Source organism: Azospirillum himalayense (assembly GCF_042657465.1).
GTDB lineage: Bacteria > Pseudomonadota > Alphaproteobacteria > Azospirillales > Azospirillaceae > Azospirillum > Azospirillum himalayense.
The window spans coordinates 103,400-158,308 of record NZ_JBHSLC010000011.1 but is presented as its reverse complement, the minus strand read 5'-3'; the positions used below and the strand labels follow the sequence as shown (position 1 = coordinate 158,308).

The 54,909-nt window shown below is 68.5% G+C and carries 50 protein-coding genes, 2 tRNA genes, 1 other RNA gene and 1 pseudogene (1 of these 54 running past the window's edge); 29 read left to right on the top strand and 25 right to left on the bottom strand.

The window, feature by feature from the left end; genetic code table 11:
* From ACFPMG_RS09610 to ACFPMG_RS09565, 10 genes are all read right to left on the bottom strand, one after another.
* A protein-coding gene (locus tag ACFPMG_RS09610) for a UDP-N-acetylmuramoyl-L-alanyl-D-glutamate--2,6-diaminopimelate ligase (RefSeq protein WP_376995000.1) crosses the window boundary here: on the bottom strand, positions 1-548 show its beginning. 904 nt of this gene lie to the left of the window's left edge; 548 of the gene's 1,452 nt are visible here — the first part of the coding sequence; the start codon lies at positions 546-548; the stop codon falls past the left edge of the window.
* Positions 529-2,334, bottom strand: coding sequence for a peptidoglycan D,D-transpeptidase FtsI family protein (locus tag ACFPMG_RS09605; protein WP_376994921.1), 1,806 nt, complete (start codon positions 2,332-2,334; stop codon positions 529-531). The genes ACFPMG_RS09610 and ACFPMG_RS09605 overlap by 20 nt, the downstream gene beginning before the upstream one ends.
* Positions 2,331-3,083: a cell division protein FtsL gene (gene ftsL, locus ACFPMG_RS09600; protein ID WP_376994920.1), complete on the bottom strand. Its 753-nt coding sequence runs from the start codon at positions 3,081-3,083 to the stop codon at positions 2,331-2,333. Before ftsL ends, ACFPMG_RS09605 begins: the two co-directional genes overlap by 4 nt.
* Entirely contained in the window at positions 3,080-4,078 is a 999-nt protein-coding gene (gene rsmH / locus ACFPMG_RS09595) for a 16S rRNA (cytosine(1402)-N(4))-methyltransferase RsmH (RefSeq protein ID WP_376994919.1), read from the bottom strand. The genes ftsL and rsmH overlap by 4 nt, the downstream gene beginning before the upstream one ends.
* On the bottom strand, positions 4,075-4,575 hold the full coding sequence (locus ACFPMG_RS09590; RefSeq protein WP_109469245.1) for a division/cell wall cluster transcriptional repressor MraZ: 501 nt from the start codon (positions 4,573-4,575) through the stop codon (positions 4,075-4,077). The genes rsmH and ACFPMG_RS09590 overlap by 4 nt, the downstream gene beginning before the upstream one ends.
* A 554-nt stretch (positions 4,576-5,129) precedes the next feature.
* An RNA gene (gene rnpB, locus ACFPMG_RS09585) (RNase P RNA component class A) lies at positions 5,130-5,547 on the bottom strand.
* 62 nt (positions 5,548-5,609) lie between these two features.
* Entirely contained in the window at positions 5,610-6,332 is a 723-nt protein-coding gene (locus ACFPMG_RS09580) for an N-acetylmuramoyl-L-alanine amidase (RefSeq protein WP_376994917.1), read from the bottom strand.
* A gap of 22 nt (positions 6,333-6,354) precedes the next feature.
* Positions 6,355-7,233, bottom strand: coding sequence for a DMT family transporter (locus ACFPMG_RS09575; protein WP_376994916.1), 879 nt, complete (start codon positions 7,231-7,233; stop codon positions 6,355-6,357).
* Complete coding sequence (locus ACFPMG_RS09570) at positions 7,230-9,056, bottom strand: ATP-binding cassette domain-containing protein (protein WP_376994915.1); 1,827 nt, start codon at positions 9,054-9,056, stop codon at positions 7,230-7,232. Before ACFPMG_RS09570 ends, ACFPMG_RS09575 begins: the two co-directional genes overlap by 4 nt.
* Positions 9,057-9,266: 210 nt before the next feature.
* On the bottom strand, positions 9,267-10,004 hold the full coding sequence (locus ACFPMG_RS09565; protein ID WP_237903070.1) for a TerB family tellurite resistance protein: 738 nt from the start codon (positions 10,002-10,004) through the stop codon (positions 9,267-9,269).
* Between the two features lie 321 nt (positions 10,005-10,325).
* Here ACFPMG_RS09565 and ACFPMG_RS09560 point away from each other — a divergent pair, with 321 nt between their 5' ends.
* The 5 genes from ACFPMG_RS09560 (at position 10,326) to ACFPMG_RS09540 (ending at position 17,977) form a co-directional block, all read left to right on the top strand.
* Positions 10,326-10,880, top strand: coding sequence for a GNAT family N-acetyltransferase (locus tag ACFPMG_RS09560; protein WP_376994914.1), 555 nt, complete (start codon positions 10,326-10,328; stop codon positions 10,878-10,880).
* A 110-nt stretch (positions 10,881-10,990) separates the two neighbouring features.
* Positions 10,991-14,599 (top strand): hydantoinase B/oxoprolinase family protein, encoded by a 3,609-nt coding sequence (locus tag ACFPMG_RS09555; protein WP_376994913.1) that lies wholly within the window; start codon positions 10,991-10,993, stop codon positions 14,597-14,599.
* A 178-nt stretch (positions 14,600-14,777) separates the two neighbouring features.
* Positions 14,778-15,818, top strand: coding sequence for a hypothetical protein (locus ACFPMG_RS09550; RefSeq protein ID WP_376994912.1), 1,041 nt, complete (start codon positions 14,778-14,780; stop codon positions 15,816-15,818).
* On the top strand, positions 15,815-16,330 hold the full coding sequence (locus ACFPMG_RS09545) for a hypothetical protein (RefSeq protein WP_376994911.1): 516 nt from the start codon (positions 15,815-15,817) through the stop codon (positions 16,328-16,330). The genes ACFPMG_RS09550 and ACFPMG_RS09545 overlap by 4 nt, the downstream gene beginning before the upstream one ends.
* A gap of 243 nt (positions 16,331-16,573) precedes the next feature.
* Positions 16,574-17,977, top strand: a complete 1,404-nt coding sequence (locus ACFPMG_RS09540; protein WP_376994910.1) for an FAD-linked oxidase C-terminal domain-containing protein — start codon at positions 16,574-16,576, stop codon at positions 17,975-17,977.
* Positions 17,978-18,224: 247 nt separating this feature from the next.
* Here the strand turns inward: ACFPMG_RS09540 and ACFPMG_RS09535 are convergent, their stop codons facing one another.
* Complete coding sequence (locus ACFPMG_RS09535; protein ID WP_376994909.1) at positions 18,225-19,106, bottom strand: NAD(P)-dependent oxidoreductase; 882 nt, start codon at positions 19,104-19,106, stop codon at positions 18,225-18,227.
* A 383-nt stretch (positions 19,107-19,489) separates the two neighbouring features.
* On the opposite strand from ACFPMG_RS09535, the gene ACFPMG_RS09530 reads away from it, so the two are divergent.
* Positions 19,490-19,720 carry an SMc00767 family acetate metabolism repressor gene (locus ACFPMG_RS09530; protein ID WP_094301980.1) on the top strand — a complete coding sequence of 77 codons (231 nt, stop codon included), beginning with the start codon at positions 19,490-19,492 and terminating at the stop codon, positions 19,718-19,720.
* 163 nt (positions 19,721-19,883) lie between these two features.
* Positions 19,884-20,072, top strand: a complete 189-nt coding sequence (locus ACFPMG_RS09525; RefSeq protein ID WP_376994908.1) for a hypothetical protein — start codon at positions 19,884-19,886, stop codon at positions 20,070-20,072.
* A 16-nt stretch (positions 20,073-20,088) separates the two neighbouring features.
* Here the strand turns inward: ACFPMG_RS09525 and ACFPMG_RS09520 are convergent, their stop codons facing one another.
* Complete coding sequence (locus tag ACFPMG_RS09520; protein WP_376994907.1) at positions 20,089-22,179, bottom strand: hybrid sensor histidine kinase/response regulator; 2,091 nt, start codon at positions 22,177-22,179, stop codon at positions 20,089-20,091.
* 302 nt (positions 22,180-22,481) lie between these two features.
* Here ACFPMG_RS09520 and ACFPMG_RS09515 point away from each other — a divergent pair, with 302 nt between their 5' ends.
* Positions 22,482-22,871 carry a carboxymuconolactone decarboxylase family protein gene (locus ACFPMG_RS09515; protein WP_376994906.1) on the top strand — a complete coding sequence of 130 codons (390 nt, stop codon included), beginning with the start codon at positions 22,482-22,484 and terminating at the stop codon, positions 22,869-22,871.
* A 3-nt stretch (positions 22,872-22,874) separates the two neighbouring features.
* Here the strand turns inward: ACFPMG_RS09515 and ACFPMG_RS09510 are convergent, their stop codons facing one another.
* The 4 genes from ACFPMG_RS09510 to ACFPMG_RS09495 all read right to left on the bottom strand — a co-directional run bounded on the left by ACFPMG_RS09510 (position 22,875) and on the right by ACFPMG_RS09495 (position 24,896).
* Positions 22,875-23,288 (bottom strand): hypothetical protein, encoded by a 414-nt coding sequence (locus tag ACFPMG_RS09510; protein ID WP_376994905.1) that lies wholly within the window; start codon positions 23,286-23,288, stop codon positions 22,875-22,877.
* Between the two features lie 122 nt (positions 23,289-23,410).
* Positions 23,411-23,487 (bottom strand) — tRNA-Pro (locus ACFPMG_RS09505).
* A 206-nt stretch (positions 23,488-23,693) separates the two neighbouring features.
* Positions 23,694-23,770, bottom strand: a tRNA-Pro gene (locus ACFPMG_RS09500).
* 109 nt (positions 23,771-23,879) lie between these two features.
* Positions 23,880-24,896: a polyprenyl synthetase family protein gene (locus ACFPMG_RS09495; RefSeq protein ID WP_014241195.1), complete on the bottom strand. Its 1,017-nt coding sequence runs from the start codon at positions 24,894-24,896 to the stop codon at positions 23,880-23,882.
* 110 nt (positions 24,897-25,006) lie between these two features.
* Between ACFPMG_RS09495 and ACFPMG_RS09490 the strand changes: the two genes are divergently transcribed.
* From ACFPMG_RS09490 to ACFPMG_RS09480, 3 genes are read left to right on the top strand one after another with little or no spacing between them, the layout of a single operon-like run.
* Positions 25,007-25,222 (top strand): putative signal transducing protein, encoded by a 216-nt coding sequence (locus ACFPMG_RS09490; RefSeq protein ID WP_014241194.1) that lies wholly within the window; start codon positions 25,007-25,009, stop codon positions 25,220-25,222.
* Between the two features lie 2 nt (positions 25,223-25,224).
* Positions 25,225-25,968, top strand: coding sequence for a tRNA1(Val) (adenine(37)-N6)-methyltransferase (locus ACFPMG_RS09485; protein ID WP_376994999.1), 744 nt, complete (start codon positions 25,225-25,227; stop codon positions 25,966-25,968).
* A 51-nt stretch (positions 25,969-26,019) separates the two neighbouring features.
* Positions 26,020-26,892, top strand: coding sequence for a S49 family peptidase (locus ACFPMG_RS09480; protein ID WP_432706624.1), 873 nt, complete (start codon positions 26,020-26,022; stop codon positions 26,890-26,892).
* A gap of 167 nt (positions 26,893-27,059) precedes the next feature.
* Here the strand turns inward: ACFPMG_RS09480 and ACFPMG_RS09475 are convergent, their stop codons facing one another.
* A complete protein-coding gene (locus ACFPMG_RS09475) occupies positions 27,060-27,287 on the bottom strand; it encodes a type II toxin-antitoxin system HicB family antitoxin (RefSeq protein ID WP_014241191.1) in 228 nt (75 codons plus the stop codon).
* 193 nt (positions 27,288-27,480) lie between these two features.
* Here ACFPMG_RS09475 and ACFPMG_RS09470 point away from each other — a divergent pair, with 193 nt between their 5' ends.
* The 3 genes from ACFPMG_RS09470 to glyS all read left to right on the top strand — a co-directional run bounded on the left by ACFPMG_RS09470 (position 27,481) and on the right by glyS (position 30,819).
* On the top strand, positions 27,481-27,750 hold the full coding sequence (locus ACFPMG_RS09470) for a hypothetical protein (protein ID WP_376994904.1): 270 nt from the start codon (positions 27,481-27,483) through the stop codon (positions 27,748-27,750).
* Between the two features lie 89 nt (positions 27,751-27,839).
* Positions 27,840-28,727: a glycine--tRNA ligase subunit alpha gene (locus tag ACFPMG_RS09465; protein ID WP_014241189.1), complete on the top strand. Its 888-nt coding sequence runs from the start codon at positions 27,840-27,842 to the stop codon at positions 28,725-28,727.
* A 4-nt stretch (positions 28,728-28,731) separates the two neighbouring features.
* The gene (gene glyS, locus ACFPMG_RS09460) at positions 28,732-30,819 is read left to right on the top strand and encodes a glycine--tRNA ligase subunit beta (RefSeq protein ID WP_376994903.1); all 2,088 of its coding nucleotides are present in this window, start codon (positions 28,732-28,734) and stop codon (positions 30,817-30,819) included.
* Positions 30,820-31,022: 203 nt separating this feature from the next.
* On the opposite strand, the gene leuA is transcribed toward glyS, so the two are convergent.
* The 4 genes from leuA to ACFPMG_RS09440 all read right to left on the bottom strand — a co-directional run bounded on the left by leuA (position 31,023) and on the right by ACFPMG_RS09440 (position 34,951).
* Positions 31,023-32,720, bottom strand: coding sequence for a 2-isopropylmalate synthase (leuA, locus tag ACFPMG_RS09455; protein ID WP_376994902.1), 1,698 nt, complete (start codon positions 32,718-32,720; stop codon positions 31,023-31,025).
* 390 nt (positions 32,721-33,110) lie between these two features.
* Positions 33,111-33,833, bottom strand: coding sequence for an LrgB family protein (locus ACFPMG_RS09450; protein ID WP_038526571.1), 723 nt, complete (start codon positions 33,831-33,833; stop codon positions 33,111-33,113).
* Positions 33,830-34,204 (bottom strand): CidA/LrgA family protein, encoded by a 375-nt coding sequence (locus ACFPMG_RS09445; protein WP_376994901.1) that lies wholly within the window; start codon positions 34,202-34,204, stop codon positions 33,830-33,832. Before ACFPMG_RS09445 ends, ACFPMG_RS09450 begins: the two co-directional genes overlap by 4 nt.
* 75 nt (positions 34,205-34,279) lie before the next feature.
* Positions 34,280-34,951 (bottom strand): alpha/beta hydrolase, encoded by a 672-nt coding sequence (locus ACFPMG_RS09440; protein ID WP_376994900.1) that lies wholly within the window; start codon positions 34,949-34,951, stop codon positions 34,280-34,282.
* Positions 34,952-35,160: 209 nt separating this feature from the next.
* On the opposite strand from ACFPMG_RS09440, the gene ACFPMG_RS09435 reads away from it, so the two are divergent.
* The 5 genes from ACFPMG_RS09435 to ACFPMG_RS09415 all read left to right on the top strand — a co-directional run bounded on the left by ACFPMG_RS09435 (position 35,161) and on the right by ACFPMG_RS09415 (position 38,084).
* Entirely contained in the window at positions 35,161-35,367 is a 207-nt protein-coding gene (locus ACFPMG_RS09435) for a hypothetical protein (RefSeq protein WP_038526580.1), read from the top strand.
* Between the two features lie 80 nt (positions 35,368-35,447).
* Complete coding sequence (locus tag ACFPMG_RS09430) at positions 35,448-35,882, top strand: DUF3775 domain-containing protein (RefSeq protein WP_038526583.1); 435 nt, start codon at positions 35,448-35,450, stop codon at positions 35,880-35,882.
* On the top strand, positions 35,879-36,616 hold the full coding sequence (locus ACFPMG_RS09425) for an SRPBCC family protein (protein WP_376994899.1): 738 nt from the start codon (positions 35,879-35,881) through the stop codon (positions 36,614-36,616). Before ACFPMG_RS09430 ends, ACFPMG_RS09425 begins: the two co-directional genes overlap by 4 nt.
* Positions 36,613-37,788, top strand: a complete 1,176-nt coding sequence (locus tag ACFPMG_RS09420) for a zinc-dependent alcohol dehydrogenase (RefSeq protein WP_376994898.1) — start codon at positions 36,613-36,615, stop codon at positions 37,786-37,788. The genes ACFPMG_RS09425 and ACFPMG_RS09420 overlap by 4 nt, the downstream gene beginning before the upstream one ends.
* Before the next feature lie 41 nt (positions 37,789-37,829).
* The gene (locus ACFPMG_RS09415; protein ID WP_376994897.1) at positions 37,830-38,084 is read left to right on the top strand and encodes a hypothetical protein; all 255 of its coding nucleotides are present in this window, start codon (positions 37,830-37,832) and stop codon (positions 38,082-38,084) included.
* Positions 38,085-38,089: 5 nt separating this feature from the next.
* On the opposite strand, the gene ACFPMG_RS09410 is transcribed toward ACFPMG_RS09415, so the two are convergent.
* Entirely contained in the window at positions 38,090-38,836 is a 747-nt protein-coding gene (locus ACFPMG_RS09410) for a ThuA domain-containing protein (protein WP_376994896.1), read from the bottom strand.
* A 207-nt stretch (positions 38,837-39,043) separates the two neighbouring features.
* Between ACFPMG_RS09410 and treZ the strand changes: the two genes are divergently transcribed.
* The 5 genes from treZ (at position 39,044) to ACFPMG_RS09385 (ending at position 45,720) form a co-directional block, all read left to right on the top strand.
* Entirely contained in the window at positions 39,044-40,924 is a 1,881-nt protein-coding gene (gene treZ, locus ACFPMG_RS09405) for a malto-oligosyltrehalose trehalohydrolase (RefSeq protein WP_376994895.1), read from the top strand.
* On the top strand, positions 40,917-42,977 hold the full coding sequence (locus ACFPMG_RS09400) for an amylo-alpha-1,6-glucosidase (protein WP_376994894.1): 2,061 nt from the start codon (positions 40,917-40,919) through the stop codon (positions 42,975-42,977). Before treZ ends, ACFPMG_RS09400 begins: the two co-directional genes overlap by 8 nt.
* 260 nt (positions 42,978-43,237) lie before the next feature.
* Positions 43,238-44,404: a PAS domain-containing sensor histidine kinase gene (locus ACFPMG_RS09395; protein WP_376994893.1), complete on the top strand. Its 1,167-nt coding sequence runs from the start codon at positions 43,238-43,240 to the stop codon at positions 44,402-44,404.
* A gap of 638 nt (positions 44,405-45,042) precedes the next feature.
* Positions 45,043-45,252: a hypothetical protein gene (locus ACFPMG_RS09390; protein ID WP_376994892.1), complete on the top strand. Its 210-nt coding sequence runs from the start codon at positions 45,043-45,045 to the stop codon at positions 45,250-45,252.
* 72 nt (positions 45,253-45,324) lie between these two features.
* Positions 45,325-45,720 carry a hypothetical protein gene (locus ACFPMG_RS09385; RefSeq protein WP_376994998.1) on the top strand — a complete coding sequence of 132 codons (396 nt, stop codon included), beginning with the start codon at positions 45,325-45,327 and terminating at the stop codon, positions 45,718-45,720.
* Between the two features lie 31 nt (positions 45,721-45,751).
* Here the strand turns inward: ACFPMG_RS09385 and ACFPMG_RS09380 are convergent, their stop codons facing one another.
* Positions 45,752-46,981, bottom strand: a complete 1,230-nt coding sequence (locus ACFPMG_RS09380; protein ID WP_376994891.1) for a polysaccharide deacetylase family protein — start codon at positions 46,979-46,981, stop codon at positions 45,752-45,754.
* Positions 46,982-47,301: 320 nt separating this feature from the next.
* Here ACFPMG_RS09380 and ACFPMG_RS09375 point away from each other — a divergent pair, with 320 nt between their 5' ends.
* Positions 47,302-47,595 (top strand): DUF2934 domain-containing protein, encoded by a 294-nt coding sequence (locus ACFPMG_RS09375; protein ID WP_038526604.1) that lies wholly within the window; start codon positions 47,302-47,304, stop codon positions 47,593-47,595.
* 47 nt (positions 47,596-47,642) lie between these two features.
* Positions 47,643-48,227 carry an HPF/RaiA family ribosome-associated protein gene (locus ACFPMG_RS09370; protein ID WP_237903094.1) on the top strand — a complete coding sequence of 195 codons (585 nt, stop codon included), beginning with the start codon at positions 47,643-47,645 and terminating at the stop codon, positions 48,225-48,227.
* Positions 48,228-48,299: 72 nt separating this feature from the next.
* On the opposite strand, the gene ACFPMG_RS09365 is transcribed toward ACFPMG_RS09370, so the two are convergent.
* On the bottom strand, positions 48,300-49,532 hold the full coding sequence (locus tag ACFPMG_RS09365; protein ID WP_376994889.1) for a L,D-transpeptidase family protein: 1,233 nt from the start codon (positions 49,530-49,532) through the stop codon (positions 48,300-48,302).
* Between the two features lie 343 nt (positions 49,533-49,875).
* Between ACFPMG_RS09365 and mepK the strand changes: the two genes are divergently transcribed.
* On the top strand, positions 49,876-50,472 hold the full coding sequence (gene mepK, locus ACFPMG_RS09360; protein WP_376994888.1) for a peptidoglycan L,D-endopeptidase MepK: 597 nt from the start codon (positions 49,876-49,878) through the stop codon (positions 50,470-50,472).
* 171 nt (positions 50,473-50,643) lie between these two features.
* The gene (locus ACFPMG_RS09355; protein WP_376994886.1) at positions 50,644-51,819 is read left to right on the top strand and encodes a baeRF3 domain-containing protein; all 1,176 of its coding nucleotides are present in this window, start codon (positions 50,644-50,646) and stop codon (positions 51,817-51,819) included.
* A gap of 588 nt (positions 51,820-52,407) precedes the next feature.
* Here ACFPMG_RS09355 and ACFPMG_RS09350 read toward each other — a convergent pair.
* Positions 52,408-52,660 (bottom strand): annotated as a pseudogene (locus ACFPMG_RS09350) (helix-turn-helix domain-containing protein); the annotation flags it as partial.
* Between the two features lie 487 nt (positions 52,661-53,147).
* Here ACFPMG_RS09350 and ACFPMG_RS09345 point away from each other — a divergent pair.
* Positions 53,148-54,909, top strand: a 1,762-nt coding sequence (locus ACFPMG_RS09345; RefSeq protein WP_376994885.1) for a HAMP domain-containing protein, incomplete at its 3' end; no start/stop codon positions are given.

Below are 54,909 nucleotides of genomic sequence, written 5' to 3'. Positions count from 1 at the left end.
CGGAACTGCTCCAGCCCGTGGCTGGACGCCTCCATCGCCAGATGCTCGATCCCCTTGTCCTTGACGGTGGCGAGGTCGCGGTGGAGCGACACCGGGTCCGGGGTGGTCATCCCGCCGTAATCGTCGAGCCCCGGCCCGATCAGCCCGAGCGTGCCCAGGCTGGCCGCCTTCAGGCCCATCAGGTCCCACATCTGGCGGGCGAACTGCACGGTGGAGGTCTTGCCGTTGGTCCCCGTCACGGCGACCACGGTGTCCGGCTGCCGCCCGTGGAAGGCGGCGGCGAGGCGCGCGAAGAGGCGGCGCGGCTGCTCGTCGGCGACCAGAGTGGCGGCGCTGCCGGCGGGCAGGGCGGTCCCGACGGGCGCCACCACCGCGACGGCACCCTTGGCGAGCGCGTCGGCGATGAAGGCGCGCCCGTCCGCCTTCGCGCCCGGCAGGGCGGCAAAGACGAAACCGGGCCTGACCGCGCGGCTGTCCGCGGTCAGCCCGGTCACTTCGACGGCGGGGGCCTCGGTGGCGGACGCCGTGTCAGTGCGGCTTGTTGCCAGCAGGTGGGACAGAAGCAACGGTGCTGCCTTTCGGTTGCGCGGGCGGAGGCGGCGGTGCGGGCGGGGTGGTCTGACCGGCGGTGTTGATGTAGGTGGCGTTGATGACGTCGGGGGACGTCTCGTCCACCGGCTGGACGCCGAGCAGCGGGCCGATCTGCTTCACGATCCGGCCGACCGCGGGAGCGGCGACCCAGCCGCCGGTGGCGAAGCCGTAGGTCTTCTTGGTGCCCTTCGGCTCGTCCACCAGGACATAAACGATGTAGCGCGGGTCGTGCATCGGGAAGGCGCCGAGGAACGACGACATGCGGGAGTTCCGGACGTAGCTCCGGCCCTTCTGCTTCTCCGCCGTGCCGGTCTTCCCGCCGACGACGTAGCCCTTGGCGTTGGCCGACTTCGCTGTGCCGTCGGTGACCACGAAGCGGAACAGGCGGCGCATCATCGCCGAGGTCTTCGGGCTGATGACCTGCTCGCCCGGCACCTCGGCCGCGGGGTCGCGCTTCAGCAGGGTCGGCGGGTGCAGCACGCCGCCGTTGATGATCGAGGCGGCGGCGTTGACCGTGTGCATCGGGCTGACCGACATGCCGTGGCCGAAGGAGATGGTCATGGTGTTGACCTCCCGCCACGGATTCGGCACCAGCGGCCAGCCGTTCTCCGGCAGCTCCAGCGTGGTCGGGCGGGTCATGCCCAGCTTGGTCATGAAGGACTTCTGGTGCTGCACGCCCAGCGACATGGCCATGCGCACCGAACCCAGGTTCGACGATTCCTGGAACACTTCGGCCACCGTCAGGTTGTGGCGGAAGGGGTGGTATTCGCGGATCGTGAAGCGGCCGACCTGGATGTTGTTGATCGTGTCGAAGGTGTCGGAGACGCGGATCTTGCCCGAATCCAGCGACATCGCCGTGTTGAAGATCTTGAAGGTGGAGCCCATCTCGTACACGCCGAGCGTCGCGCGGTTGAACAGCGTGTCCGGGTCAAGTCCCGTGGGGTTGTGCGGGTCGAAATCGGGCAGAGAAACCATCGACATGACTTCGCCGTTGCGGACATCGTAAATGATGCCGGTGGCGCCGATGGCGCTGAATTCTTCGATCGTCGTCTGCAATTCCTTCTTCATGATGTGCTGAAGGCGCAGGTCGATCGAAAGCTGCAACGGCTTCGGGTCGGTGGTCAGCCGCTTGTTGAATTGCTGCTCCAACCCGGCGAGGCCGTTGTTGTCCACGCCGGTGAAGCCGACCAGATGCGAGGTCAGGTTGGAGGCCGGATAGAAGCGGCGCTCCTCCCGTTCGAAGTAGACGCCGGGCAGACCCAGCCGGAACACCGCCGCCTGCTGCTTGGGCGTCAGGTTGCGCTTGATCCAGACGAACCGCTTGTCGCCGCTGATCTTGGTCAGCAGGTCTTTGTAGTCCAGCTCCGGCAGGGCGGTGGTCAGCTTGCGCGCCACCTCGTCCGGGCGGCTGATCAGCTTCGGGTCGGCGTAGAGCGACTGCGTGGCGAGCGAGGTCGCCAGCAGGTTGCCGTTGCGGTCCACGATGTCGGCGCGGTTGACCGGCGGGGCGTCGACCTCCGCGGCCATGCGCGGGCGCGGTTCCGCCGCTTGGTTGAACAGCGTCGCGTCCACCAGCTTCACGCCGATGGCGGTAAAGACCACGGCGACCATGGCCGCGGTCACCATCAACCGGTTCCGGCTCTGCTCCAGCGCGACCGACAGCGACGTCCGCGGCTTGGAAGCCGGGGGCGGGACGCTGTAGGCGCCGTGCGCGGGATCGATGCCGGGCGGCGGAACGCTCATCGGTTGGCTCCGAGGCGGGCGACGAGAAGACCGATGCTGTCATGCTGGGCCGGAGCGGCCGGCGGCGGGGCGGCCTGGAAGCCGGCCTGCTGCGGCTGCGGACGGGCCGCGGGCGGCGGCGCCAGCGTCCGGGAGGTGACCGGCGGCTTGGTGGCGACTTCCGTCGGCTTGGTCGTCACCACGGGCGCCGGGGCCGCCTTGGCTGCCGAAGGAAGCGGCGGGACCTTGGCCGAGGCGGGCACGATGGCCGAGGGCTTGATCGGGGCCGGCTTGATCGGCGAGGCCGAGGCCGGAATGATCACGCCACCCTGGGGGCCACCCTGAACGCCACCCTGAACGCTGCCTTGTACGATGGCGCCGCCGCCCACGACGCTGTCCCCGGTGGAGGCCGTCGCCACGTTCGGCGCCTTGCCCGGCGTCTGGTTGCGAACCATCGGCGGCAGCGGGGCCTCTTCGGGCGCGACGGTCGGGGAGGGGCGCATCGGGACGATGGTCATCGCCACGAACTGGCGCGCCTCGGTCGGCTGCAGCGCCAGATGCTCGCGCGACAGATTCTCAAGACGGGTCGGGTCGTTGAGGAAGCTCCACTCGGCCTTGAGGACCTGGATGGCCTCCTGCTCCACCATGATCTTGCGGTTGAGCGAGCCCAGCTTTTCCTCCAGCTCCTGAACCTCGTAGCTGGTCTCGAACAGGACGAAGCCGGCGGCGGCGATCAGGCCACCCCAGAAAAGTGCGGATTTGTATTTCATGCCGCCTCCTTGCCGGGCGCCGGATAGGCCGGCGCCGCCGTGCGTTCAGCCGCGCGCAGCCGGGCAGAGCGCGCGCGTGGGTTGCTGTGGGCTTCCTGGTCCGTCGGCACGATGGGCTTGCGCGACAGGAGCCGGAAGGATGGGGAACGCGCGTCCGCCGCAAGGCTCGGCGCGTGTCGGGACGGGGAGGGCGGGGGCGAGGAGCGTTCCTTCAGGAACGTCTTCACTTCCCGGTCCTCCAGCGAATGGAAGGAGACGACGGCGAGGCGGCCGCCGGGCTTCAGCAGCGATTCGGCGGCGGCGAGGCCGCGGCGCAGTTCGTCCAGCTCGTCGTTCACATGGATGCGCAGCGCCTGGAAGGTGCGGGTCGCCGGGTCGATGGCGTCGCCCTTCCCCTTCGGCACCACCGACCGCACCACGTCGGCCAGCTGCTTGGTGCGCGCGAACGGGGTGTCCAGACGCGCGGCGATGATGGCGCGGGCCACGCGGCGGGCCATGCGCTCCTCGCCGTAATGGAAGATGATGTCGGCCAGCTCGTCCTGGGTGGCGGTGTTCACCACGTCGGCGGCGGTTGGCCCATCGCGTCCCATCCGCATGTCGAGCGGGCCGTCGAATCGGAAGGAGAAGCCGCGCTCCGGCTCGTCGATCTGCGGGGAGGAGACGCCGATGTCCAGCGCCACGCCGTCCACCGATTCGACGCCGTGCTCGGCGAGCAGCCGGTCCATGTCGCCGAATCGGCCTTCGATGATCTCCAGCCGCCCCGGGTAGGCGAGGGCGAGCTGGCGGCCGCGCGCGATGGCTTCGGGATCGCGGTCGATTCCCCAGACCCGGCAGCCGGCGTGGTCGAGAATCGCGCGGGAATAGCCGCCGGCGCCGAAGGTGCCGTCCACATAGACGCCGCCGTCGCGCGGGGAAAGCGCGTCCACGACCTCGTTCAGCAGGACGGAGATGTGCGGGGAGGCCGGAGCGGAAGAGATGGAGGCGGGGGTGATCATGCGCCCTCCCCTCCCCGGCCGGCGGCGGCGGCGCGGGACGCCTTGGCGACGATCTGGCTCAGCGAAATGTCCTTGCGCACGACCTGGTCGCGCAGCGTCTGTTCATGGGCCTTCAGGGCGCCGGGCTCCCAGATCTGGAAGGTTTTGCGGCGGCCGATGAAGGCGGCTTCCTCGTCGATTCCGGCGAATTCGGCGAGTTCCTTGGGCAGGACGATCCGGCCTTCGGTGTCCAGCGAGACGGGGATCAGCTTGCCGAAGATGAAGGTCTCGATCATGTCGCGCTCGTCCGAATCCAGATCGGGGGATTCCAGGCTCTCGGAGAGCACGTCGAGATAATCCTGATCGGCGCCTTCCAGCGCCTGATGATTCAGCGACGGCCAGAGATAGACGGTGCCGGGAGCCGACGTCTTGGCAAGCGACTGCCGGAACTGCGCCGGGATGGAGCAGCGGCCTTTCCTGTCAACTTTGTTGACGTATGTGGACAGGAAAATGGCCATCGGCCTGACGAACGCCCCCCTTATCCCGTTGCCGGTCCTCGCCGCCGCGAAGCCCTATCCGCTCTTGCCGCTGAACGCGCCCGGTTTGGCTACCTTGGTTGGGTAGTTCCCCCTCCGAACTGGGTTTTCATGGGATAGCATGGGACAGTTTGGGCGTCAACGCCCCCTCCAGTATTCATATGGTGCTGTCAAGACTTTTGGGGCGATGTGTTGCCAGCGTGCAAATAGGTGAACCGAATCGGCGAGAATCGGCAATATACCAGCGCGCTAATGAGCGATTACGCGGCGTTGCCCCACAGAGTTCGCCAGATGTTCCGTGAGTCCCGCGAATGGTTCCCACCATGTGGCTTTCCATAAAGGCGAATCGCACCCTACGAATGGTATAGCCTGCTGGGGTAACCTGCCGAGGCACGGCATGGGACAGCATGGGAATTTGCCCCACAGTTATCCACCGCCTGTGGATGAAGCTGGGGACATCTGTGGACAAGGGGGCGCCATCCCAGCCCCGCGCCGCGGAAAAGGGGTGGTCCGGTGATCCGGAGGTGGTGGGGATAAACGCCAGATGGCCTGTAAGCCGGGTTTTGTCCTCAGGTTACCCTGATGGATGGCCATTCATCTGGGACGCCGGTTGCCCGGCGCCTCACGCAACCAACCCGGGCGGCGGCGCGGAAACGCGCTTGGCCCCAGACCATCCCAACCGATCAAGGATCAGGGGAGATGGCGGGCCGTGCCGCCCCTATTCGGTCTTGCTCCCGGTGGGGTTTACCGTGCCGCCCCTGTTGCCAGGCGCGCGGTGCGCTCTTACCGCACCCTTTCACCCTTACCGCCGGCACGAGGCCGGTGGCGGTTTGCTCTCTGTGGCACTTTCCCTAGGGTCGCCCCCGCCGGCCGTTAGCCGGCACCGTGTTTCCGTGGAGCCCGGACTTTCCTCCCCCGATCCATAAGGTCGAAGGCGGCCATCCGGCCATCTGGCGCGGCACTGTGTACAGAGTCGGCGTTCGATTCGCAACGGTGTTCGGGGGCGATTCGGATTCTCAGCGCCCGGTCATCCGCAGCAGCGCGCGCAGGCGGCGCAGCGTTTCCGGATCGGGCTCCCCGGTCAGGCGTTCGGGGTGGAAATGGCGCTGGAAGGACAGCAGGACCCGCGATTCGGCGGTGTCGTACCCATAGCGTCCCAGAAGCGCCGCCACGTCTTCCGCAGATTCTGCCGAGTCGGCCGCCAGATTGCCCGCCAAGTCGTCCGCCGGAGTGGGCTGGGGCCACAGCCCGATTCCGCGCGCGGCCAGCCCCGGCCAGTCGAACAGTTCGCCGGGATCCTCCTTGCGGGCCGGGGCGATGTCGCTGTGGCCGAGCACGTCAGCCGGCGCGATTCCATGCCGGCCCATGATGTCCAGGCAGAGATCGGCCACCGCGGCCATCTGGGCGGCGGGAAAGGGGCGGTAGCCGAACTCGTGCCCCGGATTGACGATCTCGATTCCGATGGAGCGGCTGTTGACGTCGGCCCGGCCCCGCCAGGAGGACAGGCCGGCGTGCCAGGCGCGCCGGTCCTCCGGCACATGGGCATGGACGGTACCGTCCTCGTCCACCGTGTAATGGGCGCTGACCTGGGCGGCGGGATCGCACAGCCGGGTCAGCGCCGACTCGGCGGTGGGCATCCCCGTGTAATGGAGGATCAGCAGCTCCACCCCCACCCCCTCGGGGCGCGGCCCATGGTTGGGGGAGGGGCGGTCGATGCATCCGGTGCCCGTGCGCGTCATGGTGTCCTCAGGTCGGGCTTCCTCAGGTCGGATTCGTCACCTTCTCCGCCAGCGTCGTTGGGCGCCGCTTCACGATGACGGCCATGCCGCCCACGGTCAACAGCCCGCCCAGGACGAGACGGAGCGTGAAGGGATCGTCCATCAGCAGAACGCCCGCCAGCACGCCGAAGACCGGCACGGTCAGCAAGAAGGGCATGGTCTGGTTGACCGAGTATTTGCGCAGCAGCGGGTACCACATCCCATAGGCGCCGATCGTCACGCCCACCGCCATGTAGGCGATGGCGCCCCAGCCCCACAGGGTGGCGTCGGTGAGCGCGGCCATCTGCCCCTCCTCGAACAGGAAGGAGAGCAGCAGGAGCTGCGGGGCGGCGAACAGCGCCATCCAGCCGTTCAGCGCGAAGCCGTCCACCCCGACGATCAGCTTCATCTGGACGCTGGCGACGGCGAAGGCGAAGCTGGCGCCCAGGATCATGAACAGCGGCACCAGCGACCCGGACAGCCGCGGCTCGCCCGCGATCACCGCGACGCCGGCGAAGGCCGCGGCCATGCCGATGGCGCGGCGCCAGCCCAGCTTGTCCTTGAAGATCAGCGCGGCCAACAGGGAGGAGAAGGGCACCTGCGCCTGCGCGGCCAGCGAGGCGGTGGCCGCGTCGATGCCGTTCAAGCCGGTGAACATCAGCGGGAAATGCACGGTCCCCAGCGTCACCGACAGGATCGCGATGGGCCGCACCGCGCTCCAGGGAATCCGCTTGAAGGGCAGGATCAGCGCCGCCACCGCGATGAAGCGCAGCGCCATGATGAACAGCGGCGGGAACTCGGCCAGCCCCCATTTCGCGACGACGAAGTTCAGGCCCCAGGTCGCCATGACCAGGAGCGCCAGCAGCGAGTCGCGCAGACTCATCCGCGGCCGCCTTCCAGCTCCTCGCGCAGGGCCTCCAGCTCCAGCCAGCGCTCCTCGGCGGCGGCCAGCTCGTTTTGTTTCGCCTGCAACTGATCGGACGTCTTCTGGAACTTGGCGGCGTCGCGGGCGAACAGGTCGGGATCGGCCAGCGCCGCTTCGAGCTTCGCCACCTCGGCGGCCAGCTTGTCCATGCGGGCGGGCAGGTCGTCCAGCTCGCGCTGGTCCTTGTAGCTGAGCTTGCCCTTCGGCTTGGCGGCCGCCGGGGCGGCGGCGGGCTTCGCCTTGGCCGGGGCGGCGGCCTTCTCCTTGGGCGGCGGGCGCTGCACCAGATAGTCGGAGTAGCCGCCGGGATACTCGGCGATCACGCCGTCCCCCTCCACCGCGATGGTGCTGGTGACCAGCCGGTCGAGGAAGTCGCGGTCGTGGCTGACCAGCAGCAGCGTGCCCTGATAGTCGCCGAGCACGTCCTCCAGCAGATCGAGCGTGTCCATGTCGAGGTCGTTGGTCGGCTCGTCGAGGATCATCATGTTGCTGGGCCGCGCGAACAGGCGGGCGAGCAGCAACCGGTTGCGCTCACCGCCGGACAGCGCCTTGACCGGGCTGTCGAGCTGGCGTGTGTCGAACAGGAAGTCCCGCATGTAGCCGGCGACGTGGCGCGGCTGGCCGTTGACCATCACGCTGTCGCCGCCGAAGGGGCACAGCACCTTGCGGATGGTGTCCTCGGGGTCCAGCCCGTCGCGCCGCTGGTCGAAATAGGCGGTTTCCAGGTTGGTGCCCAGGCGGATCGTGCCGCTGTCGGGCTCCATCTGGCCGGTCAGCATCTTCAGCAGGGTGGTCTTGCCGGCGCCGTTCGGCCCGATCAGCCCGACCCGGTCGCCGCGCAGGATGCGGGTGGAGAAGTCGTTGACGACGGTCTTGCGGCCGTCCGCCGTGTCGAAGCCCTTCGAGATGTGTTCGGCCTCGATGACCAAGCGGCCGCCGCGCTCGGCCTCGGCGACGGCGAGCTTGGCCTGCTGGCCGCCCTTGATGCGCTCGGCGCGGTCGGTGCGGAGCTGGAGCAGGGCGCGCACGCGGCCCATGTTGCGGGTGCGCCGGGCCGAGATGCCCTCGCGCAGCCACTTCATCTCGCCTTCGATCTTGCGGTTCAGCTTCTGGGCGGCGATCTCCTCCGATTCGAACACCTCGGCCTGCCAGGTCTCGAACTCGGCGAAGCCGCGGTCGGTGGCGCGCACCGTGCCGCGGTCCAGCCACAGCGTCCGCTTGGCCAGCCGGTTCAGGAAGCTGCGGTCGTGCGAGATCAGCAGAAGGCCGCCGCGGTAGGCCAGCAACTCCTCCTCCAGCCACTCGATGGTGGGAAGGTCGAGGTGGTTGGTCGGCTCGTCGAGCAGCATGACGTCGGGGTCGCCGACCAACGTGCGGGCCAGGGCCGTGCGCCGCGCCTCGCCGCCCGACAGCGTGTTGGGGTCGAGATGGCCGGGCACCTGGAGCCGGTCCAGCACGGCGTCCACCCGGTGCGTCTCGTCCCGCTCGTCGGCGGGCAGGCCGGCGGCGACGTAGTCGTGCACGGTGGCGCAGCCGGTGAAGTCCGGCTCCTGCGGCAGATAGGCGATGCGGGCGCCCGGCTGGGTGAAGACGGTGCCGCCGTCCGGCTGGATCATGCCGGCCAGCACCTTCATCAGCGTCGATTTGCCGGACCCGTTCCGCCCGACCAGACAGGCTTTGTCGCCCCGCCCGATGGACAGGTCGATGGTTTCGAACAGCGGACGGCCACCGAAGGTGACGGACACGCCCTGGAGCGCGGTGATCGGAGCGGGAGGAGCCATGACCCAACGGTAAGGTGTGCGGAGGTGTGCTTATATAGCGTGCGGTCCGCAGGCTCGCGACACCCGATTGCGCCGGGGCGGGGATGCACGGGGAAGAGTGGTGGCACAATGGCCCCCCTCCCAACCTCCCCCCGCCTCGCAGGGGGAGGAGTCATTTCCTCCCCTGCAAAGCGGGGGAGGGTTAGGGTGGGGGCTCGCCTCGATCACTTATCACCCCCGTGCGCGCTCCTTCTCGATCCGGTCGAAAGCGGCGTTGATGGCGGCGACCTTCTGCGTCGCCAGATCCACGAACTCCTGCGGCATGCCCTGGGCGATCAGCACGTCCGGGTGATGCTCGCGCACGAGGCGGCGGTGGGCGGCCTTGATCGCCTCGTCGCTGGCCCGGCGGGAAACGCCGAGCACGCCGTAGGGATCGGTCTCGTTCGGCGTGCCGGCGATGTGGTGGCCGGCGACGATGCGCTCGAATTCCTCGTCGGTGAAGCCGAAGATGTGGGCGACCGTGCGCAGATACTCGACCTCCGTCTCGTGCAGCTCGTCGTCGGCCTCGGCGATCGCCAGCAGGCTGTCGAGCAACTCCTCCAGCACGGCGCGGCGGTCCTCGAACAGGCCGGCGATCTGCTGGGCGTATTCCTCGAAGCCGTGGGTGTCCTTGCGGGCGAGGTCGAAGACGTGGCCCACCGTGTCCAGCTCCTCCGGCGGGACGCGGAACAGGCGTTTGAAGGTGTCCACCTCCACCCGCTTCACCACGCCGTCGGCGCGGGCCATCTTCGCCGACAGGGCGATCACGCCGATGGTGAAGGCGATGGACTTGGTCCCATCCGCCGGGCCGCACAGGCCGCGGATGCCGCGCCCCACCGCGTAGCCGGCGGCCAGACCGATCAGGCCCCCGATCGGACCGCCGATGGTGAAACCGGCCGCTCCGCCCAGGACGCTGCCCCAGATGCTCATTTTTATCCGCCTTTCGACCGCCGGAGCAGCATACCGGCAGTCCGGCACCGCGCCAACCGGCTCATACTTTTTCGTTGTTTCCCAAAATCTTCGCGCGCGGCGCCCTTTTCATCCGTTGGGGGTATGGGATTTTCCGGCGGGGCGGGATGTTGCTGCACTGCAACAGAGTCGTGCCGTCGTCGCCAGGGGCCTTGCCCTTGCTTCCCGTCTTCTCCATGTTGCGCTGCAACAAAGGAGGGCGGCCGGTCCAGGCCGCCGATGGGGAAGCGGACGACGCGAAGCGGTGCGATGTCCCGAATCACCAGCGCCACGAGTCCCTCCATGTCCGCCATCCGCAAGCTTCTCCCCGCCGAGCGCGGTCCGTACCGCGCGCATCTGCTGCGGCTGGACAAGGCGGACCGCTACGCCCGCTTCACCGGCACCGTCTCCGACGAGGTCATTATCAAGCATTGCGAGTCGCTCGATTGGACGCGGACGGCGCTGGTCGGCCTGTTCGACCGCGGCGAGCTGCGCGGCGCGGTGGAACTGTGCTTCGACCGGCTGCTGTGGCCCGGCGCGGCGGAGCTGGCGATCAGCGTCGAAAAGGGGTTCCAGGGGCGTGGCGTCGGCTCCACCCTGGTCCGCCGCTCGCTGTCCATCGCCGCCAACCGGGGCATCAGGCAGGTCCATATGATGTGCCTGTCCGACAACACCCGCATGCGCGCCCTGTCGCGCCGCTTCGGCGGAACGATGGAGCGCGACGGCGGCGAGTTCGCCATCACCTTCGACCTGCCGCGGCCCTCCCAGGTCTCGCTGGCGCTGGAGGCGTTCGAGGATGGGGCCGGCGCGGTGAACGCCATGCTGGATGGGTTGCCCGCGCTGCTCAAGGCGGCCTGACCGGACGGGCAGGGGAACGAAGCGCATCCCACCCTTTCGTGCACCCTGTCTTGACCGGCGGCGGCGTATGGTCACACTCCCCGTAAAGCCAAGACATCAGGGAGTGGGATATGGCGCCCCAACAGCCGGGCCGGTGGCAGTTCTGGATCGACCGCGGCGGCACCTTCACCGACATCGTGGCCAAACGCCCGGACGGGTCGGTGGTCACGCACAAGCTGCTGTCGGAGAATCCGGAACGCTACCGTGACGCCGCCATCCAGGGCATCCGCGACCTGCTGGGCCTCGCCGCCGGCCAGCCGATCCCGGCGGAGGCGGTCGAGGCGGTGAAGATGGGCACCACCGTCGCCACCAACGCGCTTCTGGAGCGCAAGGGCGAGCGCACGCTGCTGCTGATCACCGAAGGGCTGGGCGACCAGCTCCGCATCGGCTATCAGGCGCGCCCGAAGATCTTCGCCCGTCACATCGTCCTGCCCGAACTGCTGTACGAGCGGGTGGCCGAGGTGCCGGAGCGGGTCAAGGCCGACGGCACGGTGCTGAAGGCCGTGGATCTGCGCGCCGTGCGGGTCCAGTTGGAGCAGGCCTACCAGGACGGCTTCCGCGCCGCCGCGGTCGTGCTGATGCACGGCTACCGCTTTCCGGATCATGAGAAGCAGGTGGCGGCGCTGGCCCGCTCCATCGGCTTCACCCAGGTCTCGGTCAGCCATCAGGTCAGCCCGCTGATGAAGATCGTCGGGCGCGGCGACACCACGGTGGTGGACGCCTACCTGTCGCCGATCCTGCGCCGCTATGTGGAGCAGGTGGCGGGGGACCTCTCCGGCGTGCGGCTGATGTTCATGCAGTCGAACGGCGGGCTGACCGACGCGCGCTGGTTCCAGGGCAAGGACGCCATCCTCTCCGGCCCGGCGGGCGGGATCGTCGGGGCGGTGCGCACCGCGCGCATGGCCGGCTTCGACCGGGTCATCGGCTTCGACATGGGCGGCACCTCCACCGACGTATCGCACTACGCCGGGGAGTATGAGCGTGCCTTCGACACGGTGGTGGCCGGGGTGCGGATGCGCGCCCCGATGATGCACATCCACACCGTGGCGGCGGGCGGCGGCTCGGTCTGCTTCTTCGACGGGGCGCGCTTCCGCGTCGGGCCGGAGAGCGCCGGGGCCAACCCCGGCCCGGCCTGCTACCGCCGCGGCGGGCCGCTGACCGTGACCGACTGCAACGTGATGGTCGGCAAGCTGCACCCCGACTTCTTCCCCCACGTCTTCGGGCCGGAGGCCGACCAGCCGCTCGACGCCGCCATCGTGCGCGAGAAGTTCGCCGATCTGGCCGAGGAGGTGAACGAGGCGCTGGGCACCGAGATGACCCCGCATCAGGTGGCCGAGGGCTTCCTGAAGATCGCCGTGGACAACATGGCGAACGCCATCAAGAAGATCTCGGTCCAGCGCGGCTACGACGTCACCCAATACACGCTGAACGGCTTCGGCGGGGCGGCGGGGCAGCATGTCTGTCTGGTCGCCGACGCGCTGGGCATGCGCAAGGTCTTCCTGCACCCGCACGCCGGCGTGCTGTCCGCCTACGGCATCGGCCTCGCCGACACGGTGGCGATCCGCGAGCGCGCGGTGGAGGCCCGGCTCGACGACGCCCTGGTGGACGAGCTGACCGCCACGCTCGCCGCGCTGGAGGCCGAGGGGCGGATGGAGCTGGCCCGTCAGGGCGTGCCGGAGGACCGTCTCGCCGTCCTGCGCAAGGCGCACATCAAGGTGGAGGGCTCCGACAGCCCGCTGGTCGTCGATTTCGGGCCGCTCGACGCCATGGCCGCCGCCTTCGAGGCGGCGCACCGCCAGCGCTACGGCTTCATGATGGAGGGCAAGGCCCTGGTGGTCGAGGCCGTGTCGGTGGAGGCGGTGGGCCGCACCGAGAGCGCCGACGACCAGGACCTGCCCGGCGTCACCGGCGCCCTGCCGCGCCGCCTCGCCACCGTCACCCTGCACACCGGCGGCGCCGACCGCGAGGCGCCGGTCTACGACCGCGACCAGCTCCAGCCCGGCAACCGGGTGACCGGCCCCGCCGTCATCAAGGAGAAGATCGCCACGACGGTGGTCGAGCCCGGCTGGATCGCCGAGGTCACGCGCAAGAACCACCTCGTCCTGACCCGCTTCGAGGAGCTTCCGCAGCGCCTCGCCATCGGCACTAGGGCCGAGCCGGTGATGCTGGAGGTCTTCAACAACCTGTTCATGTCCATCGCCGAGCAGATGGGCTTCACGCTGGAGAAGACCGCCTATTCGGTGAACATCAAGGAGCGTCTCGACTTCTCCTGCGCCCTGTTCGACGCGGACGGCGGGCTGATCGCCAACGCCCCGCACATGCCGGTGCATCTCGGCTCCATGGGCGAGAGCGTGCGCGCCATCGTCGAGCGGCGCCAAGGGGCGATGAACCCCGGCGACGTCTACATGCTGAACGACCCCTACCACGGGGGCACGCATCTGCCGGACATCACCGTCATCACCCCGGTCTTCGACGAGGCCGGCGAGCGCGTGCTGTTCTACGTCGCCTCGCGCGGGCACCACGCCGACGTCGGCGGGATCACCCCCGGCTCCATGCCGCCGGACAGCACGACCATCGACCAGGAGGGCGTCCTCCTCGACAACATCCAACTCGTCGAGCGCGGCCGCTTCCTGGAGGAGGAGGTCGTCGCCCTCTTCACCGCCGGGCCGCAGCCGGCGCGCAACGTGGCGCAGAACCTGGGCGACCTGAAGGCCCAGATCGCCGCCAACGAGCAGGGCGCGCGGGAGCTGCGCCGGATCGTCGCCCAGTTCGGGCTGGAGACGGTCAACGCCTACATGAAGCTGGTCCAGGACAACGCCGAGGAGCAGGTCCGCCGCGTCATCGACGTGCTGACCGACGGCGAGTTCGTGCAGGAACTGGACAACGGCGCGGTCATCAAGGTCCGCATCACCATCGACAAGGACGAGCGGTCGGCGCGGGTGGACTTCACCGGCACCAGCCCGCAGCTCACCAGCAACTTCAACGCCCCGACGGCGGTGTGCCGGGCGGCGGTGCTCTACGTCTTCCGCACGCTGGTGGACGACGAGATCCCGATGAACGAGGGCTGCCTGAAGCCCATCGAGATCGTCATCCCGCCGGGCACCATGCTGTCGCCCAGCTACCCCGCCGCGGTGGTGGCCGGCAACGTGGAGACCAGCCAGTGCGTCACCGACGCGCTGTACGGCGCGCTCGGCGTGCTGGCCTCGGCCCAGGGGACGATGAACAACACGACCTTCGGCAACGAACGCTACCAGTATTACGAGACGGTCTGCGGCGGCTCCGGCGCCGGTCCCGGCTTCGACGGGACGGACGCGGTTCACACCCACATGACCAACTCGCGCCTGACCGATCCGGAGGTGCTGGAATGGCGCTTCCCGGTGCTGCTGGACAGCTTCCGCATCCGCCGCGAATCGGGCGGGGCGGGGCGCTGGCGCGGCGGCGACGGGGTGGTGCGGCGCCTGAAGTTCCTGGAGCCGATGACCGCCGCCATCCTGTCCAACCACCGCCGGGTTCCGCCCTTCGGCCTGAAGGGCGGCGCCCCTGGCCAGATCGGGCGCACCTGGGTCCAGCGCACCGACGGCTCGGTGGAGGAACTCGGCCCCCAGGACAAGACCGCCATGGGGGAGGGCGACGTGCTGGTCGTCGAGACGCCGGGCGGCGGCGGCTACGAGGAGGCGTGACGGCGCCTTTTCCGTGAATGGTTGGAAGCGGGGCGTCGCAAACAGCGATCTCGCCGCAGCCGTTTCCCCGGCGGCGCGGCGACCTCCGCTTTTCATGGACTGAAAATTGATCTAATTTTGCCTCCAAATGGTGACGGGCCGTCCGTGATCCGTCAGGCGTGCCGAGGAGAAGGCGGGGATGTGGACGTTGCTGGGGCTGATTCTTTCATTGCTGTTGGCGGGATGTTCCACCGGAATCACCCAGTGGTCCGATAAGCCTCTCACCTTCGTGATCGACGAGGAGGCCGGGGATAGGGGAGGGGTTGCAAAAATCTTCGTGGCCCAGCCTTCCGGCAAGCCCGAGTTTTATCACGACGACCAGGATCTCTTCGTTGCCTACCGGACCGGCGGGTCGGACATCTCGCTGGTCTATGTCTACGGCATCACGCGGGAGTACAAACGGTATGATAACGCAAGCAACTGCCCGGTCGGGTCGGAGTGCTTCCGCAACCTGTTCCCCAGCCGCCGCTACACCGCGGCGGAAATCACTCACGGAGGTGAAAATCCCAATTACGTGATCGCCTATGGGCCGCAGTTATACATTGAAGCCCGTATAACCCGCCCGAAGAAAATCGAACTCGTCGCCGAATTCAGGGACCGTTCCGCCATGGCGCGGGTCTGGCATGCCGATTACCAGAAAGCGCTTCAGGAGGGCACGGCCCTCGCCCTGGACCAGTTCGTCAACACGCACACCAGCGGCTATTACTTCCCGGTTGCCAAGAAGCAACTGTTCCACAAGCTTTTCGACGTCAAGGTGATCGCCTCGTCCGATTCGGCGCAGCGCCCAATCACCCAGAAGGCCCTTCTGGCCTCCATGGCCGGATCGTGCAAGGACATCGTGCGGACCGTGCGGATCGCCCCGAAGGGCGAATTGCCGAAAGGGCTTACGCAGTATTTTGCCATGGAGATGGCCTACACGCTGAAGCGCACCTACGCTCCCCACCAGATCGCGGAAGACGGCGATCCGCTTACCGAGACCGTCTCGCATCGGCTCAATCCCGGCAACAACTTCACGATCACCCAGGACGTCCGCTACGACTGCGTGCTCACCTCCGGCCGATTCCATCACGCCGGGCTCAGCCTCGCGGGCGCGCTGATGGGGGTCAAGCCGGAGGATACCGGCATCAACACGACGCTTGAAAAGACCTCTTTTTCCTATGATATCAAGAGCATCCGATGACTCTCCGGCCGATGCTCCGCCTCCTGCCCGGCCTGCTGCTGGCTTCCCTGATGTCCGTCCCGTTGCACGCCGAGGTCCTGCTGGAGGAAACCGTCGTGCCCAAGGCGGAACAGGAGAAGGCACACGGCATCCGTGACGGCCTTACCGCACCGCGCAGTGTCCTGGGGGACGTCGGCCACGGCATGGCCAAGACGATGTCGGAGGGGCTGGATTCTTCTTCTGTGCGCGGACAGACGATCCGCTCGACGCTTGACGTTCCATTCCGCGGCAAGTGCCTGCGCAACGGCTATCATGAGATGGGCAAATACGATGTGTCTTTCTCGAATGGCGCAACGGGCACGGTCACCGTCCGTTGCAACCGGGGCTGCTGGGAGGTGTCCGTCTACCCGGGGATGGAATCCGCGTCCAACTGCGGGGTCTTCGAACAGGACAGCTGGGCGGGGCCACGGGGCCGCTGGTTGAACGATTACGGCGCCAAACTCAAGGACGTGGCGAACTTCATCGTCCAGTGATACCGAAGGCGTTCGAGGGAGGCCATCGGACGTCTTCGCGTCAAACCCGAGAGCACTTCGCGCCGCAAACTGCGAAACGGGCTTGCGGCCGACCGATCATGGCAGCCTTCATGCGCCGGCCGCATGAGCCATGCGCCGACGGGGGTGGGGACCGGCTTGCCAGAGCGGGCGGCGGGGCTTAGCTTCTCCGGTCCTACCACCGCACGTCATCGTGCCAAAAGGAACCCCCGGGGAGATTCGTCCATGACCGCCGTACCCGCCGCCCAGCCTCGCGTCGCCTTCACCGACGAGATGAAGGCCGAGTTCAAGGCCCTGCTTGGGGACCGTTTCACCACCGCCGCGGCGGTGCGCGAGCATCACGGCAAGGACGAGTCCTACCACCCCAACTTTCCGCCCGACGGCGTCGCCTTCGCCACCTCCACCGAGGAGGTCAGCGCGATCGTGAAACTCTGCGCGAAGCACAAGCTGCCGATCATCCCCTTCGGCACCGGCACCTCGCTGGAGGGCGGCGTCGCCGCGCTGGCCGGCGGCGTCTGCATCGACGTCTCGACCATGAAGGAGGTTCTTCGCGTCAGCCCGGAGGATCTCGACGTCACCGTCCAGGCCGGCGTGACCCGCAAGCAGCTCAACGAGCATCTGCGCGACACCGGCCTGTTCTTCCCCATCGATCCCGGCGCCGACGCCTCGCTCGGCGGCATGGCCTCCACGCGCGCCAGCGGCACCAACGCCGTGCGCTACGGCACCATGCGCGAGAACGTGCTGGGGCTGACCGTGGTGCTGGCCGACGGCCGGGTCATCAGGACCGGCGGACGCGCCCGCAAGTCCGCCGCCGGCTATGACCTGACCCGCCTGTTCGTCGGAGCGGAAGGCACGCTCGGCATCATCACCGAGGTGACGCTGCGCCTCTACGGCATTCCGGAGGCGATCTCGTCGGCGGTCTGCCCGTTCAACGACATCCGCGGCGCCGTGGACACGGTGATCCAGACCATCCAGTCCGGCATTCCCGTCGCCCGCATCGAGCTGCTGGACGAGGTCCAGATGGACGCGGTGAACAAGTATTCCAAGCTGGACTACAAGGTCGCCCCGACCCTGTTCTTCGAGTTCCACGGCACCGCCGCCGGGGTGAAGGAGCAGGCGGAGATGGTCGCGGCCATCGCCGCGGAGTTCGGCGGCAGCGAATTCACCTGGGCGACCCGTCCGGAGGACCGCTCCAAGCTCTGGCAGGCCCGCCACGACGGCTATTACGCGGCGCTGGCGCTGCGCCCCGGTTCCAAGGGCTGGCCGACCGACGTCTGCGTGCCGATCTCGCGGCTGGCCGACTGCATCCTGGAGACGAAGAAGGACATCGCCGAATCCTCGATGCTGGCCCCGCTGGTCGGCCATGTCGGCGACGGCAACTTCCACCTCGTCTACGTCATCGATCCCGACAAGCCGGAGGAGATGGCCGAGGCCAAGCGTCTGAACGACCGCATGGTCGACCGGGCGCTCGCCATGGGCGGCACCTGCACCGGCGAGCATGGCATCGGCTACGGCAAGATGGAGTTCCTGGAGAAGGAGGCCGGCGACGCCTTCGCCGTGATGGGCGAGCTGAAGCGCGCCTTCGACCCGGACAATCGGATGAACCCCGGCAAGGTCGTCCGCATCTGAGGCGAGGGCAGGGAGGGTGTGCCGCGGCTCTCTCGTTCTACGAGGTAAGCCGCGCAGTTGCCTGACAAGATCGACACGGATTTCACGGATTCGATCACGGATTTCACGGACTCTTCGATCAGGCTGCGTCTCAAACGGACCAAGCCGAACAGTTCCGTGAAATCCGGTTTTGATCCGTGAAATCGGTGTCGATTTTTGCCCGCGTGTCCCGCGCGTCGCGTTCAAGCGAGCGCCCCTGCCCCTCCGTTCAGCGCGTCAGCCGCGTCATCAGGCTGGAGGTGTCCAGCCGGTTGCCGCCCATCGCCTGCACCTCGGCGTAGAACTGGTCGACCAGGGCGGTGACGGGCAGGCTGGCGCCGTTGTCGCGCGCCTCGCCCAGGACGATGCCCAGGTCCTTGCGCATCCAGTCCACGGCGAAGCCGAAGTCGAATTTGCCGTCCAGCATGGTCTTGGCGCGGTTGTCCATCTGCCAGGACTGGGCCGCCCCCTTCCCGATCACGTCCACGACCTTGTGCCCGTCCAGCCCGGCCTTCTGGGCGAAGGCCATGCCCTCGGCCAGACCCTGGAGCAGCCCGGCGATGCAGATCTGGTTGACCATCTTGGTCAGCTGGCCGGCGCCCGCCGGACCCATATGGGTGACGGAGCGACCGTAGCAGGCCATCAGCGGCTGGGCACGGGCGAAGGCCTCGGCGTCGCCGCCCACCATCACCGTCAGCACCCCGTTCTCCGCCCCGGCCTGCCCGCCGGACACCGGCGCGTCGAGGAAGAACAGGCCGCGCGCGCGGGCCAGTTCGGCCATCTCGCGCGAGACGGTGGCGGAGACGGTGGAATGGTCGGCGACGATGGTGCCGGGCTTCATGGCGCCCATCGCCTCGCCGGCCACCGCCCGCACGTCGTCGTCACCCCCGACGCAGAGGAAGACCACCTCGGCCTCGCGGGCGGCCTCGGCCGGGGTGGCGGCGCTGGCGCCGCCGAAGCGGGCGGTCCAGGCGTCGGCCTTGGCGGCGGTGCGGTTGAAGACGGTCACCCGGTGGCCGCCCCGGACGGCCAGATGGCCGGCCATGGGAAAGCCCATCGTGCCAAGCCCCAGAAAGGCGACGGAGCGGGAAGCGGTCGCGGTGTCGGCCATGGTCCTGTCTTTCTTCGTTGTATCGGCTGCGGATCGTTTTTTGTCGGCGACCGCCTTTCTGTCGGCGTCTGCCCTTGGACCGCAAAGCTAGGCCGGGAGCGCGCCCCGATCAAACGCCGTCCGTCGAACGCAGCGCGATTGAAGCGCGACGGGGTCCTTCCCCCATCCGGCATCCCCGGGCAGCGGCACTCTGCCGCGGGAGGCATGACTCTTTCGAACGAGGTTGTCTTGCCGCGCCCTTGCTACCGGCGCGTGATGTGTTAAGACGTTGAATGCCGGGTTTGCAGCGCAGCACCCGGCCATGCCGGCGCAACGGCGCCGGTGAACCAGGGCAGAGCCGGGGCCGCAAGACCCGGGCCGGAGAACAAGGGAAGGATAGCCGCATGACGAATCAGCCGGGTTTCCAGGATGCGCCGCCGGACGAGCGTTCGAACCTCACGGACGAGCAGGAGAGCGCCATTCGCGTCCTCGCCAACAGCCTGCACCGCCTGAACGACGCCGTCGTCAAGGCCGTGGAAGCCGGCGTGACGGTCGAGCTGATGCGCACCGCCCGCTATCACAACGCGACGGGCAACTGGGGCGACCAGCTCACCCCGATGATCCGCACCAAGTAAGCGGCTCATCCCATCCGACCGGAAGGCCTCCCGCCCGAAAGGGCAGGGAGGCCTTTTCCTTTTCGGCGTTTCCCATCCTGCCCGATCGATGTTCCTGCCGCGCGGCGGAACCGCGGCGCCCTTCACCGGTTCCTTCCTTTTGGCCCCCAGCAAGGAAACGGTCATGAAGGACGCTCAGAACCACCCCCCGCAGCGTCAGGGGCAGCGTCAGGGCATGAACGACCGCGAAGCGTTCTGGCGCATGCATTGCCTGTCGGAACCGACCTTCACCGACCTCACCCACGGCATCTTCCTGGGGCTGATCTGGTCGGCGGTGCTGTGGGCGCCGATGTTCATCAGCGTTCTGCTTTGACCCTTCCGTCCGGTCGTCAGACGGCTTTCGCGGTGCGCAGCAGGGCGCGGACGCGGGCGGCGAGCTGGTCCGGGGTGAAGGGCTTGGGCAGGACGGCGGCGTCGGCCTTGAGTCCGGTCAGCGATTCGGGGCTGTAGCCGGAAATCAGCAGAACCCGGATGCCGGGCCAGCGCTCCTGGACCCGGCGCGCCAGATCGATTCCCGACACGCCGTAGGGCATCACCACGTCGGTCACGATCACGTCGAAGGCCGCGTCCTGCTCCAGGATCTCCAGAGCGGCGGCGCCGTGGTCGGCGGTCACCACCTCGAAGCCTTCCTGGGTCAGCCCCTCCACGGTGGCCATCAGGACCAGCGCGTTGTCCTCGACCACCAGCAGGCGCACCGGGCCGGCCGACGGCGCCTCCGCCGGGTCCGGCGCCGCTTCCGGTTCCGGCGTCCGGCCGGACACCGGCAGGGTGATTCGGACGACCGTGCCGCGGCGCGGCGCGCTGGAGATGGTCGCGTTGCCGCCCGACTGCCGGGCGAATCCGTAGACCATCGACAGGCCCAGACCCGTCCCCTTGCCGTGCGGCTTGGTGGTGAAGAAGGGCTCGAAGGCGCGGGCGGCGACCTCCGGGGGCATGCCGCCGCCGGTGTCGGTGATCTCCAGAACGGCGAGCGGGCCGTCGGGCGCTTCCTCCTGCCGGACGGCGATGCGGATGCGCCCGCCCTCCGGCATCGCGTCGCGGGCGTTGACGACGAGATTCAACACCGCCAACTCCAGCTGGACCGGGTCCACCTCCACGCGCAGCGGGGCGCTGGGAAGCGCCCAATCCAGCGCGATGTCCGCCCGGATCGAGCGTTCCAGCAGATTGGCCATGGCGCGCAGGCCGTCCCCCAGATCGATCACCTTGGGGTCCACCGCCTCCTGGCGCGAGAAGGCGAGAAGCTGCCCGGTCAGCGTCCGGGCGCGCTCCAGCGCGGTGAGGGTGCCGTCCAGATAGCGCGTTCCTTCCGCCGGGAGATGCCGTTCCATCAGATGCAGGTTGGCCAGGGCGGCGGTCAGCAGATTGTTGAAGTCGTGGGCGACTCCTCCGGTCAACTGGCCCAGCGCCTCCAGCTTCTGCGACTGGCGCAGCGCGTTCTCCAGGGACTCGCGGGCACGGGCCTCTTCGGTCCAGCGGCGGACCGCCCGCATCTCGCTCTGCGCGCGGCGCAGCGCCAGCAGGGTGATGCCGACCAGAGCCAGCATCGCCGGCACGGCGAAGGCGGCGTACAGAAGCATGTTGCGCGCCCAGCCGGCCCGGATCTCGGAAATCGGAATGCCGTAGGTGACGTAAAGCGGATAGGGTGCCACGTGCATGAAGCCGTTGAGCCTCGCCACGCCGTCCATGCGGCCCCGCGTGCGGAACACACCCTCGGCCTGCCCGGCCGCCATGACGCCGAGCAGATTGCTGTCCGCGCCATGGCGGGCCTGCCGATCGCCCATCGAGGGGAAGCGGACCAGGACCGAGCCGTCGCGGCGGACGAGGGAGATCGACTCCTGCTGGCCGGAAACGACGAGCTGGTAGAAATCCACCAGATAATCGGTCAGCACGGCGGTCAGCAGCACGCCGTTGAACGGCCCTTCGGGTCCACCCGCAGCGGCGCGGCGGCGCGTGACGTTGAATTGCCGCTTGCCCGATCCGCGTCCCGTGATCGCCTCGCTGACGAGGATGCCGGCGTCACCGGCCGCCTGGATGCGGAAATACTCCCGGTCGCCGACGTTGATCGACGGGGCCGGGAACAGGCGGTTGTCGTTGCGCAGCGTGCCGTTGGGATCGATCAGACCGACGACGCCGATCTGTGGAACCTCCTCGACCAGCGTCCTCAGATAGCCGTGCAGATCGTCGGAACGGCCGATCTCGTCCCAGCTCATGCCGGTGGTCCGCTCGTCCAGCCGGTCCAGGACCTGCTCGACCGTGTCGAAGACCTTCTGCATGTGCTCGTGCAGAATCAGCACGGTCTTGCGAATGTTGCGCTCCGCCTGCGCTTCCTCCTCTTGAAAGTCGCGCCAGGCGATGGCGGTGAACAGCAAGGCGGGGACCAGGACGGAGGCCACCAGCAGGATGCGCAGAAGGCGCACCATTCTCGCTGATTCGGTTGCCAGGGCGGAGAGGTAGCGAAGAGGCATGGCCTGCGGTGTCGGAGGCGGGGAAGGCGATCACGGGTGGCGGTGGGGCGGGGCGCCATGCGCGGGCCACCGTGGTCCAGAAGCTATGCCGGTCCGTGGCAGCCGGAGCAACCTCGACTTTCCGGCGGCCCTATGACTTTCAGCGGAGGACGCCATGGGGGTATGGCCTCCCCATGGCTCCGCAGGGCGGAACCGGAGACAATGCCGGAGCAGCGGACTTCCTCATGACCGTTCAACCTGCCGCGGAGAGCACCATCATGCCCCTGAAACCCATCGAGCACGCCGACGCCACTCCCGACGTGCGCGCCGTCTACGACGACATCAAGACGGCCCGCAGCGTGCCGGACGTCAACAATTTCTGGAAGATGGCCGCCCACCACCCGCCCACGCTGAAGCGCACCTGGGAGAGCCTGAAGGAGGTGATGGCCCCAGGCGCGCTGGACCCGTTGGTGAAGGAGATGATCTTCGTCGCGGTCAGCGTGACCAACGGCTGCGACTATTGCATCCGCTCGCACGAGGCGGCGGCACGCCGCGCCGGCATGACCGACGCCCAATTCGGCGAGCTGATGGCCGTCATCGGCATGGCCAACGAGACCAACCGCCTCGCCAAAGGCTATCAGGTGGAGATCGACGAGGCCCTGAAATAGCCGTCACGCGATGTCGTCGAGGGCGTCCTCCAGCGACGGGTAGATGCCCTCGGCCAGCGAGCCGTCCACCCGCACCGGCCGGGGCAGGACGGCCACGGCGTCCAGCGCGCCGCGCAGCGTCAGGCCGGTGACCTCCACGAAGCCGCCGCGGTTGCCGTAGCGCCCGGCGGTCCATTCCGCCCGGTCGGGGTCGCCGGACAACCGTCCGTTGCAGGTGATCATTTCGTGGGTGTCGTCGCCGCCGCGCCGGTTCCAGGCCATGCCGCCGCCCACGCCGCCTCCGATGTCGCGGGGGCGGAAGCCGTGGGGCTGGAGCAGGTCGCGCACCGCGCGGGACACCACAATGGCCTTGGGGTCGATCTCCGTCCCCACCGGGCCGCCCGCCGCCTGGGGTTCCTGTCCGATCGCCTGTTCCATGGGTCCGCTCCCCGTCTTGTGTCGCTTCCAAAGGGACAACAGGCGGGAGCGCGGCCTGTGCCGCAGCGGCGGAGCGGAAAAGCGAAAGGGCCGATGCGTTGCCGCATCGGCCCTTTTCGTATTGGTCGGAGAGAGAGGATTCGAACCTCCGGCCCCTGCCTCCCGAAAGCAGTGCTCTACCAGGCTGAGCTACTCTCCGGTCCAGTCGGTGCCGCCGTTGCCAGCGTCGCCGTGGAGCGGGTGTATAGACCCATTGCCTGCGGGCTGCAATGGGAATAAGCGGCATTTGCGGAATGTTTTTTTGCCGGGGCCGCGAAAGCCGGTGCGGAGGCCGCTGCAACGGCTGGTTGGCCGGGCCGGAAAAGCGAAAGGGCCGATGCGTTGCAGCATCGGCCCTTTTCGTGTTGGTCGGAGAGAGAGGATTCGAACCTCCGGCCCCTGCCTCCCGAAAGCAGTGCTCTACCAGGCTGAGCTACTCTCCGGTCCGTCGGTGGCGCCGTCGCCAGCGTCACCGTGGGCCGCGTATATAGCCGCTCGATCCGGGGGCTGCAACGTGAAAATCACCCCCGGCGGCGAAAAAGTTCCCGAAGCTTAGAAATCGCGCTCGATCACGAAATCCAGCACCTCCAGCAGGGCGGCCTTCACCGGCGTGTCCGGGAACAGGCCCAGCGCGTCGCGCGCGATGGAACCGTAGTGGCGCGCGCGCTCCACGGTGTCCTTCAGCGCGTTGTGCTTGGCCATCAGCTCCTGGGCGCGCTCCAGGTCACCCTCCTGCTGGTCCAGCTCCTCCATGGTGCGACGCCAGAAGGCCCGCTCCTCGTCGTTGCCGCGGCGGAAGGCCAGCACGACCGGTAGGGTGATCTTGCCCTCGCGGAAGTCGTCGCCGACCGTCTTGCCCAGCTTCGCCTGCTTGGCCGAATAGTCCAGCACGTCGTCGACGAGCTGGAAGGCGATGCCCAGGTTCATGCCGTAGTCGTAGAGGGCCAGCTCCTCCGCCTGCGGGCGGGCGGCCACCACGGCGCCGACGCGGCAGGCGGCGGCGAACAGCTCCGCCGTCTTGGCCTTGATGACCTCCAGATAGGCCTGCTCGCTGGTCTCGGTGTCGTTGGTGGTGCGCAACTGCAGCACCTCGCCCTCGGCGATCACCGCGGACGCCTTGGACAGGATGCGCAGCACGTCCAGCGACCCGACCTCCACCATCAGCTCGAAGCTGCGGGAGAACAGGAAGTCGCCGACCAGCACGCTGGCCTTGTTGCCGAACACCGCGTTGGCCGAAGCCAGCCCGCGGCGCAGGTCGCTCTCGTCCACCACGTCGTCGTGCAGCAGGGTGGCGGTGTGGATGAACTCCACCACCGCGGCCAGCATCTTGTGATCCTCGCCCTTGTAGCCGCACAACTCGGCGGCGGCGAGGGTGAGAACGGGGCGCAGGCGCTTGCCGCCGGCGGCGATGAGATAGCCGGCAAGCTGCGGGATCATATCGACGGACGAATGCATCCGCTGGACGATGATCTCGTTCACCGCGCTCAGGTCATCGGCCACCAGGGCGGTCAGATCGTCGAGCGGGGTGGACTTCCGCCGTTTCGGCTCGAGGTTGGTCACGACCGCCAAGGTCGACTCCAATGATGATTGACGTGACGAATTCCGGCAGGGAGCATAACGGCATAGCCTCTTCGGTCAAGTCCGCAAGGCGAATAAGGGCACAGAACAGCCGGGATTTCATGAAGGAACTGCTGCGCACCACCGATCCGGTCCGTCTGAGCTGGCTTCTCGCCCTGCTGACCGACGCGGGAATCGAGGGGATCGTGCTGGACACCCACACCAGCATCCTGGAGGGTTCCATCGGCGCGATCCCGCGCCGCCTGATGGTGGCGGAGGAGGATCATGCGGCCGCCTGCCGCCTGCTGCGCGACGCCGGGGAGGAGCTGGGGGCGTGACGATGGAGAGCGACGCGGCGTTCGACACGCTTCTCGACGGGCGCGTCCGCCTGCACCAGCCGCAGGCCGGCTACCGCGCCGCCATCGACCCGGTGCTGCTCGCCGCCGTCACCGCCGCCGGGGCGGGGGAGCGGGTGCTGGACGTCGGCACCGGCACCGGGGCGGCGGCGCTGTGCCTCGCCGCCCGCGTGCCGGGTGTCGTGGTCGTCGGGCTGGAGAAGCGGGCGGAGGCGGCGGCGTTCGCCCGGCGCAACGCCGCCCTCAACGGGCTGGAAAGCCGGGTGGGCGTCCTTGAGGGCGATCTGCTGGCCCCGCCGCCGGAGCTGGTTCCCGGCACCTTCGACCGGGTGATGATGAATCCGCCCTATCTGCGCGCCGGGGCGGCCAGCGTGCCGCCCGACCCCTGGAAGGCCGCGGCGAACGTGGAGGGGGAGGCGGGGCTGACCGACTGGGTGCGCTTCGCCGCCGTCCTGCTGAAGCCGCGCGGCACGCTGACCATGGTCCATCGGGCCGACCGGGTGGACGAGATCCTGGCCGCCCTGCACGGCGCCCGATTCGGCTCCCTGACGCTCGTCCCGCTCTGGCCGAAGGCGGGGGAGGAGGCGCGGCGCATCCTGCTGGCGGTGCAGAAGGGGGGGCGCTCGCCGGCGCGATTCACCGCCGGGCTGGTGCTGCATGGCCCCGATGGTGCCTATGGCGGGCAGGCGCAGCGGATTCTGCGCGACATGGAACCGCTGATCGCTTAAGCCAACGCTTTCAATCCGGCGTCAGCGCCACCATTTCAACCGGCGATGAACATGACGAAGCTGCTCGCCAAACTCCCGTTCGGCCCCTGGCGCGACGCCGGGCCGATCGTGTCCGTTCTCCGCCTGTCCGGTGTCATCGGTCAGGCCGGAGCCTTCCGCCAGGGCCTGACCATGGCCAACATGGCCGGGCTGATCGAACGCGCCTTTGCGCCGAAGGGTCAGGCGGCGGTGGCGCTGGTCGTCAACTCGCCGGGCGGCTCGCCGGTGCAGTCGGCGCTGATCGCCAAGCGCATCCGCGACCTCGCCACCGAGAAGAAGGTGCCCGTCTTCGCCTTCTGCGAGGACGCGGCGGCGTCCGGCGGCTATTGGCTGGCCTGCGCCGCGGACGAGATCTGGGCGGACGAGAGCAGCATCCTGGGGTCCATCGGCGTGGTGTCCGCCGGCTTCGGCGCGCACGAGTTCATAGAGCGCTACGGCATCGAGCGGCGGCTCTACACCGCGGGCGACAAGAAGGTGATTCTCGACCCCTTCTCGCCGGAGCGGGAGGACGGCGTGGCCCATCTGAAGGCGATTCAGGCGGAGATCCACGACGCCTTCAAGGCGATGGTGCGCGACCGCCGCGGCGCCCGCCTGTCCGGGGCGGAGGAGGAACTGTTCTCCGGTGCCTTCTGGGCGGGGCGGCGCGCTCTGGAACTGGGGCTGATCGACGGCATCGGCGACCTGCGCAGCGTGCTGCGCGGCCGCTTCGGCGAAAAGGTCCGTCTGCGCGTGGTGCAGGAGGACCGGCGCTGGTTCCGCCGCATGGGCTTCCGCGTGGATGCGCCGGTGGGCACGGCCGCGCTGGACCGTCTTGCGGCGGACCTCCCCGCGGCGGCTCTGTCCGCCGTCGAGGAGCGCGCGCTCTGGTCGCGCTACGGCCTCTGAGTTTTCGGCGGGTGGTCGTATCGGGCCCCCTCCCTAACCCTCCCCCGCTGCGCAGGGGAGGGGATTGAGGGTCGTGCAGCGGAGTTCCCTCCCCTGCGATAGCGGGGGAGGGTTAGGGAGGGGGCCAAGTGCGAGGGCTTATGCCCCGTTGAAAAAATTCCGGACTCTCACTGGGTGACTTCGCGCAGGCGCTCCGACGGGGGCGGGACCGGCTCGCCGGTGCGGCGGGCGTTCTCGATCCAGGCGGCGATGGCGTCGAGCGCCGCCGTGCTGGCGTCGGCGGGGGTGGCGCCGCCCGCGGTGCAGCCCGGCAGGTCGGGCACCTCGGCCACATAGCCGACACCCTGTTCCGGGGGCAGGGGGCGGACGATGACCGGATAGGCGCTGGCGTTCATGACGTTGCGTCTCCTCTGCGCACGGTTTTCACCCATTAGGTGCCGCTTCCGCTGCGGACGACAAGGATTCTTTGCGCTGGACGGGCGCTTCTTTCGATGTTCGATCCATTTTCGACGGTTCAACCGTTCGAGGTGCGTTCGGGGTGAAGGCGGCTCTTGACCGGGCGGCACCGCACCCCCTAATCCTCCTCCCATGTTCAGTCTCTCCAAGATCCTGTTCCTGGTCCTGGTGATCGGCGCCGTGTGGTTCGGCTGGCGCTGGTACAACCGCGTCGGCGCGGTCGGGCGGGAGCGCCTGCGCGAGCGGGAACGTCGCGGCTCCGGAAAGCCCACCTCCACTGGCGGCGGGAACTCGCCCCGGGTGACCGCGGAGGACATGGAGAAGTGCCCGGAATGCGGCGCCTACGTCGCCCCGCGCTCCGCCGTGGCCTGCGGCCGGCCGGTCTGCCCTTACGGGCGCTGAACCTGCAACCCTTGGCGGGCGCTTGATTCCGGGAATACCGCCGCGTATCGTGCGGCGCGTTTTTCCACACCAATCATAAGTGACCGCCGATGGCCTCCCCGAGCGGGTCTTCCCAAGACAGCCGCGGCCTGTCCTTTCAGGCCCTGATCCTCAAGCTCCACCAGTTTTGGTCGGAGCAGGGCTGCGTGATCCTCCAGCCCTACGACATGGAGGTGGGTGCGGGCACCTTCCACCCGGCGACGACGCTGCGCGCGCTTGGCCCGCAGCCGTGGAAGGCGGCCTATGTGCAGCCCTCGCGCCGCCCGAAGGATGGCCGCTACGGCGAGAACCCGAACCGGCTCCAGCACTACTACCAGTATCAGGTGATCCTGAAGCCCTCGCCGGCCAACCCGCAGGAGCTGTATCTGGAAAGCCTGAAGGTGCTGGGCATCGACCCGTCGCTGCACGACATCCGATTCGTCGAGGACGACTGGGAGAGCCCGACGCTGGGCGCCTGGGGCCTCGGCTGGGAGGTCTGGTGCGACGGCATGGAGGTCACCCAGTACACCTACTTCCAGCAGGTCGGCGGCATCGAGTGCGACCCGGTCGCGGTCGAGCTGACCTACGGGCTGGAGCGTCTGGCGATGTATGTGCAGGGCGTGGAGAACGTCTACGACCTGGACTTCAACGGGCAGGGCGTCAAATACGGCGACGTGTTCAAGCGCGCCGAGGTCGAGTATTCGGCCCACAACTTCGAGCACGCCAACACCGACATGCTGCTCCAGCATTTCAAGGACGCCGAGGCGGAGTGCCAGTCGCTGATCGCCAAGGGCGTCGCGCTGCCGGCCTACGACCAGTGCATCAAGGCGTCGCACCTCTTCAACCTGCTGGACGCGCGCGGCGTCATCAGCGTCGTGGAGCGCGCGGCCTACATCGGCCGCGTGCGCGCGCTGGCGAAAGCCTGCTGCGAGGCGTGGATCGCCGGGGGGGCCAAGTAAGATCATGCCCGAACTTCTAATCGAATTCTTCTCCGAGGAAATCCCGGCCCGCATGCAGGCGCGGGCGGCGGACGACCTCAAGCGCCTCGTCACCGAGAAGCTGGCCGCCAACGGCTTGAGCTTCGACACGGCCGAGGCCCATTCCACCCCCCGCCGCCTCGCGCTGGTGATCGACGGCCTGCCCGAGCGCACCGCCGACGTCCGCGAGGAGAAGAAGGGGCCGCGCGTCGGCTCGCCCGAGCAGGCGGTCGCCGGCTTCCTGAAGTCCGCCGGCCTGACCAGCCTCGACCAGTGCGAGCAGCGCGACACCGGAAAAGGCGTCTTCTACTTCGCCGTGGCGGAGAAGAAGGGCCGCGCCACCGCGGAGGTGCTGGCCGAGATCATCCCGGCGGTCATGGGCGACTTCCCCTGGCCGAAGTCGATGCGCTGGGGCACCGGCACGGTGCGCTGGGTGCGCCCGCTGCACTCGATCATCGCGCTGTTCGGCGGCGCGGTGCTGGAGGGCTCGTTCGACCTGGGCGGCGCGCAGGGCAAGCTGGCCTTCGGCAACAGCACCCGCGGCCACCGCTTCCTGTCGCCGGACGCCTTCACGGTCACCGACTTCGCCGACTACAAGGCCAAGCTGCGCGCCGCCCACGTCGTGCTCGACCGCGCGGAGCGCAAGGCCAAGATCAAGGCCGACGCCGAGGCGCTCGCCGCGCAGGAGGGGCTGACCCTCTCCCCCGACGACGGGCTGCTGGAGGAGGTTGCCGGCCTCGTCGAATGGCCGGTCGCTCTGGTCGGCACCATCGACGAAAAGTTCATGGATGTGCCGTCGGAGGTCCTCATCACCTCCATGCGCACGCACCAGAAGTATTTCGCGCTGCTGGACAAGGCCGGGACGATGGCGCCGCGCTTCGTCGTGGTCGCCAACACGGTGACGGCGGACGGCGGCAAGGCCATCGTCGCCGGCAACGAGCGCGTCCTGCGCGCCCGCCTGTCCGACGCCAAGTTCTTCTGGGACCAGGACCGCAAGACGAAGCTGGAAGACCGCGTGTCCAAGCTGGGCGCCATCACCTTCCACGCCAAGCTCGGCACAGTGGCGGAGAAGGTCACGCGCGTCCAGGTGCTGGCCGCCGAGATCGCCCGCGCCATCGGCGCCGACGCGGACGCGGCGACCCGCGCCGCCCTGCTGTCCAAGGCGGACCTCGTGACCGAGGTGGTCGGCGAGTTCCCCGAGGTCCAGGGCATCATGGGCCGCTACTACGCGCTGGGCGAAGGCGAGAACCCGGCGGTCGCCGAGGCCATCGCCGAGCATTACAAGCCGCTCGGCCCGTCGGATTCCTGCCCGACGGCTCCGGTGTCGGTCGCCGTGGCGCTGGCCGACAAGCTCGACACGCTGGTCGGCTTCTTCGCCATCGACGAGAAGCCCACGGGCTCCAAGGACCCCTACGCGCTGCGCCGCGCCGCGCTGGGCATCATCCGGCTGATCCTGGAGAACGGGCTGCGGCTGAACCTGACGCAGCTGTTCAAGGCCGCGCACGGCGCCTACACGGTCGGCGGCTTCGCCGCCGCCGATGGCGTCGCCACCGACCTGATGGCCTTCTTCGCCGACCGCCTGAAGGTCACGCTGCGCGACCAGGGCGTGCGGCACGACCTCGTGGACGCGGTGTTCGCGCTGGGCGGCGAGGACGATCTCGTCCGGCTGCTGGCCCGCGTGAAGGCGCTCCAGACCTTCGTCGGGTCGGAGGAGGGGGCGAACCTGCTCGCCGCCTACAAGCGCGCCAGCAACATTGTCCGCATCGAGGAGAAGAAGGACGGCAAGGCCTACGACCAGCCGGTCGATCCGGCCCTGCTGACGCTCGCCGAGGAAAAGGACCTCTACGGCGCCCTGTCCGCTGCCGGCGAGACGGCCCGGCCGCTGCTGGCGCAGGAGGACTTCACCGGCACCATGGCGGCGCTGGCCCGCCTGCGCGGTCCGGTGGACGCCTTCTTCGACAAGGTGACGGTGAACGCCGAGCAGGCCGACCTGCGCGCCAACCGCCTGCGGCTGCTCAGCCAGATCCGGGCGACGCTGAACGCGGTCGCGGACTTCTCGCGCATCGAGGGGTGATGGGGGAGGGGGCTGTTCTGGTTGCCCCCACCCTCCCCACTTCGTGGGTCCCCTCCCTCCCCCGCTGCGCAGGGGAGGGCCGAGTTTCCCTCCCCTGCGCAGCGGGGGAGGGTCAGGGTGGGGGCCCGTCTCGGACACTCCCCATCCACCCAACAAAAAAGGGGCGCCCCAGCCGGGCGCCCCTTTTCCTTTTCCCCAATCCCTTACCGCGAGGCGCGGTTCGCGGCGCTGACCAGGGCGCGCAGCGAGGCGGTCACGATGTCCGCGTCCATGCCGACGCCGAACAGCGTGCGCTCGTCGTTGGTCTTCACCTCGACATAGGCGCAGGCCTGGGCGTCCTCGCCCTCGCCGACGGCGTGCTCGCGGTAGTCCACCACATGCAGGTCGATGCCGGCCCCCTGGCGCAGCGCGTCCAGGAAGGCGTCGATCGGACCCTTGCCCGAGCCCTTCAGCGTGCTGACCACGCCATCGCGCGACACGACCACGTTCAGCACGCGGGCGCCGGAGTTCGGGCCGCGCGGCTCGGTCGAATGCTCGATCAGGGCCAGCGGGGCGTCGATGTCCAGATACTCGGCCTTGAAGGCGTTGTGGATGTCGGCGGGGGCCAGCTCCTTGCCGGTCTCGTCGGCGATGCGCTGCACCGTCTTGGAGAACTCGATCTGCAGGCGGCGCGGGATCTGGATGCCGTAATCCTTCTCCAGCACATAGGCGATGCCGCCCTTGCCCGACTGGCTGTTGATGCGGATCACCGCCTCGTAGCTGCGGCCCAGGTCCTGCGGGTCGATGGGCAGGTACGGAACCTCCCAGGTGCCGTGGTTGGACTTGGCCAGCGCCTTCAGCCCCTTGTTGATGGCGTCCTGGTGCGAGCCGGAGAAGGCCGTGAAGACCAGCTCGCCGGCGTAGGGGTGGCGCGGATGGACGGGCAGCTGCGTGCAGTATTCGGCGACGCGGACGATCTCGTTGATGTCGTCGATGCGCAGCTCCGGATCGACGCCCTGGGTCAGCAGGTTCAGCGCCAGCGTGATGACGTCCACGTTGCCGGTGCGCTCGCCGTTGCCGAACAGGGTGCCTTCCACGCGGTCGGCGCCGGCCAGCATGCCCAGCTCCGCCGCCGCGACGCCGGTGCCGCGGTCGTTGTGCGGGTGCAGGGAGATGATCGCCGCGTCGCGGTTCTTCATGTTGCGGCAGAACCACTCGATCTGGTCGGCGTGGATGTTCGGGGTCGACATCTCCACCGTCGCCGGCAGGTTCAGGATGACCTTGTTGGCGGCGTCGGCGCCCCAGGTCTCCATCACCGCCTCGCAGATCTCCAGGGCGAACTCCAGCTCGGTCCCGGTGAAGCTCTCCGGCGAATATTGCAGGACGATCTCGGTTTCCGGATGCTCGGCGGCCAGCTGCTTGATCAGCTTGGTGCCGGCGACGGCGATGTCGACGATGCCCTGGCGGTCCAGCCCGAAGACGACGCGGCGCTGCAGCTCCGAGGTCGAGTTGTACAGGTGGACGATGGCGCGCTTGGCGCCCTTGATGCCGTCGAAGGTGCGGCGGATCAGCTCCTCACGGGCCTGGGTCAGGACCTGGATGGTCACGCCGTCGGGGATCTTGCCGCCCTCGATGATCTCGCGGCAGAAGTCGAAATCGGTCTGCGAGGCGGCGGGGAAACCGATCTCGATTTCCTTGAAGCCCATCTTCAGCAGCGCGTCGAACATCGCGCGCTTGCGGTCCGGACCCATCGGCTCGATCAGCGCCTGGTTGCCGTCGCGCAGGTCCACCGAGCACCAGACCGGCGCCTTCTCGATGGTCCGGTTCGGCCACTGGCGGTCGGTCAGCTTCACCGGGGCGAAGGGGACGTACTTCTCGTGCTTGGCAGAGGTGGCGGCGGCGGGGGTGGCGATGTGGTTCATGACGCTTCGTGATCCCTTGGGAGCCCCGGGTTTCGCTGCGGGGCGTTGTCTCGTGTCGTGTGGGGACCGGCGGGACTACGGTCGCCGAGCTGCCGGGCGGCTCAGCGACCGTTCCTAAGTCGCAGTCCCGGCCCCAGCCGGGAGACACGCTTCACCCTGCAAGGGCGCGTGCCGAATGGGCGCGTGCAACAGGTGCTCATGGGAAAACTGACACTTCGACCAGGGAACAGGGCAGACGAACGCAGACGACCCGGACGCTCAAAGCGCCGGGGTGATAAGTCGCAGAAGGGCGTTCGTGTGGTCGATGCGAGTCATGGGCCACACTCTGCGCAGGCAGGCTTGCTCTGTCAAGCCACGATTCCATGAAATCTTCTGTCGCAGGACAGGACCTTACGTGAAGAACAGCCGGTAGAGGACCGGCAGAAGGATCGCCGTCACCAGCCCGTTCAGCCCCATGCCCAAGCCGGCGAAGGCCCCCGCCACCTCGTTGACCTGGAGGGCGCGGGCGGTGCCGATGCCGTGGGCGGCCACCCCCAGGCCGAAGCCGCGCGCCCGCCAGTCCGTCACCCGGACGAGGTTCAGCACCCAGGTGCCGAAGGAGGCGGCGATGATCCCGGTCAGGATCACGAAGACCGCGGTCAGGGACGGCAGGCCGCCGATCTGCTCCGACACGCCCATGGCGATGGGGGAGGTCACCGACTTCGGCGCCAGCGACAGCATGGTGCGCTCCGACGCGCCCAGCGCCCAGGCGATGGCGACGGCGCTCAAGGCCGACGCGGCGGAGCCGGTCAGCAGGGCGACCAGCAGCGCCACGGCGGAGCGGCGGACCTGCTGGAACTGGCGGTAGAGCGGGACCGCCAGCGCGACCGTGGCGGGGCCGAGCAGGAAATGCACGAACTGGGCGCCGTCGAAATAGGTGCGGTAGTCGATCCCCGCCACCATCAGCGTCGCGGCGATCAGCAGCACCGCGATCATCACCGGGTTCAGCGCGGGCCGCCGGCCGAACCGCTCGAACACCCACATTCCCGCCTGATAGGCGGCCAAAGTCAGGGTCAGGCCGGCGAGCGGGCTGGCCGAGAGATAGACCCAGATCTCGTGGAAATCGGGGCTCATGACGCGTCCTCTCCATTGCCGGTTTCGGCGTCGGGGCCGCGGCGGCTCAGCACGCTCATCACCCAGGCGGTCAGCGCGACGCCGATCAGCGTGCTGCCCAGCAGGGCGGCGGCGATGGGCAGGGCCTCCGCCTCCAGCCGGTTCAGGTGCGCCATCACCCCGACGCCCGCCGGAACGAAGAGAAGCGACAGGTGGCGCAGGATGCCGCCCGCCGTCTCTTGCAGCGGCTCCGGCACGCCGCCGCGGACCAGCAGGCCGACGAACAGCAGGACCATGCCGAGCACCGGCCCCGGCACGGGCAGATGCAGCAGGCGGGCGGTCAGTTCCCCCGCCAGCTGGCAGGAGAGAAGAAGGGTCAGGGTGCCGAGCATCGGCAGGCTCCGGGCTTTTCGGGGAGGTGGCCGCAGCCTAATCCCGGAGGACGCCGTGGGGGGAGAGGATATGCCCTACCGCGCCAGCAGTTGAGCCTTGAGCCAGTCGCGCACCTCGCGGCAGACGGCCTCGGCGGTTTCGTCCAGGCAGTGGCCGGCGCCGGGCATCAGGACCAGCTTCTTCGGCTCGCGCGCCATGCGGTGGACGTGGATGGAGCACATCGGCGTCAGCACCTCGTCGGCCTCGCCATGGACCAGCAGCACCGGGCAGCTGAGGTCCGCCACCGCGTCGGTCCCCAGCCCCTGGGTCGCCAGCGTCACCACCGTGCAGACCGCGCCGCGGTTGGAGGCCGCGGCCTGGATGGCCACCGCCCCGCCGAAGGAATGGCCGACCAGGGCGACATGGTGGATGCCCATCCGGCCCAGGAAGGTCAGGCCGCACAGCGCGTCGTAGACCGCCTCGTCCAGCGCGCGCGGGTTGCGGTAGCGGACGCGCAGCGAGGCAATGCCGTCCGGCCTGAGATCCTCCGCGAGCCGCGGATAGAGTCCATGGGCCGGCGAGTCGAAGCCGCCGCCGACGCCGCCCAGCCAAATGACGCCCAGCGTTCCCGCCGCCTTGTGCCCGTCTGGGTGGCCATCGGGTGCGGCGTAGAGGCGGGCGTCCACGGTGCCGCGGTCGGTCTCCAGGCGCACGGGGGCGAACCCCTCGTCCACGATGTCACCGATCTGCGCCGACAGGAGCGGCATGGGTGTTCTCCGGCTTGCCAAGGTCTTGCGGGGATTAACAAGCCACCGGGCATCTCTGTTGCTCTGGAGTGTTGCTTTGGAACCTCGCCGCACCGTCTCCGGTTGTGCCGAGAGGCGGTTCGCGACACGGACCCCGCGATCAGGGCCGCGCGCAAAGCCCTGCAGCGCCGGGCGCCGCCGATCCGACAAACCACACCGGGAGAAACCCTATGTCCCGCAGCAACCGCGACACCGAGCAGGAAAAGCACCAGTCCGGCGGCGCCGGAAAGGCGGCCAAGTCCGGCCATGAGGACCCGGACAAGGCCGCCGGCAACAAGCCCGGCCAGAACCAGTCCAGCGGGCAGGGGCGCGAGCGCGGTTCGGGCTCCGGTGGGTCCCGCGGCGCCTCCGACGAGCAGCGCAAGCGGGACGGCTGACCGCCGCCGCTTCCGCGACGAACCCCCGGCCCGGCTGTTGGCGTCGGGAAAAGCCGTGCAACTGAAAAGAAGTGCGACACATGCTCAAACAGATTTCGGTCGATACCGTGAAGCAGGCCGCCGACCTCGCGTACGAGGCCGTGGCCGACCGTCAGCGTTTCCTCGCGGGAATGCGCAACATCGACCTCGGGGAACAGACCAGCGAACGCGGTTCGCGGAACCCGACCGATCTCGACGCCCTCAGCATCCTGTCTTCCGACGCCAGCGGCGCGCTGAGCCAGTTGAACCGGATGCTGGAGGACCTGACCCCCGAACAACGGATGGAGCTGCGCGCGGTCATGTTCGTCGGGCGCGGTGATTTCGCCGGAAACCAGTGGGACCGCGCGCTGGACGAGGCCGGGCGGGCCCCGGACGCCACCCACTACACCGACATCGCGGAGCGCATCGACCTGCACCGCGACCTGATGAAGGGGCTGTACGAGCTGGACCTGCTGAAGAAGAAGGACGGGCAATGACCAGGGGCCGGGACGGCGGGCGGCGCCCGGAGGGCTCCGCCGGGACGCTCGAACGCTGGGCCGCCATCCTCGGCGGCACGGCGCTGGGTTTCGCCGGGGCGCGGCGGGGAAGCTGGGCGCTGGGCGCGCTCGGCGGCGGGCTGTTCCTCGCCGGGGCGGCGGGGGTTCCGCTGTCCAGCCCGCTGCGGCAGGCCGCGCTGCCGGCGCTGCGCCGGGAGCCGACGACCACCCAGGCGAACGTCACCATCGCGGTCCCGGCCGAGAAGCTGTTCCGCCACTGGCGCAACGTCCGCCATCTGGCGGCGCTGTTCCCCCACCTCGACGCCGTGGAGATCCTGTCCGACACGGAAAGCCGCTGGAAGGCCCATGGCCCCGGCGGCGTTCCGGTGGTCTGGAACAGCCGGCTCGACAAGATTCGGGAAAACGAACTCATCACTTGGCACACGCTGGAGGGGGCCGACCTGCCGCACCGCGGCACCGTCCTGTTCCGTCCGGCGCCGGGCGGGCGCGGGACGGAGGTCAGCCTGACGCTGGCCTACCACCCGCCGGGAGGCACCGGCGGCAACGCCGTGTCGCGCCTGTTCGGGGCCGCGCCGGAGCAACAGGCGCGCGAGGCGCTGCGCCGCCTGAAGCGGATCATGGAGGTCGGCGAGCTTCCCACCATCGAGGGCCAGCCGAGCGGGCGGGCCGAGCGAGGCGGGGCCGACACGCGATTGCGGGAGGTGACGGGATGAGGGCGCTCTGCTGGAACGGCGTGAACGACCTGCGGGTGGAGCGGGTGCCGGACCCCACGATCCTCGGTCCGCAGGACGCGATCATCAAGGTCAGCCTGTCCTCGGTCTGCGGGTCGGACCTGCATCTGATCGGCGGCTACGTTCCCACCATGCGGGCCGGCGACATCATCGGCCATGAATTTTTGGGCGAGGTGGTCGAGAAGGGGCCGGAGGTGACGCGGCTGAACCGCGGCGACCGGGTGATCACCGTGTCGATCATCGGTTGCGGCAAATGCTGGCACTGCGAGCACGAGGAGTTCTCGCTCTGCGACAACTCCAATCCCCAGCCGGCCTTCGAGGAGGCAGCCTATGGGCACTGCACCGCCGGCATCTTCGGCTACAGCCACGCCTTCGGCGGCTACGCCGGAAGCCACGCCGAATACATCCGCGTCCCCTTCGCCGACACCAACTGCTTCCGCGTGCCGGAAGGGGTGACGGACGAACAGGCGGTCTTCGTCTCCGACGCCGTGCCGACCGGCTACATGGCCGCCGACATGGGCAACATCAAGCCGGGCGACGTGGTGGCCGTCTGGGGCTGCGGCGGCGTTGGCCAGATGGCGATGAAGAGCGCTTTCCTGATGGGGGCGGAGCGGGTGATCGGCATCGACCGCGTCCCCGACCGGCTGCGCGCCGCCCAGATGAAGGCGGGGGCGGAGACGCTGGATTACAGCCGCGTCGACATTTACGACGCCCTGCTGGCGATGACCGGCGGGCGCGGGCCGGACGTCTGCATCGACGCGGTGGGGATGGAGGCGGACAGCGGCGCCTCGGCCATCGAGGATCTCTACGACCGCGGCAAGCAGGCCCTGCGGCTGGAGAGCGACCGGCCCGCCGTCCTGCGCCAGATGATCCAGTGCTGCCGCAAGGGTGGCACCCTGTCCATCGTCGGCGTCTATGGCGGCCTTCTCGACAAGTTCCCGATGGGTGCGGCGATGAACAAGGCGCTGACCTTCCGCATGGGCCAGCAGCATGGCCAGCGCTACGTCAAGCGCCTGTTCGAGCACATCGAGAAGGGCGACCTCGACCCCGCCTACCTGTTGACCCACAAATGGGCGTTGGACGACGCGCCCCAGGGCTACCGCATGTTCAAGGAGAAGGCTGACGACTGCATGCGGGTCGTCTTCGCGCCGTGACGGCGGGCCGGAATGACGGGCCAAAACAAGGGTGGAAGGCCATGAAGATCGTCTACGCCTACTTGGCGGAGAAGGGGCGCGGCGTCGAGGCTGAGATCGTCGGTGGGTTGCGCGACCGCTGCGGCCATGTCGTCCAGACCGCACGCGAGGAACGCGACGCGGAGCGCGGCGGCGCCGTCGATGTCATCGTCACGCTGGAACTGGATGATTCCCAGCAGGAAGCGGCCCTGAACACGCTGCGCACCCACCCTGCGGTGATCGACGCCGCCGCCGAGAGCTTCGGGGAGCGGGTCTGACGATTTCATGATCGCGGCGGGATCGGCTCCAGCGGAGTCGTCCGCCGTCCCCGCACCGGAGCCTCCAGCCCCTCCGGCCGCGCTGCCCAGCGGACGGCGTTCAGGATCACGCGCTGGATTTGCGGGTGGTGATAGGTCGGGTAGGTCTCGTGGCCGGGCCGGAAGTAGAAGACTCGGCCCATCCCCCGCCGCCAGCCGCAGCCGCTGCGGAACACCTCGCCGCCCTGGAACCAGCTCAGGAAGACCAGCTCGTCCGGTGGCGGGACGTCGAAGGGCTCGCCATACATCTCCTCCCGGTCCAGCTCGATGACATCGGAGATGCCCGCCGCCACGGGGTGGCCGGGGTCGACGACCCATAGCCGCTCCTTCTCCGCCGCCACGCGGTGCTTCAGGTAGCAGCCGGTGCCCATCAAGGCGACGAAGGGTTTGGCGAAATGGCTGGAATGGAGCGCCACCAAGCCCATGCCCTGCTCGGTCACCCGTCGCTTCACCCGCTCCACCACCGTGTCCGACACCTCGGCATGGGCGCGGTGGCCCCACCAGACCAGCGTGTCGGTCGCGTTCAGCCGCTCCTCGGTCAGACCATGCTCCGGCTCGTCCAGAGTAGCGGTCTCCACGGTCAGGCCGGCGGCGCGCAGGGGGGCGGCCAGCGCCTCGTGAATGCCCTCGGGGTAGTGAGCCATCACAGCCTCCTCCCGGCGTTCTTGGCGGAACTCGTTCCAGATCAGGACGCGCGGCGAGGGGTGCGGCATGGCGGAAGACCTTTCCGGGGGGATGGTGTCGGTACCAATGGAATCGCCCATGGGACGAAGAGGGGTGGCGCCTGTTGGGGGGCGATGGTCGAAACATTGCGGTGGGAACGTTCCGTGTCGAGTCCTCCCGATGCAGCGCAGACCGGCGGTTCGGCCTTCACCCTCCGCCGTTGTCCGATAGGGGTCGAACCTGCGCCCGGTGATCGCGTGCTGGCCCGGGTCTGGGCGCCCGCCTGCCGCAGCGTCCACCTGCTGGTCGGACCGGAGGAGCGCGCGGTGGCGCTGGACGTGGAGGGCGACGGCTATTTCTCCGCGATGGTGGAGGGGGTGCCGGTGGGCAGCCTCTACCGGTTCCAGCTCGACGACGGTCCGGCCTTCCCCGACCCGGCGTCCCGCTTCCAGCCCGACGGGCCGGAGGGGCCGTCACAGGTGGTGGACCCCTCCGCCTTCGCCTGGACCGACGCCGGCTGGGGCGGATGCGGCCTGCGCGGGCAGGTGATTTACGAGATGCACATCGGCACCTTCACGCCGGACGGCACCTGGGCGGCGGCGGCGCGCGAACTGCCGCGTCTGGCGGAGCTGGGGGTTACGGTCCTTGAACTCATGCCGGTGGCCGAGTTTCCGGGCCGCTTCGGCTGGGGCTATGACGGGGTGGACCTGTTCGCCCCGACCCGGCTCTACGGCGGGCCGGACGACATGCGGCGCTTCGTGGACCGCGCCCACGCGCTGGGCCTCGCGGTCATCCTCGACGTGGTCTACAACCACCTCGGCCCCAGCGGGAATTTCCTGTCCCGCTTCGCCCCGGACTACTTCACCACCCGTTACAAGAACGAGTGGGGGGACGCGCTCAACTTCGACGGCCCGAGCTGCGGCCCGGTGCGGGAGTTCTTCCGGGCGAACGCCGCCTTCTGGATCGACGAGTACCATCTCGACGGGCTGCGGCTGGACGCCACCCAGCAGATCTTCGACCGCTCCACCCCGCACATCATCCAGGAGTTCGGGCAGGCCGTCCGTCAGGCGGCGCGCGGGCGCGGCACCCTGCTGATCGGGGAGAACGAACCCCAGCTGGCCACCATGGCGACTCCGGTGGAACAGGGCGGCTGCGGGCTGGACGCCCTGTGGAACGACGATTTCCACCATACGGCCCGGGTCGCGCTGACCGGGCGGAACGAGGCCTACTACACCGACTACCGCGGCACGCCGCAGGAACTGCTGTCGGCCGTCAAGCACGGCTTCCTCTACCAGGGGCAATGGTACCGCTGGCAGGGCAAGCGGCGGGGGACGCCGGCCCATGGGATGCCGCGCCCGGCCTTCGTCACCTTCCTTCAGAACCACGACCAGATCGCCAATTCGGGCCGCGGTCAGCGGATCCACGCGCTGACCACGCCGGGGCGCTTCCGGGCGCTGACCGCGCTGACGCTGCTGGGTCCCGGCACGCCGATGCTGTTCCAGGGTCAGGAGTTCGCGGCGAGCGCGCCCTTCCACTACTTCGCCGACCACGACCCCGATCTGGCCGCCAAGGTGGAGGCGGGACGGGCGGAGTTCCTGTCCCAATTCCCCAGCCTCGCCACCCCCGCCATGCGCGCCCATCTGACGCGCCCGCAGGACGCGGAGACCTTCCGGCGCTGCACGCTCGACCACGCGGAGCGGGAGACCCACGCCGAGGTCTGGGCGCTGCACCGCGACCTTCTGCGCCTGCGCCGCGAGGACCCGGTGTTCCGCGTCCAGGGCGACGGCGGGCTGGACGGCGCCGTGCTGGCGGAAGAGGCGTTCCTCCTGCGCTTCTTCGGCGCGAAGGAGGGCGGGGCGGGGGACGACCGGCTGCTGCTGGTCAATCTGGGCCGCGACCTGCGGTTGGACATCCTGCCGGAACCGCTGCTGGCGCCGCCGGTTGGCAGGGACTGGACGCCCCTGTGGTCCAGCGAGGACCCCCGCTACGGCGGCTGCGGCATCGCCCCGCTGGAGACCTCGGACGGCGGCTGGCGGCTCCCCGGCCATGCGGCGGTCGTCCTGGCCGCCACGGACGTTGTTCCGGACCAGGAACGGGGCGAAGGCAACGGCACGAGCGCTCAGGAGACCCATGGCTGATTTCATCCGCAAGATCACCCGCGACGCCCTGCGGTCCGCGCCGGACGCCGCGCTGTCCCGCGAATGGCTGGTCGCCAACGGGCTGGGCGGCTACGCCTCCTCCTCCCTCTCGGGGGCGGTGACGCGGCGCTATCACGGGCTTCTGGTGGCGGCCCTGCCGGCGCCGCTGGGCCGGGTGGTGATGCTGAGCCAGCTCAACGACGTGCTGATCGAGCCGGACGGCACCGAGCGGCGGCTGACCGGCCACAACCCGCAGGCGGACCAGTGGCCCGACCCGAACTATCCGTCCGATGCCGCGCCCTCCGGCCTCGCCGAGTTCCGCATGGAATCCGGGCTGCCGGTCTGGCGCTATGAATTCGGCGATGTGGTGATCGAGAAGCAGATCGTGCTGCCGCACCTGCAGAACATCGTCCATGTCACCTACCGGGTGGTCAGGGCGCCGCAGCCGATCTGCCTGCGGCTTCGCCCGGTGATGGCCTTCCGCAAGCTGGAATCGGCGGTGGACGAGCCGTTGGCCCGCGACTACCGCGTCACCGCCCGCGGCCACGAGTACGAGATATGGGCCGGGCCGGAACTGCCGGTGCTGCGCATGACCATCGAGGGGGCGGAGCTTCCGCTGACCCTGGACGGCGGCGCGCGGCGCGACATCGTCTACCCGGTGGAGGCGGAGCGTGGCTATGAATCGCGCGGCTCGCTGTGGACGCCCGGCTATTTCAGCGGCTCGCTCAGCCAGGGCCAGACGCTGAGCTTCGTCGCGGCGACCGAGCCGTGGCAGCGGCTGTGGGCGCTGCCGCCCGCCGACGTCCTGCGCTTCGAGAAGGAGCGGCGGCGGCGCATCGTCGGGACGGCCCATCCGTCGCTGCGCGAGGGGGCGATGGCGGAGTTGGTGCTGTCGGCGGACAGCTTCCTGTTCGTGCCGGCGGGCCGCGTCGCCGACCAGATGCGCGCCCGCGCCGAGGGGGACGAGGTGCGCACGGTGATCGCCGGCTACCACTGGTTCACCGACTGGGGCCGCGACACCATGATCAGCCTGGAGGGGCTGACCCTGACCACCGGGCGCCACATGGAGGCCGGCTGGATCCTGCGCACCTTCGCGCATTACATCCGCGACGGGCTGATCCCCAACATGTTCCCCGACGGCAAGGACGAGGGGCTGTATCACACCGCCGACGCCACCCTGTGGTTCTTCCACGCGCTGAACCGCTATGTCCGGGCGACCGGGGACCGGCACACGCTGCAACTGCTGCTGCCCCGGCTGGTCGAGGTGATCGACCATCACCGGCGCGGCACCCGCTTCGGCATCGCCGTGGACCCCGGAGACGGGCTGCTGCGCCAGGGGCGGGAGGGCTACCAGCTCACCTGGATGGACGCGAAGGTCGAGGACTGGGTGGTCACGCCGCGCCGGGGCAAGGCGGTGGAGATCAACGCGCTCTGGTACAACGCGCTGTGCCTGACCGCCGGCTGGCTGACCGAGGAAGGGGACGCCCAGGCCGCCCGCCCGCTGGAGGAGTTGGCGGAGCAGGCCCGCGTATCCTTCAACGCGCGCTTCTGGTGCGCCCACGCCGGGCACCTCTACGATGTGGTGGACGGCGAGCGGGGGGACGACGACGCCTGCCGGCCCAACCAGATCTTCGCCGTCTCGTTCGACAACCCGGTGCTGGACCGCGCCCGCTGGGAGCCGGTGGTGGAGACGGTGCGGCAACGGCTGCTGACCCCGGTCGGGCTGCGCTCGCTGGCGCCGGGGCAGCGCGACTACAAGCCGAAATACTTCGGCGATCTGCGCGCCCGCGACGCCGCCTACCATCAGGGCACGGTGTGGGGGTGGCTGATCGGCCCCTATGTCGATGCGTGGCTGAAGCTGCACCCGGAGGACAAGGCGGCGGCGCGGGAACTGCTCCAGGGCTTCCTGCCGCATCTGGATCAGGCGGGGATCGGCACCATCTCCGAGATCTTCGACGCCGAGCCACCCTTCAGCCCGCGCGGCTGCATCTCGCAGGCCTGGAGCGTGGCGGAGGTTCTGCGCTGCTGGGCGGCGACGGCCGAGGATCGCTAAGGCCGGCTGCTTCACCGCAAAGCCTATGAAAAGCGTCATAAGAACTTAAGGAGAGAGGGCGCGAATGCCGCTTGGTTACTGAACAGAAAGCGGAGGCGCGGAAAAAGCGCGCATCGATGACGGCTCTATAACATCGGCGAAACCCACATTCTGTTGAAGGTTTCTGTCACCCGTGCCTATCATTGGCGGCGGGTCGAAAAGAAAACGCACGAACACACGGCCGTGTGACCGACCCGCACAGGATGATGACGGGAGGGGTCATGCTGGCACTGCTGTCGAAGCCCGCGCGTCCGGCGGTCGATTGGGACCGCCTGGGCCGACGGATTCTGGACCAGAGCGCGCAGGCCTGTTGGGTGGTGGATCGCGAACTGGTCATCGTCGGTGTCAACCCGGCGCTGTGCGCGCTGCTTGGCTACCGGGCCGGTGAGCTGGTTGGAACCCACCTGCTGGCCTATATGGCCGAGGACAGCCGGAGCGTCCTGGAGCGGCAGGCGGCCATCCGCGACCTGACTCCGCACCGCAGCTACGACGTCACCCTGACCCGTTCCGATGGGGCGCCGCTCCGTGCGATCTTCAACGACTCGCGGCTGGATGCCGAGGACGGGGGGGCTGCGCCGGGCTTCTGCATTTTCGTCACCGACATCACCCGCCGCTTCGAGGAGGAGGCGCAGCGCGCCCAGCGGGTGGACCAACTGGCAGACGCGGTCGCGCGGATGAACCGCTTCCTGGGCCAGATCTGCCAGGAGCTGAAGGACCCGTTGAGCGCCATCCTGGGCGCGACGCAGATGATCTCCTCCGACGTGGCGTCTCCCGGTCCGCCGGATGGCGGGCACGGCCAGGGGACCACGCATCTCGGCGCCTACGCGGCGCTGTGCAGCGACGCCGGGCGGCAGATGATGCGGACCATCGAGAATTTGTCGCTGTGGTCCCGGCTGCAGCTGAATCAGGTGCCGTTCGATCTGCGGAGCTATGAGTTGGGCGGACTGCTCCAGGACGTGCTGGAGGAACTGGCGCCGCGCGCCCGTGCCCGCGACATCCTGATCGTCAACCGCATCGTCGCCACCCCCGTGCTGGGCGACCTGTCCGCGCTGAGCACCGTGCTGAAGCATCTGGTCGAGAACGCGGTGCGCTTCTCCCCCTCGGGAAGCATGGTCATGCTGTCAGCCGCCCTGGCGGACGGCCGGGTGACCGTGCGGGTCCAGGACAACGGGCTGGGCATCCCGGAGGACCTGCAGCCCCATCTGTTCCGCATTGATCCGCACCACGCCGCGCCCGGCGCCGATGGGGAGGTGGGGAGCGGCCTCGGCCTGCTGATCTGCAAGGCGTTGGTCGATCGCATGGGTGGAGGCATCCGCGTTTTCAGCAAGCCGGGCGGTGGAACCGCCGTCACCGTGACCCTGACCCAAGGCCTCCACGCCGGAATGTAACACCGTCGAATGGATGGTGGGGCAAACAATTTCCGCCGGTCGGGGGGAGGCGCCGTGGGATCGGGGTGCCTCTTGCGGGGAATCCGGGCATCCAGTTGTCAACAGGGCACAGGCCCGCGCGAAATCGTCGCGAGGGTTGTCGGGCGGCAGAATCCAATTGACAGGCGTGAGCGCTGCAACACCCTCCGAAATCGGGAAAGGCAATGCATTTCAATGGTTTGTGTGACATGCTCAAAATTTGGGCAATTCGCGCTATGGCCTTGTCTCGCTTGACTCGAATCGGGAAAAGCCGGGCCTTGTCAACACAGTTATCCACAGACTCTGTGGAGAGCCTACGCGGGAGGTGAAGGGAGCGTTCCCCGGCCCATAACCTTTGGCGGGAGGGCCGGCCAATCAGAATAAGTACTTCAGATTTTAGGCTTCGCGCATTTTTGCCGCTATAGTGGTCGCGCCTCATCCCACCGTGTTGCCCCAATCCAACCGGTGCCGGATAAGCAGTGACGGGAGGAGTGCCCATGCTGGATGTCTATGGGACGTCTTGCCCGGCGGCGCGTCCACGGTGGTCATGGCGCGCGGCGACCGGTGAAACACGCGGCCGACGCACGAATGGATTTGCCGTTCCGGCGTTGGCGGCGGCAATGGTGACCGGGTTGATTGTCCATCTGCTGCTGACCCTTGGCGCCCATTTGGGCGGGGCCGACATGGCAGGCGTGCTGACGGTGGCGGTGGGCATGGCCGCGGTCCTGGCGATCCTGCTGCCCTTCGCCCTGCTGAGCATCCGGCAGGCGCTGGACGCCGTGTCCGCCGGACGGGAGCGGCGGAGGGGGATGGTCTCGCCCCAAGGTTGAAGCGAAGCCGTTCAGGGAAATCCCGGTTGCCCCCTTTTGCAAGTCCGCGCATAAAGTGATGACGCCGTGGCGATGGACGGCGCTGTTCGGCGGGGGCTGCGTATGGGGTTGTTCGATTTTCTAAAGGTGACCGTCAAGGATGAGAAGAGGGCGGCGCCACGCCGGCCCAACGCGTCCGCCGGCCCGTCCAATGTGATCGAGTTCGACAGCAAGAGTTTTCCCTTGGCGGGGCTTAGCCACAAAGGCTTCGTGGCGACCGGCTTCGACGGGTCCCTGATCCCCAGCCAGACCGCGCGCATAAACGTGCGGATCGACGACGCCTGTGGCAAGTTCACCTTCGCCGCCACCGTGACCATCGAGGAGGTCAAGGGCGGTTCGGTGTCGGGCGCCTGGAACATGCTGCCGCCGGAGGTCGAAGCGACCATCCGCAAATACCTGCAGATCCGCAAGCAGAAGACCGGAAAGTAAGGGGGCGCCCGGCGTCGGCCCCCGGCTCCGCTCAGTTGGCGGTGCGGAGCGGCGTACCGCCGGCCCTCTCCCCGGCCTTCACCCCAGCGTTCACCCCAGCGTTCACAAGGGTCGGCGCCATGGTCGTGGCCGGCGTGGCGATCTGGTGCATCCGCTCGATCCATTCCGACAGGGTGACGAATTCGCAGCCCTTCGCGCGCATCGCGGCAATCACGCGGGGCAGGGCGTTGAGGGTGGACGGGTAGGTGGAATGCAGCAGCAGCACGCTGCCGGTCCCGGCCTCGGTCTTCACATGCTGCACGATGCGGTCGGGGTCGCGAACCTGCCAGTCACGGGTGTCCACGGTCCACAGCACCGGGCTCATGCTTTCCTCGCGGGCGATGGCCAGCAAATCCGGCGTGTAGCGCCCGTAGGGCGGGCGGAACAGCACCGGGTTGGCGCCGAACCCGCGCAGGATGCGGTTGGCCTCGGCGATCTCGTGGCGCTGCGCCTCGGGGTCCATGGCGCGCAGGTCGGCGTGGGTCAGGCTGTGGTTGCCGATCTCGTGCCCGGCGGCGATGAAGTCGCGGATCACCTCGCCCTGATTCTCGGCGACGCTGGCGACCGGGAAATAGGTCGCGGGGATCTTCTCGCGGTTCAGCACGTCCAGGATCTGGCGGGTGACCACCCGGTGCGGCCCGTCGTCGAAGGTGAGGGCGCAGAGGTTCCAACCCTCCTCCTTCAGCGTCGCCGGCATGACGTCGAGCGCCGTGTCGGGGATCACCGCGCCCAGCCGGCCCTTGCGGCGCACCGACTTTTCGATGGCGGCCATGGTCCGGGCGGCTTCCGGGGGGTAGGTGATCGCGCCGTCGGCCTTGCCGTCCACGTTGGGGCGGGGCAGGGGGAGTTGCGCGCTGTCGGCGGGCGGTCTGGTCTCCGGTGCTTGGGGCGATGCCTGAGGTGGCGCGGGCAGGGGAGGCGCGGGCGGCGCCGCGGACGGGGGGGCGTCAAGGACGAGGCAGCCGAACCCGGCGCCGAGCATGCGGCGGCACAGCGCCGTCACGTCCAGCCCCACCGGGGCGGTGGCCCGCAGGGCGACGCCCTCGCCCTGGCGCCGCGCGTCGAGCGGAACGACCGCCGGGTTGAGGCCGTCCGCCAGATCGGGCGAGCGGCGGCGCAGGCTGTCCCACGCCCACCAGGCATCCCCTTCCCTTTGGAAGAGGCCCAGTTGCAGCAGCGATGGTCCATCGGCGGCGCGGGCGGCGCCTGCCGGGAGCGCCATCAGCACTCCCGCGGCCAGCGGCAACGCGAACAGGGAGGAGCGGAAACGGCGCATGCCCGTGAGGAGGGAGGACGTGAGGGAGCGTCCGTGTTCAGGCCGATTCACACGTTTCTCCTCCGGATCGTCGCCGTCGTCGAATACCACCCCTTCGGGATTAATTCAAACGGCGCGGCCTCCATTGGTTCGCCCGCTCCGATCATCCCTTCGGGAGGAACCTTCGGTGTTCCGGCGCGGTTGACGGGGAGCGCGCCCGGCCCAAAGCCCTATCCCACAGCAGGGTGCGGGCGGCGCGGAACAAGAACGGAAAGGAGGCAGCCCGGATGGCGGATGATTTGGAAAGCCGGATCAGAGCGCGCGCTCACCAGATCTGGGAGCGTGAAGGCCGTCCGGAGGATCGCGCCGAAGACCATTGGAAACTGGCGAGCGAGGAAATCGCCATCGAGGACAATTACCGGGACACCCTGCGCCCGAATCCGGCGCGCGGTCCCGACGACACCGCGGAGCGGACCGAGCCGGTCGAACCCGTGCTGAGCATGGAAAGCCAGGGCGAGATGCCCGGCATCGCCGACCAGGGCGAGGAATTCCGCATTCCCGGCCAGGCCCGCGACTCCTGACGGCGGCTCCCACCGCTTTCCTCACGTCGTGCTTAGAGAGGACCCCCATGGACACGAACCTGGAAATCGCCTTCCACAACATGGATTCCCAGCCCGAGCTGGAGGCCTACATCCGCGAACGGGCGGAGAAGACGGAAAAGCTGTTCGACCGGCTGGTCGGCATGCGGGTCGCCGTGGAAGCCCAGCATCGCCAGCACAAGACCGGCAACGTCTTCGACGTCCACATCGAGTTGATGGTGCCGGGCCAGGACATCGTGGTCAGCCGCAAGCCGAACAAGGCGAAGGAGCGCTACGCCAACCCCGACGCTCGCACCTCGATCCGCGACGCCTTCGAAGCCGCGGAGCGGCAGTTGAAGGAATACAAGGACAAGATGCGCCGCGACGTGAAGGTCCATGATCCGGAACAGCCGGGCCGGGTCTCGCAGCTCAACCCGACCGAGGATCACGGCTTCATCACGACCAACACCGGGACGCAGCTCTATTTCCACCGGAACAGCTGCCTGAACGTCGACATGGACCAGCTCAAGACCGGCGACCCGGTGAAGTATGTGGAAACCGCGGGCGACACCGGCCCGACCGCCTCGAAGGTCTGGCGGGCGTCCGGGTCCGACACCGAATTGCGGGCCACCTGACGAGAAAGCCCCCGCCAATCGGCGGGGGCTTTTTTCTTGGAATGGTTTTTCTTGGAACGGACTTCCTTGAATTCAGGCTCTCTGGGCCGGGGGCATCGGATCGGCCGAGGTCGGACCGGTCGGGTCCGGCGCGGCCGTGGGGACGGGATCCTCGTTCAGGTCGTAGATGTCCGGGTGCAGGCGGACGGCGTCGCGCTCGTCGACCGTCACGGTCCAGTAGACGAAGCGCACCGGCACCGGCTGGGTCAGCTTCACCCATTGCGGTTCCTGCCGGTCCAGCATGCGGTCGAGCCTCGCCGTCGAGACATGTTCGGCGGCCAGAAGCGCCTCGGCCATGCCGCGCGCGTCCTCCAGGCGCACGCAGCCGGAGCTGACGGTGCGGATCTCACGGTCGAACAGCCGCGGCTCGTTGGTGCCATGCAGATAGATGTTGTAGGGGTTGGTCATGTTGAAACGGTAGCGGCCCAACGCGTTGTGGTCGCCCGGCTGTTGGACGATCCGCACGCGGCGCGGCGAGACGTTGCGCCAATCGACGACGGCGGGCTCCACAGGGGCCCCGTCCAGATAGACCACCGCGTTGGCGATGCCCGGCGTGCCCTTGGCCCGCAGCAGGGGGAGCTTGTCCTCCTTCAAAACGGTGGGAGGCACGGTCCAGGTCGGGTTCACGATCACATGCGTGATCTGATCCTGGAGCAGCGGCGTCTCGCGCGACGGGCGTCCGACGATCGAGCGCATGGTCAGCGCCTCCTCCCCGTCGCGGACGAGCGTGGTGGTCTGGCTGGGCAGATTGACCAGGATGACGGTGTCCGGGGCGGTATCGCGGAAGGCGCGCATGGACAGCGCGCTGCGCCGCATCTGGGCGGCCGCCTCTTGCGGGCTGCGGTCCAGCGCCACCCGCGTGCCGCCGCCGACCAGCCCGTCCACCTTCATGCGCTGGCTGAACTGGAAGGCGCGCACCGCGGTGTCGACCTCGTCATCGAACAGGTCGCCTTGGCGCGCCCGGTCGAGGAAGCCCAGCTCGGCCAGGCGTTGCGTCAGCCGCTCCACGCGCTCGCCACTGGTGCCCTTCTTGAGAAGGGGCCCGGACCCGATGCGGGTGATGGGGCGCTCCGGATCGGTTTCCAGCACCGTCGCAGCAGCATCGAGCCGGTCGGCCCATCCGGTCAGCGTGTCGCGGTAGGGGGCCGCCTCGGCGTTGGCTTGGGTGGTTGTTGTGCCGGCGAACACGGACAGCGCCAGCGTCAGCGCGGCCAGGACCGGCGTCGGCCGGCGTCGTTGGTCGGTAAGCGTCTGGGATGTGTGCATGATCCGTCCTCAGCTGGCAGGAGGTCCGATCCCCTGTCCTTTCTATCGAATGTAGTACGGGAACCGCCGCGCGGCGAGGCGGTGACACGCGTCCGCAGGGTCGGGAAATCGGCGTACGGCCTCCGGCCAGGCGACGATGGTATCGCGGTGCCGGGACCATGGGTGATCGGAGGCCGATCTGTAACCGATTCGGGCCATTTTCGGGTTGATCCCGGTCAAGCCCTAGCCTATAGGGAATAGCCGTTCGCTATGACCACAAGATTTTGGTCTTATTCGAACAATCCATAGGGGGCCGTCCGGCGCTGGAACGGTGCGGCCCGATCACCAAAATGCATAGGGAGTGATGCTTTTGGGGAATGACGACCGTGCCGCGCCGATGAATGGGCGCGAGACCGGCCGCCGTGGGTTTCTGACCTTCGCCGCCGCCGCTCTGACCGCTTTTGCCGTTCCGGCCCTGGTGCCCGCCGCACCGGCCCTTGCGGCTCCCCTGGCCGGCGGCGTCCGCCGCCTGTCCCTGCACAACATCAACACCAACGAACAATTCAGCGGCGTCTATTGGGCCGATGGGACCTATCGACCGGACGCGCTGAAGAAGCTGGACGTGCTGCTGCGCGACCATCGTGCCAAGCAGGTCGGCCGCTACGACCCGCGCCTGTTCGACGTGCTGGCCCGTCTGCACCAGACGCTGGACAGCGACGAGCCCTTCCGCGTCATCTGCGGTTACCGGTCGCGCCGCACCAACGCCATGGCCCGCCGCCGCTCGCGCGGGGTGGCGAAGGAAAGCTACCACACCCGCGGCATGGCCATCGACGTGATGCTGCCGGATGTCGAGTTGAAGGCAATTGCCACCGCAGCCCGTGGCATGGAGGCCGGTGGCGTCGGCTACTACCCGCGCAGCGGCTTCGTGCACATCGACACCGGGCCGGTCCGCACCTGGTAACGTCGGCCCATGACCGGGTGACGTCATCGCCGCCAGCGTCATAGGCTGACTTGCCGTACGCCGTGTTCCGGGCGCCTGCCCAGTCGATAGGCACCCTGGAACCATGGCCCGCCGCGCCGGTTGCTCCAATCGGAATTCCCCGAACGAGCAACACGAAGGGCGACGAAGGCGATGTTCTGCAAACACGATCTGGAACGACTCCTGACCGTCGATGCCGCGCCGGCGGTGTCCATCTTCCTGCCCACCCACATCGCCGGGCGCGACATCCGCCAAGACGTGATCCGGCTGCGCAATCTGCTCGCCAAGGCACAGGACCAGCTGTGCGAGAAGCACGGCCTGCGCCGGCCCGACGCCGAGGCGTTTCTCAAGCCGGCGTCCGACCTGCTGGAGCAGGGCGAGTTCTGGCGTCATATGGACCGTGGGCTGGCGATTTTCCTGGCCAAGGGCGTGTCGGCCATCCACCGCGTGCCCGTTGAACTGCCGGAGGAGGCCGTCGTCAATTCCCGCTTCACGCTGCGGCCCCTGCTGCCGCTGCTGGCCGACGACGGGGCCTTCATGATTCTGGCGGTGAGCGCCGGACGGGCCCGCCTGTTCTGCGCGACCCGCCACGGCATCGCGGAGGAGGACGCCGGCCTGCCGCAGGGTGTGGCGGAAATCCATGCCGAGACCAACTACGAGAACAACCTGCACTCGGCCCCGCCGGCCCGCCATGCCGACCGCACGGACCGCGGCGGTGTGTCCATGGTCAAGACGCACAACTTCGGCGAAGACCCCGAAGAACTGCGCAAGACCCATCTCATCGAGTATCTCGGGCGGGTCGCCGGCCGCGTGCGCGATCATCTCAAGCCCTTCCGCGGCCCGCTCGTCCTGGCCGCCGACGAGGAGATCCAGGGGCACCTGCGCAAGGACGCCCATCTTCAGGGAATTCACGAACAGGGGGTCGTGACCAACCCCGACGCCATGGACGTCGACAAGTTGCACCGCCGCGCCTACGCCGTGGTCCGGCCGATGTTCGAGTCGACGCGGCGGACGGCGGTGGAACGGTTCAACGCCCTCTACGGCGACCGCAGCACGGCGGAGCGGACGACGACACGGGCCGAGGACGTTATGGTGGCGGCGCGCGAAGGGCGGGTCGGGGTTCTTCTGGTTGCCGAGAACGACAAGGTCTGGGGGCACTTCCGGGAGGACTATCACCGGGCCTTTCCGCTGCATCATGAGACGGACGGCGCCATCGACCTCGTCGAGGAGGCCGCCACCGAGACGCTCCTGCGCGGCGGCGAGGTGCATGTGGTGACAAAGGAGGAATTGCCGTCCGGTGCCTCGACCGCGGCGATCCTGCGCTTCTGATCCTGATTTTCCGAACTTGTCCGGTATGGGGGCGGTGCCTGATGGCGCCGCCCCACCCGCTTTTCGCGGGCGGGCCGACGCTCCGCCGTCAGGTGGATGCCTTGCTGGGCTTTCCGGTGGGTGCCTTTCCGGCGCGGTAGATATCCGCCGGGTCCCAAACGGCGCCGTGACGCCGCCGCTTTCCACCGGGTGCCGCATCGCCCTTGACGCGGGTGGCCGCGGCTTTCAGGGCCATTTTGCCCGGCATTCCGCCGGCCGCCGCGGGGCCGGCCTTCGGTTCGGCCCTTGAGGGTGACGGGACCGTCAGAACGATTCCATCCCCGGCGAAGCGGTGTCTCGGCGCGGCGGCAGGTGATGCGGTGTGCGCCGGCGCCCCATCCTCGTCTTCCCGCGTCTCTTCCTCCCGCGCGTCACGCAGATGGGGCGACAGGGAGCCCAGAAGCGAGAGAATTTCGTCCCCCACGCTGTCCGGTGCGGCCCGCCACAGGCGCAGCATGCGGGCTTCGCGGCGGCTGATCGCGCTGTCGATGATCCGGGATTCGTCCGTTGCGGCCGGTTTTCCAACGGGGGGCTGCGTATCGTCGTAGCAATCGAAGAAGAAGCTGACGGGAACGTCAAGAACCAGTCCAAGGCGATACAGCGTGCCGGCCGAAATGCGGTTGGAGCCGCGTTCGTATTTCTGCACCTGTTGAAAAGTCAGGCCAATGGCCTCGCCCAATTTTTCTTGGCTCATGCCCAGCAAGGTGCGGCGCATGCGCACACGCTGCCCGACATGTGCATCGACCGACCAGGATTCGGGCGATCCGCGTCGCCCTCTTTTGCGTACCGCTGGTTCGCTCATGGACCCGGAACTCCAATGCTTGCGAATAAATATGGACGATTTGAGAATGTTAAGGCGATTGTTCACATAGAACTTTTCGGTGCGCAAGAGGAATCTCTGAAATTACTGCGAACTGGTCATGATTTGGGCAGATATGAAGGCCTATGGATTCTCCCGCTCCCTTGCAACCTGATTTGTTGAAGGCGCTGATTGCGGCGCCTTGCCGGCGTCGCGCGTGGTGGTTGCGCGCTTGCACGCCGCGCCAAATTGGAAACGATTGAACTCTTCAGGCGGGTCAAGCGAATGGATATTTCAATCTGCGGTGATTTCGACATCCCGGCATGGTGTGGAAACATTTTGATAATCAAATTCGGATAGGTCGGAGGCGATAGAGTTCGCGCCACAGTCTGTGCTGCGTCCGAAGCGTCGGGCCGGCATGGACGGACGGCGGCCATGGTCGGCGGCGACGCTTGCCGGCGCTGCCGGGTCGCAATCAAAGGATCAGGTGATGCAGACAAGCAGTCTGGCGGGGCGCTTCAAGGTCGGGACCCGCATTTACTTCGGTTTCCTTGTGGTGCTGCTGCTGCTGGCGGTGGTGGTCGCCATCGGTGTGCGGGGCCTCGGGGTGGCGCGGTCCGGCTTCGAATCCTATGCGGCGGTGAGCAACCACTCGATCCAGGTCAGCTCCATCGACGCGCAGGTCGCCCAGATGCGCCGCCTCGCCTTGACCTTCAACACGTTCGGCGACCCGAAGGTGGCGGATCAGGTGCGCGCCGTCCAGGCGACCCTCGTCAAGGACCTGCGGGGCGCGCTCGACGGAACGACCGGCGAGCGCCGCGCCCTGCTGGAGCGGATGAATCAGGTCTTCGCCAACTATGTGACCGACTTCAACACGCTGGCGGAGCTTCGCCTGCGCCGCGACCGCCTCTACGCCGAGCAGCTCGTCCCGGCGGGCGAGAAGGCGCGCGAGACCGTGTCGCAGCTCGTCTCCACCCTGATCGCCGACGGCGAGCACGAGGCCGCGGCCAACGCCGCCCTCGCGCAGGAGCAGCTGCTGATGGCGCGGCTGGCCGCATCGCGCTTCTTCACCAGCCCGAACGAGTCGATCATCACGGAGGTATCGGCCCGCGACGACGCCTTCGGTGAGGCCATCCGCCGGGCGACCGAGCGGCTGAACAACCCGGCGCGCCGGGCCGCGGCGCTGGCCGCCGACCAGCTGGCCGACCGCTACGTCTCGCTGTTCCGCGAAACCGCCGCCGTCATGCTGGAAAACACCCGGCTGGTCGACGTGATGGGCGCCCGCGGCGTCGAGTTCGCGGACCTCTCCGACCGCACCGTCGCGATCGAGGGCAAGGACCGTGACGCCGTGCTCGCCGAAACCACCGGCAGCATGGACCGCACCCTGTCGGCCAACATGACGATCGCGGCCGGCGCCTTCCTGTTCGGCCTGCTGCTGGCCTGGGCGGTGGCGCGGTCCATCGTGAAGCCGGTCGTGTCGATGACCGAGACGATGACCAACCTCGCCGGCGGCGACCTGACGGTGACCATCCCGGCGCTGGCCAACCGCGACGAGATCGGGCGGATGGCCCAAGCGGTGCAGGTGTTCAAGGACAACGCCATCCAGAAGAAAGCGATGGACGAGGCCGAGCGCGAACGCCTGGAGGCCGAACGCCGCGCCGACGAGGCGCAGCGCGCCCGCGAGACCGCCATCGGCGAGGAGATCGCCGCGCTGATCGACGGCGTGTCGAAGGGCGACCTGTCGCGCCGTCTCGACCTGACCGGCAAGGACGGCTTCTACCGGACCATGTCGGAGGGCATCAACCGCCTGACCGACACGGTCGAAGCGGTCATCGCCGACCTCGGCGCGGTGCTCAGCGCGCTTGCCCAGGGCGACCTCAACAAGCGGGTGGAGCGCGACTACCAGGGGGCCTTCCAGACCCTGAAGACCGACGTCAACACCACCTCTGCCAAGCTCGGCGAGATCGTCGGCCAGATCCTGCGCGCCACCGACGCGATTTCCGGCGCGGCCTCCGAAGTCTCGCTGGGGTCGAGCGACCTCGCGGAGCGGACGGAGCAGCAAGCCTCCTCGCTGGAGGAGACGGCGGCGAGCATGGAGGAGCTGGGCGCCACGGTGCGCTCCAACGCCGACAACGCCCAGCGCGCCAACGGCATGGCCGCCGACGCCCGCACCGCCGCGGAGTCCGGCGGGACGGTGGCGGATTCGGCGATCGACGCGATGAAGCGCATCGAGGCGTCGAGCCGCAAGATCA

What these genes read in the sequence shown, in the direction of transcription:
- ACFPMG_RS09535 (WP_376994909.1), bottom strand. Translation starts at nt 19,106, where the DNA reads ATGGCCGACACCGCGACCGCTTCCCGCTCCGTCGCCTTTCTGGGGCTT.
- ACFPMG_RS09510 (WP_376994905.1), bottom strand. Translation starts at nt 23,288, where the DNA reads ATGGAACAGGCGATCGGACAGGAACCCCAGGCGGCGGGCGGCCCGGTG.
- ACFPMG_RS09575 (WP_376994916.1), bottom strand. Translation starts at nt 7,233, where the DNA reads ATGAGTCTGCGCGACTCGCTGCTGGCGCTCCTGGTCATGGCGACCTGG.
- ACFPMG_RS09375 (WP_038526604.1), top strand. Translation starts at nt 47,302, where the DNA reads ATGGCGGATGATTTGGAAAGCCGGATCAGAGCGCGCGCTCACCAGATC.
- ACFPMG_RS09540 (WP_376994910.1), top strand. Translation starts at nt 16,574, where the DNA reads ATGACCGCCGTACCCGCCGCCCAGCCTCGCGTCGCCTTCACCGACGAG.
- ACFPMG_RS09385 (WP_376994998.1), top strand. Translation starts at nt 45,325, where the DNA reads ATGGACGGCGCTGTTCGGCGGGGGCTGCGTATGGGGTTGTTCGATTTT.
- ACFPMG_RS09400 (WP_376994894.1), top strand. Translation starts at nt 40,917, where the DNA reads ATGGCTGATTTCATCCGCAAGATCACCCGCGACGCCCTGCGGTCCGCG.
- ACFPMG_RS09410 (WP_376994896.1), bottom strand. Translation starts at nt 38,836, where the DNA reads ATGCCGCACCCCTCGCCGCGCGTCCTGATCTGGAACGAGTTCCGCCAA.
- ftsL (WP_376994920.1), bottom strand. Translation starts at nt 3,083, where the DNA reads ATGAAATACAAATCCGCACTTTTCTGGGGTGGCCTGATCGCCGCCGCC.
- ACFPMG_RS09480 (WP_432706624.1), top strand. Translation starts at nt 26,020, where the DNA reads ATGACGAAGCTGCTCGCCAAACTCCCGTTCGGCCCCTGGCGCGACGCC.
- leuA (WP_376994902.1), bottom strand. Translation starts at nt 32,720, where the DNA reads ATGAACCACATCGCCACCCCCGCCGCCGCCACCTCTGCCAAGCACGAG.
- ACFPMG_RS09430 (WP_038526583.1), top strand. Translation starts at nt 35,448, where the DNA reads ATGCTCAAACAGATTTCGGTCGATACCGTGAAGCAGGCCGCCGACCTC.
- ACFPMG_RS09390 (WP_376994892.1), top strand. Translation starts at nt 45,043, where the DNA reads ATGGTGACCGGGTTGATTGTCCATCTGCTGCTGACCCTTGGCGCCCAT.
- ACFPMG_RS09365 (WP_376994889.1), bottom strand. Translation starts at nt 49,532, where the DNA reads ATGCACACATCCCAGACGCTTACCGACCAACGACGCCGGCCGACGCCG.
- ACFPMG_RS09475 (WP_014241191.1), bottom strand. Translation starts at nt 27,287, where the DNA reads ATGAACGCCAGCGCCTATCCGGTCATCGTCCGCCCCCTGCCCCCGGAA.
- ACFPMG_RS09580 (WP_376994917.1), bottom strand. Translation starts at nt 6,332, where the DNA reads ATGACGCGCACGGGCACCGGATGCATCGACCGCCCCTCCCCCAACCAT.
- ACFPMG_RS09370 (WP_237903094.1), top strand. Translation starts at nt 47,643, where the DNA reads ATGGACACGAACCTGGAAATCGCCTTCCACAACATGGATTCCCAGCCC.
- ACFPMG_RS09465 (WP_014241189.1), top strand. Translation starts at nt 27,840, where the DNA reads ATGGCCTCCCCGAGCGGGTCTTCCCAAGACAGCCGCGGCCTGTCCTTT.
- ACFPMG_RS09490 (WP_014241194.1), top strand. Translation starts at nt 25,007, where the DNA reads ATGAAGGAACTGCTGCGCACCACCGATCCGGTCCGTCTGAGCTGGCTT.
- ACFPMG_RS09355 (WP_376994886.1), top strand. Translation starts at nt 50,644, where the DNA reads ATGTTCTGCAAACACGATCTGGAACGACTCCTGACCGTCGATGCCGCG.
- ACFPMG_RS09470 (WP_376994904.1), top strand. Translation starts at nt 27,481, where the DNA reads ATGTTCAGTCTCTCCAAGATCCTGTTCCTGGTCCTGGTGATCGGCGCC.
- ACFPMG_RS09545 (WP_376994911.1), top strand. Translation starts at nt 15,815, where the DNA reads ATGACTCTCCGGCCGATGCTCCGCCTCCTGCCCGGCCTGCTGCTGGCT.
- ACFPMG_RS09440 (WP_376994900.1), bottom strand. Translation starts at nt 34,951, where the DNA reads ATGCCGCTCCTGTCGGCGCAGATCGGTGACATCGTGGACGAGGGGTTC.
- ACFPMG_RS09445 (WP_376994901.1), bottom strand. Translation starts at nt 34,204, where the DNA reads ATGCTCGGCACCCTGACCCTTCTTCTCTCCTGCCAGCTGGCGGGGGAA.
- ACFPMG_RS09560 (WP_376994914.1), top strand. Translation starts at nt 10,326, where the DNA reads ATGTCCGCCATCCGCAAGCTTCTCCCCGCCGAGCGCGGTCCGTACCGC.
- ACFPMG_RS09520 (WP_376994907.1), bottom strand. Translation starts at nt 22,179, where the DNA reads ATGGTGCGCCTTCTGCGCATCCTGCTGGTGGCCTCCGTCCTGGTCCCC.
- ACFPMG_RS09530 (WP_094301980.1), top strand. Translation starts at nt 19,490, where the DNA reads ATGACGAATCAGCCGGGTTTCCAGGATGCGCCGCCGGACGAGCGTTCG.
- ACFPMG_RS09395 (WP_376994893.1), top strand. Translation starts at nt 43,238, where the DNA reads ATGCTGGCACTGCTGTCGAAGCCCGCGCGTCCGGCGGTCGATTGGGAC.
- ACFPMG_RS09415 (WP_376994897.1), top strand. Translation starts at nt 37,830, where the DNA reads ATGAAGATCGTCTACGCCTACTTGGCGGAGAAGGGGCGCGGCGTCGAG.
- ACFPMG_RS09590 (WP_109469245.1), bottom strand. Translation starts at nt 4,575, where the DNA reads ATGGCCATTTTCCTGTCCACATACGTCAACAAAGTTGACAGGAAAGGC.
- ACFPMG_RS09550 (WP_376994912.1), top strand. Translation starts at nt 14,778, where the DNA reads ATGTGGACGTTGCTGGGGCTGATTCTTTCATTGCTGTTGGCGGGATGT.
- ACFPMG_RS09555 (WP_376994913.1), top strand. Translation starts at nt 10,991, where the DNA reads ATGGCGCCCCAACAGCCGGGCCGGTGGCAGTTCTGGATCGACCGCGGC.
- glyS (WP_376994903.1), top strand. Translation starts at nt 28,732, where the DNA reads ATGCCCGAACTTCTAATCGAATTCTTCTCCGAGGAAATCCCGGCCCGC.
- ACFPMG_RS09450 (WP_038526571.1), bottom strand. Translation starts at nt 33,833, where the DNA reads ATGAGCCCCGATTTCCACGAGATCTGGGTCTATCTCTCGGCCAGCCCG.
- ACFPMG_RS09565 (WP_237903070.1), bottom strand. Translation starts at nt 10,004, where the DNA reads ATGAGCATCTGGGGCAGCGTCCTGGGCGGAGCGGCCGGTTTCACCATC.
- ACFPMG_RS09380 (WP_376994891.1), bottom strand. Translation starts at nt 46,981, where the DNA reads ATGGCGCTCCCGGCAGGCGCCGCCCGCGCCGCCGATGGACCATCGCTG.
- ACFPMG_RS09485 (WP_376994999.1), top strand. Translation starts at nt 25,225, where the DNA reads ATGGAGAGCGACGCGGCGTTCGACACGCTTCTCGACGGGCGCGTCCGC.
- ACFPMG_RS09515 (WP_376994906.1), top strand. Translation starts at nt 22,482, where the DNA reads ATGCCCCTGAAACCCATCGAGCACGCCGACGCCACTCCCGACGTGCGC.
- ACFPMG_RS09435 (WP_038526580.1), top strand. Translation starts at nt 35,161, where the DNA reads ATGTCCCGCAGCAACCGCGACACCGAGCAGGAAAAGCACCAGTCCGGC.
- ACFPMG_RS09425 (WP_376994899.1), top strand. Translation starts at nt 35,879, where the DNA reads ATGACCAGGGGCCGGGACGGCGGGCGGCGCCCGGAGGGCTCCGCCGGG.
- ACFPMG_RS09605 (WP_376994921.1), bottom strand. Translation starts at nt 2,334, where the DNA reads ATGAGCGTTCCGCCGCCCGGCATCGATCCCGCGCACGGCGCCTACAGC.
- mepK (WP_376994888.1), top strand. Translation starts at nt 49,876, where the DNA reads ATGCTTTTGGGGAATGACGACCGTGCCGCGCCGATGAATGGGCGCGAG.
- ACFPMG_RS09525 (WP_376994908.1), top strand. Translation starts at nt 19,884, where the DNA reads ATGAAGGACGCTCAGAACCACCCCCCGCAGCGTCAGGGGCAGCGTCAG.
- ACFPMG_RS09420 (WP_376994898.1), top strand. Translation starts at nt 36,613, where the DNA reads ATGAGGGCGCTCTGCTGGAACGGCGTGAACGACCTGCGGGTGGAGCGG.
- ACFPMG_RS09570 (WP_376994915.1), bottom strand. Translation starts at nt 9,056, where the DNA reads ATGGCTCCTCCCGCTCCGATCACCGCGCTCCAGGGCGTGTCCGTCACC.
- rsmH (WP_376994919.1), bottom strand. Translation starts at nt 4,078, where the DNA reads ATGATCACCCCCGCCTCCATCTCTTCCGCTCCGGCCTCCCCGCACATC.